This window comes from Sphingobacterium sp. JUb20, assembly GCF_004342035.1.
Taxonomy (GTDB): domain Bacteria; phylum Bacteroidota; class Bacteroidia; order Sphingobacteriales; family Sphingobacteriaceae; genus Sphingobacterium; species Sphingobacterium anhuiense.
Window position 1 is genome coordinate 288,357 of the sequence record NZ_SLYV01000007.1, and the last position, 50,773, is coordinate 339,129.

Annotated in this window: 45 protein-coding genes and 2 tRNA genes; 25 read left to right on the forward strand and 22 right to left on the reverse strand. The window is 35.5% G+C overall.

The features are described from left to right. Positions 1-33: 33 nt before the first annotated feature. The 4 genes from purH to EDF66_RS13920 form a co-directional block, all read right to left on the reverse strand. Positions 34-1,560 carry a bifunctional phosphoribosylaminoimidazolecarboxamide formyltransferase/IMP cyclohydrolase gene (purH, locus tag EDF66_RS13905; RefSeq protein WP_132843359.1) on the reverse strand — a complete coding sequence of 509 codons (1,527 nt, stop codon included), beginning with the start codon at positions 1,558-1,560 and terminating at the stop codon, positions 34-36. Positions 1,561-1,667: 107 nt separating this feature from the next. After that, the gene (locus EDF66_RS13910) at positions 1,668-2,303 is read right to left on the reverse strand and encodes a uridine kinase (protein WP_021188441.1); all 636 of its coding nucleotides are present in this window, start codon (positions 2,301-2,303) and stop codon (positions 1,668-1,670) included. Positions 2,304-2,337: 34 nt separating this feature from the next. Next, the gene (locus EDF66_RS13915; RefSeq protein WP_243655498.1) at positions 2,338-3,222 is read right to left on the reverse strand and encodes a LysM peptidoglycan-binding domain-containing protein; all 885 of its coding nucleotides are present in this window, start codon (positions 3,220-3,222) and stop codon (positions 2,338-2,340) included. Positions 3,223-3,231: 9 nt separating this feature from the next. Beyond that, positions 3,232-3,984, reverse strand: coding sequence for a hypothetical protein (locus EDF66_RS13920; RefSeq protein WP_132772902.1), 753 nt, complete (start codon positions 3,982-3,984; stop codon positions 3,232-3,234). A 46-nt stretch (positions 3,985-4,030) separates the two neighbouring features. On the opposite strand from EDF66_RS13920, the gene EDF66_RS13925 reads away from it, so the two are divergent. Next, positions 4,031-5,380 (forward strand): NfeD family protein, encoded by a 1,350-nt coding sequence (locus tag EDF66_RS13925; protein WP_132843361.1) that lies wholly within the window; start codon positions 4,031-4,033, stop codon positions 5,378-5,380. Between the two features lie 63 nt (positions 5,381-5,443). Here the strand turns inward: EDF66_RS13925 and EDF66_RS13930 are convergent, their stop codons facing one another. Both EDF66_RS13930 and EDF66_RS13935 read right to left on the reverse strand, forming a co-directional pair. Continuing rightward, positions 5,444-7,009: an OmpP1/FadL family transporter gene (locus tag EDF66_RS13930; RefSeq protein ID WP_132772899.1), complete on the reverse strand. Its 1,566-nt coding sequence runs from the start codon at positions 7,007-7,009 to the stop codon at positions 5,444-5,446. 70 nt (positions 7,010-7,079) lie between these two features. Next, on the reverse strand, positions 7,080-8,216 hold the full coding sequence (locus tag EDF66_RS13935) for a hypothetical protein (RefSeq protein ID WP_132843363.1): 1,137 nt from the start codon (positions 8,214-8,216) through the stop codon (positions 7,080-7,082). Positions 8,217-8,392: 176 nt separating this feature from the next. Between EDF66_RS13935 and proS the strand changes: the two genes are divergently transcribed. The 4 genes from proS (at position 8,393) to EDF66_RS13955 (ending at position 12,709) form a co-directional block, all read left to right on the forward strand. Next, positions 8,393-9,865, forward strand: coding sequence for a proline--tRNA ligase (gene proS / locus EDF66_RS13940; RefSeq protein ID WP_021192306.1), 1,473 nt, complete (start codon positions 8,393-8,395; stop codon positions 9,863-9,865). 17 nt (positions 9,866-9,882) lie between these two features. Continuing rightward, positions 9,883-10,668, forward strand: coding sequence for a GDP-L-fucose synthase (locus tag EDF66_RS13945; RefSeq protein WP_132843365.1), 786 nt, complete (start codon positions 9,883-9,885; stop codon positions 10,666-10,668). Positions 10,669-10,708: 40 nt separating this feature from the next. Continuing rightward, complete coding sequence (locus EDF66_RS13950; RefSeq protein ID WP_132843367.1) at positions 10,709-11,854, forward strand: cystathionine gamma-synthase; 1,146 nt, start codon at positions 10,709-10,711, stop codon at positions 11,852-11,854. A gap of 78 nt (positions 11,855-11,932) precedes the next feature. Next, positions 11,933-12,709: a TIGR02757 family protein gene (locus EDF66_RS13955; RefSeq protein ID WP_132843369.1), complete on the forward strand. Its 777-nt coding sequence runs from the start codon at positions 11,933-11,935 to the stop codon at positions 12,707-12,709. Positions 12,710-12,772: 63 nt separating this feature from the next. Here the strand turns inward: EDF66_RS13955 and EDF66_RS13960 are convergent, their stop codons facing one another. After that, positions 12,773-13,648 carry a LysR family transcriptional regulator gene (locus EDF66_RS13960; RefSeq protein WP_132772892.1) on the reverse strand — a complete coding sequence of 292 codons (876 nt, stop codon included), beginning with the start codon at positions 13,646-13,648 and terminating at the stop codon, positions 12,773-12,775. A gap of 91 nt (positions 13,649-13,739) precedes the next feature. Here EDF66_RS13960 and EDF66_RS13965 point away from each other — a divergent pair, with 91 nt between their 5' ends. The 5 genes from EDF66_RS13965 (at position 13,740) to EDF66_RS13985 (ending at position 20,186) form a co-directional block, all read left to right on the forward strand. Beyond that, positions 13,740-14,471 (forward strand): class I SAM-dependent methyltransferase, encoded by a 732-nt coding sequence (locus tag EDF66_RS13965; protein ID WP_132843371.1) that lies wholly within the window; start codon positions 13,740-13,742, stop codon positions 14,469-14,471. Positions 14,472-14,852: 381 nt separating this feature from the next. Beyond that, entirely contained in the window at positions 14,853-17,129 is a 2,277-nt protein-coding gene (locus EDF66_RS13970) for an ATP-dependent helicase (RefSeq protein ID WP_132843372.1), read from the forward strand. 52 nt (positions 17,130-17,181) lie between these two features. After that, positions 17,182-17,997, forward strand: coding sequence for a DUF4290 domain-containing protein (locus EDF66_RS13975; RefSeq protein ID WP_132843374.1), 816 nt, complete (start codon positions 17,182-17,184; stop codon positions 17,995-17,997). Between the two features lie 113 nt (positions 17,998-18,110). Beyond that, positions 18,111-19,436 carry a UDP-N-acetylglucosamine 1-carboxyvinyltransferase gene (gene murA / locus EDF66_RS13980; protein WP_132843376.1) on the forward strand — a complete coding sequence of 442 codons (1,326 nt, stop codon included), beginning with the start codon at positions 18,111-18,113 and terminating at the stop codon, positions 19,434-19,436. 114 nt (positions 19,437-19,550) lie between these two features. After that, positions 19,551-20,186 (forward strand): YceI family protein, encoded by a 636-nt coding sequence (locus EDF66_RS13985; protein ID WP_132843378.1) that lies wholly within the window; start codon positions 19,551-19,553, stop codon positions 20,184-20,186. 101 nt (positions 20,187-20,287) lie between these two features. On the opposite strand, the gene smc is transcribed toward EDF66_RS13985, so the two are convergent. The 4 genes from smc to EDF66_RS14005 all read right to left on the reverse strand — a co-directional run bounded on the left by smc (position 20,288) and on the right by EDF66_RS14005 (position 25,974). Beyond that, positions 20,288-23,830, reverse strand: a complete 3,543-nt coding sequence (smc, locus tag EDF66_RS13990; protein WP_132843380.1) for a chromosome segregation protein SMC — start codon at positions 23,828-23,830, stop codon at positions 20,288-20,290. 143 nt (positions 23,831-23,973) lie between these two features. Next, positions 23,974-24,675 carry a DsbA family oxidoreductase gene (locus EDF66_RS13995; protein ID WP_132843382.1) on the reverse strand — a complete coding sequence of 234 codons (702 nt, stop codon included), beginning with the start codon at positions 24,673-24,675 and terminating at the stop codon, positions 23,974-23,976. Between the two features lie 53 nt (positions 24,676-24,728). Next, entirely contained in the window at positions 24,729-25,361 is a 633-nt protein-coding gene (locus EDF66_RS14000; RefSeq protein WP_132843383.1) for a nitroreductase family protein, read from the reverse strand. A gap of 1 nt (position 25,362) precedes the next feature. Continuing rightward, positions 25,363-25,974 (reverse strand): TetR/AcrR family transcriptional regulator, encoded by a 612-nt coding sequence (locus EDF66_RS14005; protein ID WP_021192297.1) that lies wholly within the window; start codon positions 25,972-25,974, stop codon positions 25,363-25,365. Between the two features lie 608 nt (positions 25,975-26,582). Between EDF66_RS14005 and EDF66_RS14010 the strand changes: the two genes are divergently transcribed. Continuing rightward, positions 26,583-26,801: a hypothetical protein gene (locus EDF66_RS14010; RefSeq protein WP_156169482.1), complete on the forward strand. Its 219-nt coding sequence runs from the start codon at positions 26,583-26,585 to the stop codon at positions 26,799-26,801. Between the two features lie 74 nt (positions 26,802-26,875). Here EDF66_RS14010 and EDF66_RS14015 read toward each other — a convergent pair whose 3' ends face one another. Beyond that, positions 26,876-27,703, reverse strand: a complete 828-nt coding sequence (locus tag EDF66_RS14015; RefSeq protein WP_021192295.1) for an alpha/beta fold hydrolase — start codon at positions 27,701-27,703, stop codon at positions 26,876-26,878. 188 nt (positions 27,704-27,891) lie between these two features. Between EDF66_RS14015 and EDF66_RS14020 the strand changes: the two genes are divergently transcribed. The 8 genes from EDF66_RS14020 (at position 27,892) to eno (ending at position 34,411) form a co-directional block, all read left to right on the forward strand. Next, positions 27,892-27,965 (forward strand) — tRNA-Arg (locus EDF66_RS14020). Positions 27,966-28,134: 169 nt separating this feature from the next. Continuing rightward, positions 28,135-28,845 (forward strand): hypothetical protein, encoded by a 711-nt coding sequence (locus EDF66_RS14025; protein ID WP_132843385.1) that lies wholly within the window; start codon positions 28,135-28,137, stop codon positions 28,843-28,845. A gap of 476 nt (positions 28,846-29,321) precedes the next feature. After that, a tRNA-Arg gene (locus EDF66_RS14030) sits at positions 29,322-29,395 on the forward strand. 70 nt (positions 29,396-29,465) lie between these two features. After that, entirely contained in the window at positions 29,466-30,035 is a 570-nt protein-coding gene (locus EDF66_RS14035) for an adenylate kinase (RefSeq protein WP_132772880.1), read from the forward strand. 44 nt (positions 30,036-30,079) lie between these two features. Beyond that, positions 30,080-31,078, forward strand: a complete 999-nt coding sequence (obgE, locus tag EDF66_RS14040) for a GTPase ObgE (RefSeq protein WP_132843387.1) — start codon at positions 30,080-30,082, stop codon at positions 31,076-31,078. A 112-nt stretch (positions 31,079-31,190) separates the two neighbouring features. After that, a complete protein-coding gene (locus EDF66_RS14045) occupies positions 31,191-31,523 on the forward strand; it encodes a TM2 domain-containing protein (protein WP_132843389.1) in 333 nt (110 codons plus the stop codon). Positions 31,524-31,803: 280 nt separating this feature from the next. After that, the gene (gene carA, locus EDF66_RS14050; protein WP_132843390.1) at positions 31,804-32,904 is read left to right on the forward strand and encodes a glutamine-hydrolyzing carbamoyl-phosphate synthase small subunit; all 1,101 of its coding nucleotides are present in this window, start codon (positions 31,804-31,806) and stop codon (positions 32,902-32,904) included. 211 nt (positions 32,905-33,115) lie between these two features. Next, entirely contained in the window at positions 33,116-34,411 is a 1,296-nt protein-coding gene (gene eno / locus EDF66_RS14055; RefSeq protein ID WP_021192290.1) for a phosphopyruvate hydratase, read from the forward strand. A gap of 110 nt (positions 34,412-34,521) precedes the next feature. On the opposite strand, the gene EDF66_RS14060 is transcribed toward eno, so the two are convergent. Continuing rightward, positions 34,522-35,400 carry a DUF72 domain-containing protein gene (locus EDF66_RS14060; RefSeq protein ID WP_132843392.1) on the reverse strand — a complete coding sequence of 293 codons (879 nt, stop codon included), beginning with the start codon at positions 35,398-35,400 and terminating at the stop codon, positions 34,522-34,524. A gap of 176 nt (positions 35,401-35,576) precedes the next feature. Then, a complete protein-coding gene (locus EDF66_RS14065) occupies positions 35,577-36,212 on the reverse strand; it encodes a YceH family protein (RefSeq protein WP_132843394.1) in 636 nt (211 codons plus the stop codon). A gap of 128 nt (positions 36,213-36,340) precedes the next feature. Here EDF66_RS14065 and EDF66_RS14070 point away from each other — a divergent pair, with 128 nt between their 5' ends. The 3 genes from EDF66_RS14070 to EDF66_RS14080 all read left to right on the forward strand — a co-directional run bounded on the left by EDF66_RS14070 (position 36,341) and on the right by EDF66_RS14080 (position 39,411). Then, the gene (locus EDF66_RS14070) at positions 36,341-37,246 is read left to right on the forward strand and encodes a histone deacetylase (protein WP_243656049.1); all 906 of its coding nucleotides are present in this window, start codon (positions 36,341-36,343) and stop codon (positions 37,244-37,246) included. A gap of 22 nt (positions 37,247-37,268) precedes the next feature. Continuing rightward, a complete protein-coding gene (locus EDF66_RS14075) occupies positions 37,269-38,324 on the forward strand; it encodes a nucleoid-associated protein (protein WP_132843396.1) in 1,056 nt (351 codons plus the stop codon). Between the two features lie 121 nt (positions 38,325-38,445). Continuing rightward, on the forward strand, positions 38,446-39,411 hold the full coding sequence (locus tag EDF66_RS14080; RefSeq protein ID WP_243656051.1) for a DUF3810 domain-containing protein: 966 nt from the start codon (positions 38,446-38,448) through the stop codon (positions 39,409-39,411). A 42-nt stretch (positions 39,412-39,453) separates the two neighbouring features. Here EDF66_RS14080 and EDF66_RS14085 read toward each other — a convergent pair whose 3' ends face one another. Next, positions 39,454-40,092 carry a hypothetical protein gene (locus EDF66_RS14085; RefSeq protein WP_021192283.1) on the reverse strand — a complete coding sequence of 213 codons (639 nt, stop codon included), beginning with the start codon at positions 40,090-40,092 and terminating at the stop codon, positions 39,454-39,456. Between the two features lie 65 nt (positions 40,093-40,157). Further along, entirely contained in the window at positions 40,158-41,267 is a 1,110-nt protein-coding gene (gene lpxB, locus EDF66_RS14090) for a lipid-A-disaccharide synthase (RefSeq protein WP_132843400.1), read from the reverse strand. A 311-nt stretch (positions 41,268-41,578) separates the two neighbouring features. Between lpxB and EDF66_RS14095 the strand changes: the two genes are divergently transcribed. After that, positions 41,579-41,884: an FtsB family cell division protein gene (locus EDF66_RS14095; RefSeq protein ID WP_132772861.1), complete on the forward strand. Its 306-nt coding sequence runs from the start codon at positions 41,579-41,581 to the stop codon at positions 41,882-41,884. A 94-nt stretch (positions 41,885-41,978) separates the two neighbouring features. On the opposite strand, the gene EDF66_RS14100 is transcribed toward EDF66_RS14095, so the two are convergent. The 6 genes from EDF66_RS14100 to EDF66_RS14125 all read right to left on the reverse strand — a co-directional run bounded on the left by EDF66_RS14100 (position 41,979) and on the right by EDF66_RS14125 (position 48,464). Then, on the reverse strand, positions 41,979-42,815 hold the full coding sequence (locus tag EDF66_RS14100) for an IS3 family transposase (RefSeq protein WP_243656050.1): 837 nt from the start codon (positions 42,813-42,815) through the stop codon (positions 41,979-41,981). After that, a complete protein-coding gene (locus EDF66_RS14105; RefSeq protein ID WP_165902448.1) occupies positions 42,815-43,312 on the reverse strand; it encodes a helix-turn-helix domain-containing protein in 498 nt (165 codons plus the stop codon). The genes EDF66_RS14100 and EDF66_RS14105 overlap by 1 nt, the downstream gene beginning before the upstream one ends. A gap of 101 nt (positions 43,313-43,413) precedes the next feature. Further along, positions 43,414-44,901 (reverse strand): amino acid permease, encoded by a 1,488-nt coding sequence (locus EDF66_RS14110; protein WP_132843405.1) that lies wholly within the window; start codon positions 44,899-44,901, stop codon positions 43,414-43,416. Between the two features lie 362 nt (positions 44,902-45,263). Continuing rightward, the gene (locus EDF66_RS14115) at positions 45,264-45,968 is read right to left on the reverse strand and encodes a hypothetical protein (protein ID WP_021192278.1); all 705 of its coding nucleotides are present in this window, start codon (positions 45,966-45,968) and stop codon (positions 45,264-45,266) included. A gap of 111 nt (positions 45,969-46,079) precedes the next feature. Further along, on the reverse strand, positions 46,080-48,029 hold the full coding sequence (locus EDF66_RS14120; protein WP_132843407.1) for a M1 family metallopeptidase: 1,950 nt from the start codon (positions 48,027-48,029) through the stop codon (positions 46,080-46,082). Between the two features lie 87 nt (positions 48,030-48,116). Continuing rightward, positions 48,117-48,464 carry an ArsC family reductase gene (locus EDF66_RS14125; protein ID WP_021192277.1) on the reverse strand — a complete coding sequence of 116 codons (348 nt, stop codon included), beginning with the start codon at positions 48,462-48,464 and terminating at the stop codon, positions 48,117-48,119. Between the two features lie 226 nt (positions 48,465-48,690). On the opposite strand from EDF66_RS14125, the gene fbaA reads away from it, so the two are divergent. Continuing rightward, on the forward strand, positions 48,691-49,770 hold the full coding sequence (gene fbaA / locus EDF66_RS14130) for a class II fructose-bisphosphate aldolase (RefSeq protein ID WP_021192276.1): 1,080 nt from the start codon (positions 48,691-48,693) through the stop codon (positions 49,768-49,770). 177 nt (positions 49,771-49,947) lie between these two features. Then, a complete protein-coding gene (locus tag EDF66_RS14135; RefSeq protein WP_132772856.1) occupies positions 49,948-50,622 on the forward strand; it encodes a head GIN domain-containing protein in 675 nt (224 codons plus the stop codon). The last annotated feature ends 151 nt before the right edge of the window (positions 50,623-50,773 follow it).

The window sequence follows — 50,773 nt, forward strand, 5'->3', positions numbered from 1 at the left end:
GTCTCCTCTATTGTATATGATTCAATCGGAAGATTAGTGTTTGAAATGACGCACTCCTGTCGTCACCATTGCTAATCCTTTTTCATTACACATGTCGATTGATAATTGATCTTTGATTGAGCCTCCTGGTTGAAGAACTGCTGCAATACCCGCTTCAGCTGCAATTTCAACACAGTCAGGGAAAGGAAAGAAAGCATCAGAAGCCATTGAACATCCTTTTAAGTCAAATCCGAAAGCATTTGCTTTTTCAATAGCTTGTTTTAATGAGTCAACTCGTGATGTCTGACCAACACCTGAAGTGATCAATGTGCCATTTTTAGCAAATACAATTGTATTTGATTTGGTATGTTTAACAATTTTGTTTGCGAAAAATAAATCTTCTAATTGAGCCGCTGTTGGGACAACTGTAGTAACAGCAGTCATTTGCTCAGGTCCTTCAACGGTATTGTCTTTATCTTGTTGTATAACACCATTTAACAATGTTTTGAATTGTTGTGATGGTAATTCAACCTCCTTACGAACTAGAATAATACGATTTTTCTTTGCGGTAAGAATTGCAATTGCTTCTTCTGAGTAAGCAGGTGCAATAAGAACCTCGAAAAATAAATTATTGATTTCAGTAGCAGTTTCAGCATCTACTTCACCATTAGTGATTAAAACACCACCGAACGCAGAAACAGGGTCACATGCTAAAGCATCCACCCATGCTTGTTTGATTGTAGGACGTGAAGCTACACCACATGCATTTGTATGTTTTAAAATTGCAAATGTAGGCTCCGTAAATTCATCAATGATAGCAACTGCCGCATCTACATCTACCAAGTTGTTGTAGGATAATTCTTTGCCGTTCAGTTTTGTAAACATAGCATCTAAATCACCATAGAAAACACCTTTTTGATGTGGATTTTCACCGTAACGTAATACTTGAGCTTTTTGTTCCGATTGTTTGAATATATCAAGCGTATTTTCTTTATTGAAATAATTGAAAATAGCAGTATCGTAATGTGAAGAAGTATTGAAAGCAAGCTTAGCAAATTCTTTACGTTGCTCCAATGTAGTTGTACCTTCTTGGTTTGCTAACATTTCCTCTAAAGCTGTATAATCATTTTTAGAAGATAGGATAACAACATCATTAAAGTTTTTAGCCGCCGCACGAATCAATGAAATGCCACCGATATCAATTTTTTCAATAATGTCCTCTTCAGAAGCTCCAGAAGCGACTGTTTCCTCAAATGGATATAAATCAACAATGACTAAATCGATTTCCGGAATTTCGTATTGTGCTAATTGCTGTTGATCGCTTTCTAAAGGTCTTCTCGCTAATATACCACCAAATACTTTTGGGTGCAATGTTTTTACACGACCTCCTAAAATGGAAGGATAGCTCGTTAAGTCTTCTACAGGAACTACATCAATACCTAAATCTTTGATGAAAGCTTCTGTGCCACCTGTAGAATAGAAGGTAACACCGTATTTGTTTAATAATTGAATTAATGGTGCTAAGTTGTCTTTATAATATACAGACACTAAAGCATTTTTAATCTTTACAGAATGGCTCATTAGTATAATTTGTTTGCTGGCGCAAAGATAGGTAAATAATAAGTATGCACAAACCTTTTAGGAACGATTGAAAGTAAAAAAGACTGTTCTACACAGTCTTTTTATTGTTATTTATAAATTTTATCTTTTAAATCCGCGCAGATATCATCTGTGATCTTCCAGATCGGTTCAGGATCGTCCGTATTATTGATTATAACCTGATCACAACTATTTTTGTAGGGCAATAAATATTCATTGTAAGACGGTAAAACATGATTAACCCATTTATAGCGAACATCATCTTCAAAATAACCACGCTCAATAAGATCTCGTCGCAATCTGCGTTCTAATGCGATATCTTGATTTGCATCTAAAAATATCCGATGATCGATTAATTTGTTTACTTCTGTATAATGATAGATAAACAGTCCTTCAATAATCAAAATAGGTGCTGGTTTAATTTCCAGCATCTTTGGTTTTATAGCAGGGTTATTGAATGTGTATTCTTCTTTATAAATTGTTTTTCCGTCAAATAGATCACTAATGTCTTTATAAAAAGCATTCCGGTCAATCGAAGTTGGAAGATCAAAATTATACAATTTATTTTCTTCCTGCGTCTTTGTATTTGCTGGTATGTAATAGTCGTCTTGTGAAATAAGCGTCACTTCGTCGGGACTAAAGTGTTTCAAAAAACAGTTTAGAAAAAATGTTTTACCAGAACCGCTACTACCTGCGATTCCAATGACATATGGTTTTTTATTCATTTAATATATAATATTCGGAAAGAATCGATCAGCACTAATCTTCTAAAGGAACTCCGTAAGTAATTTCGACTTGAAAGCGCTTATCCAAAGCGCCTATGTAAGCGGCTGCAGATTTTGATAAAACGACGATTGCATTGTGTGTATCTGCATTTTCATTAAATTTACCAACCACTTTAGCATAGGTCACGCTTCTTGTCATCGGATTTGTAATTTTAAGCACGGTACCTACCGCCGCAGTTTTATGTAATGCTAAATTACTGGTCCCATTTTCATTCAGCCCATCTATCCAAACGCCAATTCCACGTTCTGTTTTCTCACGAATTCCATATTTGTTAGCTGCAATAACGGGTTCTTCTATAGCAGTGGTATCTGGACCGATAAATAGCGTGTCTGGTTTTTGAGGTATATTTAAGTTGCTGTTATTAGGGATTTTTAATATTTGGCCTCCGCTGATACTGTTTGACCTCAGATTATTTGCCCTCTTTATTTCTTCAACAGTTACGTCAAATTTACGTGAAATAGCATACAGAGTCTCTTGGTCACCAACTTTATAATCGATCAGTTCTTTTTGGGAGCCTTTAACTGTCGAATTCTTTGAATTGTTTGGAGTTACATAAAACATGCGACCGGTCGGGATTTTGACAATCTGGCCAAGAGCTAAAGTTTTGTTCCCATTTAATTCCGTTATTTTACCTACAGTAGTTTTATATTTTTTGCTTAACTGGTAATAGTTATCGCCTTTTTCAATTTTGAAAAGAACATATTCTTGTCCATCAATTTTTTCAACTCCGATGGAGTCTGGTGCTGCTGCAACCGTAAATGTGCTTGCTGACACATTGTTATGATTTATCGCTAACATTGCTAATGATAAGAATGCTAGTGTTTTATATGTGGTAGATTTTGATAGAATGTTCATCATGTTTTACAATTATACTAAATACGATACAAATTCTTGTTTATTGTGTGTTAAAAGAAAAATCTGACACCCAATTTGAAAATAGATTTGCACTAGTTTTAAATCCAGATCGCTAATAATTAACGTTTCATCTAGAACTTGTTTTTTATCAGAAAGCAACAATCTGATGGTATATTTTTTGTCCAGTTTTTCATGATAAGACCATAGAAAATGATCATTGCATTTACTGATCCATAGATCTTCATTATTTTTAATATGCTGCAAAAATGAAGGTTTTTGCGCATTAAATTCCAAAGGAAAGACTATATCATTTTCAAAAGGTTTAATTTCTGAAGGTACTGTGGTTAAAATTTCTTTTGAAAGAAATGAGAAATACTGTTCGAAACCTGCAGTGATATGTTGTGGACGAACATTTACATAACCATTGAGTATCCCAAGATATTGATATTGATGGTATAAATAAGTAGTATCTGGTTTCTGATGAAATAGCATCCAAACACCTGGAGATACAGGACTATTTTCAGAAACTTTCCTTAAAACGACAACTTGATCTTGGATAGCCGCTAAAGTCCATTCCTTTTCTGGTAGTCTAAAATGATCTAAATGCACTATACCTTTAAAATCCAGAACTGTGATGTAAGGAATAGTATTTTCAGGATCGCGGCACTCAATAGCAATTAATCTGCTTATTTCATCTATTTCTATTTTCCAGACCGGAAATCTGAAGGTTTGAGAAAATGCTTTAGAAATAGTATATTTAGACATAGCAAATGTATTAATCGCTTGTTTATTTTTTTTAATAATCTTATTTATGGAAGGCAAAATTAGTAAATCATTTTTAATAACAGTCTTTTTAAGCTTGGTATTATTCACATCAAGTTTTGCCCAAAAGATATATGTGTTTGAATTAAAGGATGATATAGGGCCAAGTGCCTGGCGTACAGTAAAACAAGTTTACGACAGCGCACAGAGTAAAAAGGTGGATTATGTGTTAATGGAATTGAATACATATGGAGGAGCCCTAAATTTTGCAGACTCTATCCGGACAAAATTGCTTGACTCAAAGATTAAGACGATTGTTTATATTAATAATAATGCAGCTTCTGCAGGAGCGCTGATATCCTTGGCTAGTGACTATATTTATATCCATCCGGGGGGAAGTATAGGTGCCGCAAGTGTTGTCAATGCTAATGGAGAAGTGCTTCCTGAGAAGTACCAATCTTATATGCGAGGACTGATGCGCGCAACGGCAGAGGTAAAACATCGTGATCCGAAATTGGCAGAAGCTTTTGTTGATCCTAATGTATCATTGCCGTCGATAAAGCAAGATGGACAATTGTTGACTCTAACAAGCAGTGAGGCTGTTAAGTTTGGACTGGCAAAGGGGGAAGTTAGCAATCGTAATATGATCTATAAAGACTTAAATATAGTCAATGTACAAGAAACTGTCTATCGTAAGGGTACAATTGATCATATAATCAGTTTTTTAATAAATCCAGCTGTAAGTGGTATACTGATTTTGTTAATAATAGGTGGTATTTATGCCGAAATGCAAGCCCCTGGTTTAGGATTTGCTATTGCTGTTGCGATTGTAGCGGCATTACTGTTCTTTGCACCACTCTATATTCAAGGTTTAGCTGCAAATTGGGAAATAGCTGTCTTTATAGTAGGACTTGTATTAATTCTTTTAGAAGTTTTTGTTATTCCCGGTTTTGGAATTGCCGGTATATTAGGAATAATTTTCGTTATTTGCGGTCTGACTTTTAGTCTTGTTGCCAATGATTTTTTAGATTTTAAACTCGCTTATCCAGGTATGTTATTTAATTCATTTTTATTAGTTGTAGGAGCCATGATACTGTCGATCATATTGATGGTCATCTTTGGGAAAAATCTGTTAAAGGCTCCAGTTTTTAGACGACTTGTTTTAAAGGAAGAGCAAAAATCGGAAGAAGGATATACCTCCTCTATTTTAAAGTCCAATTTATTGAATAAGGAAGGTGTAGCAAAGACTGTATTGCGCCCATCTGGTAAGATTGAAATAGAGGGAGTCTGGTACGATGCTGTGGCTTTGGATGGATTTATTGAAGAAGGGGAGGAGATTTATGTAGATAAGCATGAGAACTACAACTTATTTGTAAGACGAAAAGCAGAAAAGGCTTAAAGGTAACTTATACGAAAAAGGCCTATTTCATATGAAATAGGCCTTTTTTTCGTATAATAGGATCTAGAATTTTGATCCTATCGTTAACATTACATTTGTTCTGCTATTCTTAACGTCAACACTTGGACTAACCGTATTCCAGTCGCCTTCATAAGTGATTCTATAAGGATTTTCTTTATAGTTGTTGGCATTATATACACCTGTCAGATCAAGATATACACCACGGCCTAATTTAGCACCTAGACCAGCTGAAATGCCATAAGTTTTATACTCAGCATCTTTGTACGGATTACCATTATAATTGAAACCAGCTCTTCCGCTTAATATCTGATTAAATAATACCTCGCCACCTACGCGTACATTGAAGGCTGCCTGGTATGTGTTTTTAATATTAGCATTCATCTGCTGCTCGTTTGAATTATTATTATAAACATCTCTATAGCGCATACTTGCATAATCGACAAATTCAACTTCCGCAGTTAATAGACCGGCAGAAAAATATTGTGTAAGACCAGCTGAAAGCTTATAGGGAGTTTGTAAGTTATAATCGTACGAGGTATCGTAATACTTAGATGCGAAATTATGGAATGACTTATCGGCATTTGGCTTAAAGTAGTTAATGTCTGTATAAGAGGTCGATTCATCTGTAATTGACATAAATGTAGGCGTTTTAGCCGTAAATCCTAAACTTAAAGAAGGTGTGGCTTTATAGATCATACCTAATTTAAAATCAAAACCAGATCCTTGAGTCACTTGGCCGTAATGGTCAAATAGTTCGTAGTCCACATCAACAAATTTTGCCTGCTCTTCATCTGCCTTTAGATATTTTGATTCAGGATTCAATGCTTTAATACCAGCCGCATCTTTCGTTATGCCGTATTCTGTAAAAACAGCAGATTTTTCATAACGGAAATCTGTTAGGCTGAAAGTTGCTCCGATATAAAATTTATTGCTATAGTTGGAGCCAAAAGATAATGCTGTTTCAGATTTCCCACCTTTGGTCCATACTGAATTCAGTTGTTCGCTTCCTTTATCTTCAGCAATTGGAAAATAAAAGTTTTTGTCTTTGCCAATAGTTTTATCAAACATAAAGGATGATTTCATGTCATTTGCCCATTCACTTCCATCCTCATCGAACATGCGATCTGCATACGCATGTGTGATCGAATTGTCACTATTCATGCCACTATAGTCTAATTTATTGTTAAAAAGATTCGTACGATTGTAAGCAATACCAACATTAAAATTTAACCAGCCTTTTGTTAAGTCTCCGCCGTAACGGGTGGTTGGTAAATGAAATACAACACCACCGTTATCCAGGTTAAAATTGTCTGTTTTGCTATTGGTTTTGTTACCGAAATAATCCATCTTATTTTTCCCATATTGGTAACGTAAAGTTGCAGAAGCATCAGATTGGTTATAAAAACCTAAACCTGCAGGGTTTCCTGTTATAGCGCTAATATCACCACCTAATGCAGTTGAAGCACCTCCCATAGCCTTGAAACGAGCTGTTCCTCCATTGTCTCCTTGAGAAAACAAAAGTACATCTTCCGTCATTGACTGGGCCTTTGCGGTGCCAACCATACCTATAGCTAGTACACTCCCAAAAAGTATTTTTTTAATAGTCATATAGTTTTATATATAGTAGTAATGAAAGAGTGATTGAATTTTCATCAACCACTCTTCTTATGAATCATATTTATCTTGTACGGCCTCCACCACTGCGTGTAGCACCGCCTCCTCCGCCACCACCTGATGAACGAGTGGCACCACCGCCACTGTTAAAGCTTCCGCTCGATTGTGATCGCATCGTTGGTTGCGATGAACGAACCGGTTCGCTAGAACGTGTTCTTGAAGGTTGATAAGTATCTCTACTTGTACTTCTTGTCGCTGGGTTTGATTGTTGTACTCTTGTTGAACTTGTAGAACGTGTTCTGCCTACATTACCATTTGAGTTGTTGTAATTATCAGAACGTGTTGAACGTGTTCTGCCAACACCATTATTATAATCACCTCTGTTGGTATTGCTTGAACCGATACGTGTTCTTCCTGCTCTGGTATCATTTGGATTATTGCTTGATGCAGAAGAACGTGTTCTTCCAACACTGCTAATTCTACCGTTCGCATCTCTAGAGACGACAGCATTCGAACGTGTACGTCCAGTAGTTCTTCCACCATCACTGTAACGCGTACCTGATCTCGAACGTGTGTTGTAGTTATCACGGTAAGGTGAACGTGCTGCTAAGTCACGTGATCTGTGGTTACCCCAGTATCCGCCACCATAACCACCACCCCAGTAGCCGCCGCCCCAATATCCATTACCCCAATATCCACCGTAGCCGCCGCCCCAGCCCCATCCTGGGTACCATGGATTGTAACCCCAGCCAGAACCATAGCCGAAACCAAAACCTAGGCCAATGGACCATCTGCCACCTCCAAAACCATTACCATATCCGAAACCAAATGAAGGACCATAAAAGCCTCCGTATCCCATTCCCATACCATACCAAGGATCAAAGAATGGATCAAAGTAAGTCATACCTGGTGAAGAATAATAAAATCGATTAATTCGATTCGCATATTCCAAGTCTTCGTATTTTCCTTCTTCATATTCTGCATCAGAATATTCATCACTATAATATCCGTTATCTTGGACTTGATCAGCTTCACTTTCATCCGCATAGTAGTAATCCGGACTTTGATAAGCTGGTCTTGCCTGGGCATTATTATTATAGACATCATCACTATGAGTGATTGGTCTGCTAGTAGTACAAGATCCCAGCGTAAGGGCTCCTGAAATCACAATAGCGCCGAGTAAAAAACTATTTTTTTTCATAATATACTAAGTCGTTATGTTCGACAATACAGTCTAATTTACTATCTTAGACCCAAATTTCAGATAAGGGTTTAATCGTGTTCTCAAAAATAATAAATATTTATTTTTAAAACTTATATTCCTTTATTAGACGGAATTCTTAATCACAATGTTACAATAATTTTTGAATTAATAATATGGGTAAAGGTATAACAAGTCGTGAAGAAGACTATTCGCAATGGTATAATGACCTTGTGATCAAGGCTGACTTGGCAGAATACGCTGCTGTGAGAGGTTGTATGGTTATAAAGCCATATGGATATGCTATTTGGGAGCGTATGCAAGCGGTTTTGGATAAAAAGTTTAAAGATACTGGTCACAGTAATGCTTATTTTCCTTTGTTCATCCCCAAGTCATTTTTCTCGAAAGAAGCATCACACGTAGAAGGTTTTGCAACAGAGTGTGCAGTAGTGACACATTACCGTTTAAAAAATGATGGTAACGGAAATATTATTGTTGATGAAGATGCTAAATTGGAAGAAGAGTTAATCGTTAGACCAACATCTGAAACGATTATTTGGAATACTTACCGTGGCTGGATTGAATCTTACCGGGATCTGCCAATTTTAGTGAACCAGTGGGCTAACGTTGTTCGTTGGGAAATGCGTACCAGATTATTTTTGCGTACCACTGAATTCTTGTGGCAAGAAGGCCATACCGCGCATGCAACTCAGGAAGAAGCAATTGAAGAGACCGAAAAGATGCTTCATGTATATGGTGACTTTGTTGAAAAATATTTGGGCGTGCCGGTTATACGCGGTCGTAAGACTGAAAACGAGCGTTTTGCGGGAGCGATAGACACGTATTGTATTGAAGCATTGATGCAGGACGGTAAAGCTCTGCAGGCAGGTACTTCACATTTTCTTGGTCAAAATTTTGCTAAAGCTTTTGATGTGAAATTTACTTCTAAAGAAGGTAAATTAGAGCATGTATGGGCAACTTCATGGGGTGTTTCGACGCGTTTGATGGGAGCTCTGGTTATGGCACACTCGGACGATCAAGGTCTGGTATTGCCTCCAATGTTGGCGCCAATCCAAGTTGTTGTTGTTCCAATCTTTAAAACAGCAGAAGAGAAGCAAGCAATTGATAATTTTATCGATGCTTTGTCTGGCGAATTGAAAAGTAAAAATATTTCAGTGAAATATGACGATCGTGATACGCAAAGACCTGGATTCAAGTTTGCAGAATGGGAATTAAAAGGTGTACCATTGCGCTTAGCTATTGGAGCACGTGATATGCAAAATGGAACTGCTGAATTAGCAAGACGTGATACACAGACCAAAGAGACTGTTGAACAAGCTGGATTAGCAGATAGAATCGAAGGTTTATTGACTGAAATTCAGGAAAACATTTTTAAAAAGGCTTTGGATTACAGAGATTCTCATATTACTGAAGTAAATTCATATGATGAGTTTAAAGAAGTTTTGGAAACGAAAGCTGGTTTTATATCTTGTCACTGGGATGGCACTGTGGAGACAGAAAAACTAGTGAAAGAAGAAACAAAAGCGACTATTCGTTGCGTGCCTTTAGACGCGAAAGAGGAAGCTGGTATTTGTATTTTTACAGGTAAGCCTTCGACAAAACGTGTTTTATTCGCAAAAGCGTATTAATCTATAATCAATCACTCATGCGTTATCTCATATTAGGTTGTGGATGGGTAGGAGAGTTTGTCGCTAATTTATGGTTGAAAGAAGGACATGAAGTCTGGGCATCTACCACTACAGCAGAAAAATACCATCGGTTAATAACCGATGGTATTTTTGCATTTAAGCAAAATTTCGACGAACCACTAACTCCTACTATTAATTTGCCAAAAGACTTTGATTATATCTTGGTGAGTGTTCCTGCAACAAATAAATCAACAATAGAAGACCTGACTAAAAGGTTCCTTCGAGTAAGTAACTTTCTATCCAGTTTACACTATAGTAAAATAATATTTTTAAGCTCAATTGGAATATATCCCGATGTTTCGAAAGAAATAGATGAGGATAGTTTTGAAGAAGATGAACTGCAGTCCAAATTACTGCTTGCTGAAAAATCTATTGGTGTATTCCCAAATACGCATATTTACCGTCTAGGAGGCCTGTTTGGTCAAAATCGCATTTTTGCTAAATATTTTCAGCAGAAAGAATGCACTACGGGTGGACAGCCTGCCAATTTTATTCATTTGGAAGATGTTGCGTCGCTGATAAGTGAGGGTTTTGTAAAGCCTTTAAACAATAAAATCTACAACGTGGTATGTCCTCATCATCCATTAAAGCAAGATGTTGTCGAAGCATCAGCACAGAAATACGGTTTTGATTTACCAACTGCTTTTAATAATAGTGATTCATTTCAGAAAATAGTAAAGTCAAATCGTTTGCAAAATGACTTGAATTATACTTTTAAATATGAATCTCCGTTAGATTTTTAATAAATTTACTTTTTCAGAATTAATATAAATATTAAATAATATGGCATATAAATTTGCAACTAAAGCGATTCATGCTGGTCAACAGTCGGACCCTACAACGGGTGCAGTGATGACTCCTATATATCAGACTTCTACTTATCAACAGGCTTCTCCAGGCGAGCATAAAGGTTACGAATATTCAAGAGGAACAAATCCTACACGGAAAGCTTTAGAAGACTGTTTAGCTGCTTTAGAGAATGGTCAGCATGGTTTAGCCTTTTCAAGCGGTATGGCCGCTACGGATTGTGTTTTGCGTCTATTGAAACCAGGAGACGAAGTCGTTACGGGAGACGATTTATATGGTGGTTCCTACCGTATTTTTACTAAAGTTTATGAAGCCTATGGAATCACTTTTAAATTTGTAAATACTTCAGATGCTGATGCTGTACGGGAAGCGATAACGGACAAAACGAAGTTAATCTGGGTAGAAACTCCGACTAATCCGACATTGAAGATTGCGGATGTTGCGGCTATTGGCCAGGTTGCTAAGGAAAAGAAAGTGCTTTACGTAGTTGATAATACTTTTGCTTCTCCATACCTACAAAATCCTTTGGACCTTGGTGCTGATATTGTTATGCACTCAGCTACCAAATATATTAATGGTCACTCGGATGTGGTTATGGGGGCACTAGTTATGAATTCAGACGAGTTATACAAACAATTATTCTTTTTTTATAATGCCGTAGGCGGAACTCCTGGACCACAGGACTCATTTTTAGCGCTTCGTGGCATCAAGACATTACATTTACGTATGGAGGCACATTGTGCTAATGGACGTAAAGTTGCTGAATATCTTAGAAGTCATCCAAAAGTGGAAAAAATTTATTGGCCAGGATTTGAAGATCATCCTGGACATGATATTGCTAAAAAGCAAATGCGTGATTTCGGAGGTATGATATCTATTGTTTTAAAAGGTGCTGATCTAAACGAAACATTTCGCATTTCTTCGCAATTTAAAGTGTTTACACTTGCTGAGTCACTAGGAGGAGTGGAGTCTCTGATTAATCATCCAGCAACAATGACCCACGGATCTATTCCAAAAGAAATACGTGAGAAAGTAGGTGTGGTCGATAATTTGATCCGAATCTCAGTTGGGATCGAGGATGCTGATGATTTGATTGCTGATCTGGAACAAGCGTTAGTTTAATAATAGATTAAAAAGTTTTAGCCGTCAGTTCCTTCTGATAATTTTATCGGGAGGAACTGATGGTTTTTATTTAAATAGATGGCAGATTTTAATATTAAGGATTTTTTGGATAAAAAAGTCGAACAGTATAATCAACCCAATTTCATTCCGAATGATCCGATTTGTATTCCACATCGTTTTCAAAAGAAAGAGGATGTGGAAATCATGGGGTTTATAGCGGCAATATTAGCTTGGGGGCAACGGAAGACCATCATTAATAAATGCACAGAGTTGATAGAACGTATGGATGGAAGTCCACATGATTTCATCATGAATCATCAGGAGGTTGATTTAAAGCAGTTGCTCGGATTTAAGCATCGTACTTTTAACGATACCGATCTTCTGTATTTTATTCAGTTTTTTCGTTATCATTATAATCATTTTTCCTCTTTGGAAGATGCATTTTTAATTGGACAGGAAAATACGGGTACAGTTGTACTAGAAAAGTCTTTAGATGAGTTTAAAAATTACTTTTTTTCTCTTCCTGATTATCCATTAAGAACGAGAAAGCATATTAGTTCTCCAATACAGAAATCTACTGTTAAAAGGATCAATATGTTTCTGCGGTGGATGGTACGTCATGATGATAAAGGAGTAGATTTTGGAATTTGGAGCCGTTTAAATCAGAAGGATCTTATTTGTCCCTGTGATCTTCATGTCGAACGTGTCGCTCGTAAATTTGGATTAATAACTTTGGATCAGGTAAACTGGAAAACAGCGATGCAGCTTACTGAAAATTTGAGAAAGTTAGATCCATTGGATCCGGTTAAATATGATTTTGCTTTATTTGGCCTAGGAGTAGAACGTGAGTTGTAAAAAAGATCAGATGTTTCTTTGATCAACTGATCTGTTTTATAATTCCGAGCTTATAGCTATACGTTAAGCGGTATAATATTTTTTAATTAATGTAATAAATTGCTGTAAAACGGGATGTTGACTTTTGTTGTCATAAGCTAATATCACCTCTGTCTGAATATCCTGTTCTTTTAAAGCATGAAATTCTAATGGCAATTCGGTATTCTGTTTTGCAACCGAAGTTGGAACAAATGCGATACCTAATCCATTCGCTACCAATTCTAATATGGAATGCATAGTGTTACATTCGTGTACAATTTGTGGATGGAAACCGATCCGGTTTGCACAGGCTATGATCTGATTGTGGTAATCATCAGCATAACTTGAATTGTACGAAATAAAATCTTCTTGCATTAAAGTAAGTGCATGAATGTCCTTACCCCACTTTTTAGGCGTTGCTAAGCAAAAGGAATCTTTAAACAAAGAATACACCTGAAGATTAGTTGTAAAGATAGGTGCTCGTAGTATTCCTAAATCAAGTTTCCCATTTTCTAATGCCGTTTTTTGTTTCTGAGAAGAGGTCTCATACAGATAGACATGCAAGTAGGGGAAATCATTTTTGATTTGTTTCAATATCTTAGCCAGCATTTTCTTTGGGGTCGAACTAATGTAACCGAGTCTGAAATCTCCTGAAATAGCCTGATGTAATTGTTTGGTCATGAGCTTAGCCTTTTCCAGCTGCTGCATCAGTTGATCACATTCCTGTAAAAAATAGCGTCCTGCATTTGTCAATTCAACACGCTTATTATTCCGGTAAAATAAAATGACCCCTAATTCTTTTTCCAGATCTTTAATCTGACGGGTTAAAGGCGGTTGAGAGATATGCAATTTTTCTGCCGCACGACCGAAGTGTAACTCCGTTGCCACTGCTTTAAAATAATGTAAATGTCTTAATTCCATCGATACTTGAAAGGTATTATTAATTGCCTAAAATAGTATTTTTAAAGTATTATTCAATGTTTTAGATTTGAAAATATTAAAAATTAGAAAGATGGAATATAAATCAACGCTAAAAGAAATTGAAGAACGGTTTGACCAGGATGTAGCACGGTTTTCAAATCTTGACACAGGACAGCAGACGACTTTAGATGCCTTGTTTAATATGGAACTGATTACTGATGGTATTGCCGCTGTGTATCCGGAATTAAATCACGTGCTAGATATTGGTTGTGGCGCTGGTAATTACCCTGTTAAATTAGCGCAAAAGATGTCCGATTTTGAGTGTACTTTGGTTGACTTAAGTCAGCCGATGTTGGAAAAAGCACAAGAACGTGTACAAGAAGTCATATCTGGACAGGTTCAGATATTAAAAGGTGACTTTAGAACTGCCGAGCTAAAAGAAAATCATTATGACGTTATTATTGCAACGGCGGTTTTTCATCATCTCCGTGATGACCAAGATTGGGAGCATGCATTTAAAAAACTGTATAGCTTACTCAAAGAGGGCGGGAGTATCTGGATTTTTGATCTGGTGATTCATGATCATGATGCCATTCAAAAATTGATTTATGATAATTACTATGGTAGATACCTTACGGGTTTGAAAGACGAAAATTATCGTGACCATGTTTTTGCTTATATCGAGCATGAAGATACACCGCGGAGTTTAACTTATCAGCTTGATTTGCTTAAAAAAGTAGGATTCAATTCTGTTGATGTGCTCCATAAAAAATTGAATTTTGCCTCTTTTGTAGCTTTTAAATCTCGAACTACAGCATCTTAAGAAGCATAGTTGATTCATTTTAAAAGACGATAAATTTTAGTTTACAAATATCACCTTAGTAAGCTGCTGTTTAATAGTAAATATACTTATATATGCCTTATACTAAGGTACTATTTTTTAGAGATATTCTAAAGGGATAATAGAGGGTTCATAGAGGTAAAACACTATAAACCCTCTATTAAAACTCAGTTAAATCCGATGAAAATCTTACTGCATATTGAACGAGTATTAGCTGAAGTGCAAATCAGTCTTTTACATATTCATAAGAGGATGCAGATTTTGTTAAAAAATTATTATTTGTGACGATGACTGCCTATCCGCCAAATGATTTTCGTACTTTTATAAGCTATTTTAAATAACATATAATATTAGGAGAAAGCTTTGGATTTTTTAGCAGGATTGAACCCTTCTCAAAGAGGAGCTGTAGAACAAACTGATGGACCAGTAATGATAGTTGCTGGGGCTGGATCAGGAAAAACACGTGTCATTACTTATCGCGTTGCCCATTTAATACAAAAAGGAGTAGATCCTTTCAATATATTAGTTTTAACTTTTACTAATAAAGCCGCAAAAGAAATGCGTAATCGTATTATGTCGGTGGTTGGTGCTGAGGCTAAAAATATTTGGATGGGAACATTTCACTCCGTATTTGCCAAGATTTTGCGTGTAGAAGCTGAATTGATTGGATACCCGCGTAATTTTACGATTTACGATACGGATGATACGAAAAGTTTACTACGTTCCATTTTGAAAGAAATGAACTTAGATGACAAACTTTATAATGTCAATCATGTGTATGGGCGTATTTCTCAAGCGAAAAATAATCTCATATCGCCACAGGAGTATAATAAAAATGAAGCACTAAAAGCGGAAGATATTTCTAACGGGAGAGGTCAGTTAGGAGAAATCTATATGACGTATGCGCAACGTTGTTATCGTGCAGGGGCTATGGATTTTGATGATTTGTTGTTCAAAACCAACGTTTTGTTGAATAAGCATCCTGAAGTGTTGCATAAATACCAGCATCAGTTTAAATACTTGATGGTTGATGAGTATCAAGATACCAACTTTTCACAGTACTTAATCGTTAAGCGATTAGCTGCTGTTAATGAGAATATTTGTGTAGTTGGTGATGATGCACAGAGTATTTATGCTTTCCGTGGTGCAAATATTCAGAATATCTTGAATTTCCAAAAGGATTATCCTACAGTAAAGGTTTTTAAATTAGAGCAAAATTACCGTTCAACTCAAATGATTGTTAACGCCGCGAATTCGGTTATTGCTAACAATCAAAATCAGTTGGAAAAGAATGTCTTTTCTGATAATGAAGAAGGAGAGAAGATAAAAGTTTCCCGTGCATTTTCAGATAATGAGGAGGGCAAAATTGTTGCAGAGTTAATTTCGCAAGAAAAGTCTTTAAAATCTTATAATTATAAAGATTTTGCTATTCTTTATCGCACCAATGCGCAATCTAGAGCAATGGAGGAAGCTTTAAGAAAAATAAATATCCCTTATAAAATATATGGTGGTACTTCTTTTTATCAACGAAAAGAAATTAAAGATTTAATTGCATATTTTAGACTTACTTTTAATCCAAACGATGAAGAGGCGTTGAAACGTGTGATCAATTATCCTCGTCGTGGTATTGGTGATACCACGGTTGAGAAAATCGTGATCGCCGCAGATCAACATCAATACCGTCTTTGGGATATTGTAGCGAATGCTCAAATGTTTATGGACGGACGTAGTGCCGCTTCTGTTGGAGGATTTGGTCAAATGATCTTGAGTTTTCAAGCGCTTGCAAAAACTAATAGTGCTTTTGATACGGCAATGCATATAGCACAGCATTCAGGTATATTAAAGGAACTATATGAAGATAAGTCTGTTGAGGGATTGACACGGTACGAACATATACAGGAATTGCTCAATGGTATTAAAGAGTTTTCCGAACGCGAGGATATTGAGGAACGTGGGTTAGACATTTATATGCAGGATATTGCTTTGCTGACCAATGATGACAACGATAAAGATCCAAATGCGGATACGGTTTCAATGATGACGATACACTCGTCTAAAGGTTTAGAATTTCCTGTCGTATTCATCGTTGGCTTAGAGGAAAATTTATTTCCATCTCAGTTGGCACTTAATTCAAGGACTGAACTGGAGGAAGAAAGAAGATTATTTTACGTTGCAGTTACCAGAGCTGAAAAAAAATTATTACTTTCGTACGCAACTTCTAGATATCGATGGGGAACACTTAATAACTGTGAACCAAGCAGATTCTTGGATGAACTGAATCCATCTTGTTTGGATCTGGATTTTAAACCAAGACAAAGTTCTTCTGCAGAATCTGGAAGTTTCCAAGGTGAGCGTATTGCCTGGCAGCAAAAAGAGACGGATAGTTTTTCGAAACCTAAGCCGAAACCTTTTAAAACTACCTCGATATTACCCAAAGCGCATACACCTTCCGCTGGTTTTACTCCATCCGACACAAATAGTTTGCAGGTTGGCATGGAAGTGGAACACGAAAGATTTGGTTTCGGAAAGGTTGTTAACCTCGAAGGATCAAAGGGAGAAGTAAAAGCAACTATTTTCTTTAAAGACTTGGGACAGAAACAATTGTTGCTTAAATTTGCAAAACTGAGAATTATTCAATAATTTAATACCAAAGTACAGAATACAACGTTGTATTGGTACTGAAATTCACTATATGAACTTTGACTACAACAGCACAAGACCGAAGCTAATCCTAGCTGAATACGGTAGGAATGTGCAAAATATGGTAAACTATATTTGTGATTTACCTACAAAAGAAGAAAGAAATAAGTATGCTCAAGTTGTCATTGATATGATGGGGGTGTTAAATCCTCATTTACGCGACGTGGCAGATTTTAAGCATAAATTGTGGGATCACTTGCAAATTATTTCTGATTTCCAGATTGACGTGGATTCTCCATATCCTAAAGCAACTCCAGAATTGGTGAAGCATGAGCCAGAATTGTTATCCTATCCGCAGCATAATATCAAGTACAAGCATTATGGTTTTACAGTGGAGAAAATGATTAATAAGGCAATTTCCATTACGGATGAAGAAAAACGTCAAAAAATGGCGCTTTCAATTGCCAATTTCATGAAGATGGCGTATACAACATGGAATAAAGATGCGGTAGCAGACGAATTTATTATTCAAGATTTAGCAGAATTGTCAAGTAAGGTATTGCAATTGCCAGAAGGTACAGTTTTGACCAAACAAGATTTCAAAAGTGCGCCTCCGGGAAATAGAGTTAAAGGAAATAATCCGATACAAACTACTAATAACAATTCCGGGCATTCTAATAATAACCATAGTCGGAGCAACAACAATAATAATTCAAATAACAGAAGACCTTCGGGAACAAATTCGTTCCAAAAACGAAGCAATTCAGGTGGCGGAAGTAGTAACAATAACAATAGACGTCCTTACCAAAATAATAATAACAGCAACAATAATAATAGCAATAGTAACAGCGGTTATAAGAGAGGATAATTGTTAATACTTTAAGTATGATATAAGGCAATTGTGAAGTGATTTATATTTCTTTTCAATTGCTTTTTTTCTTATAACATCAAAGGAAAATATAAAAAGATATAGGTGTACGCATGAATGCATTTGAAATCAATGGCGGGAAGCCATTAAAAGGAGAGATTATTCCTCAGGGAGCGAAAAATGAAGCATTACAGATTTTGTCTGCAGTATTGTTGACTGAAGAACCCATCACAATTAGTAATGTTCCAAACATTAAGGATGTCAATAAATTAATAGATCTCTTAATAGCATTAGGTGTACGTGTCAATCGTATTGATGAGGATACTTATGTTTTTGAAGCTAAGGATATCAATATAGATTATTTCCAATCGTCAGAATTTAAAGAAAAAGGAGGGAGCTTAAGAGGTTCTATTATGATTGTAGGACCCTTATTAGCACGTTTTGGGAAGGCAGCTATTCCAAAACCCGGAGGCGATAAAATTGGTCGTCGTCGTTTGGATACTCACTTTTTGGGTTTTGAAAAATTGGGAGCCAAGTTTATCTACGATTCGGAAAATCATTTCTTTAATGTCGATGCTACTCAATTAAAGGGAGCTTATATCTTGTTAGATGAAGCATCTGTTACAGGTACTGCTAATATTGTTATGGCAGCAGTATTGGCTAAAGGTAAAACTGAAATCTATAATGCAGCTTGTGAGCCTTATTTGCAACAGTTATGCAAAATGTTGAATCGCATGGGTGCTAATATCTCCGGTATTGGTTCAAATTTGCTCACTATAGAAGGTGTGGAGCGTTTGGGTGGAACATCGCACCGTATGTTGCCAGATATGATTGAAATTGGCTCTTTCATCGGCTTAGCAGCTATGACTGGTTCTGAAATTACCATTAAGGATGTCTGTTACAAAGAATTGGGGATTATTCCTACCGTATTCCAACGTTTAGGAATTAAAATGGAGTTGCGTGGTGATGATCTTTTTATTCCAGCGCAGGATTCATACGAAATAGATACATTTATTGATGGTTCAATTTTAACGATATCAGATTCACCTTGGCCAGGATTTACACCAGATTTATTAAGTATTGTTTTGGTTGTCGCTACACAAGCAAAAGGAAATGTTTTGATACATCAAAAAATGTTTGAAAGCCGTCTTTTCTTTGTTGACAAATTGATTGACATGGGGGCTCAAATTATTCTTTGTGATCCACATCGTGCTACTGTAATCGGATTGAATAAAATGTATCCTTTACGTGGAATTGAAATGACTTCACCTGATATCCGTGCAGGCGTATCTTTATTGATCGCAGCATTATCTGCAAAAGGTACTTCAACTATTCATAATATCGAGCAAATAGAGCGTGGTTACCAGAATATTGAAGAGCGATTAAAGAAATTAGGCGCTGATATTCGTCGCGTTGATGTTGCTCCTAAAGGACACTAAAACATGTTATTGTCATAATTTGATATTGTATAGTATTTTAGTAGATTTTATTTAGATCTTATAATATCTTTGGTTAATCAAGTGTTTAAACATATAAAATAGATTAAGTTAGTTATGAAAAAATTATTAGTATTACCTGCTATCGCAGCTGTTATTATGTCTTCTTGTGCTGGAAATCCAGAAGGAAAAAAAGCGGAAGTGCAAGATTCTGTTGCGACAGAACAAATTGTTACTCCAGCTGGAGAGGTATTTAATGTAGATGCAACACAATCAAAAGTTGTATGGACCGGAACGAAAGTGACAGGTGCACATACAGGTACGATTGCGATTAAATCAGGTTCATTAAATGTGAATAATGGTGTGTTAACTGGTGGTACGTTCACATTGGATTTGAATACAATTAGTTCTACAGATTTAGAAGGAGAGTACAAAGAGAAATTAGATGGCCATTTAAAAGCTGCGGATTTCTTTGATGTTGCTAAATTTCCTGAAGCTACGTTTGTTGTAACTAAAGCGGAAGCTGGTGCTACAGCACAAGATGTGAAAATTTCTGGTAATTTAACAATCAAAGGTATTACTAAAAATATCTCATTTGATGCTAAGGTAATTGAATCAAATGCTACAACAATCAAAACAGAAGCTGATTTTAACATCGTTCGTGCTGATTGGGGTGTAAGTTATGAAGGTAAAAAAGATGATTTAATTTCTGCTGAGATAAACTTTAAGGTTTCTCTAGTAGCGACTAAATAAGCTCATCAGAATAATTATTATAAAAAAAGGGGAGTGATACACATCGTATCACTCCCTTTTTTATAATAGCAAATCTAGTAAATAATAAGATCTGTTATTTCTTAAGCGACATCTCGTAAGTCAACTGCAACAACGCGTGAGACACCTTGTTCTACCATGGTAACTCCATAGATGATGTCTGTGCTCGCAATTGTTTTTTTGTTGTGAGAAACCACAATAAATTGTGAGTTCTTAGAAAAATCACGAATGATATTATTGAATTTATCAATGTTAGTATCATCTAATGGTGCATCTACCTCATCAAAAATACAGAATGGTGCAGGCTTCGAAAGATACAGTGAGAATAGAAGTGCTGTTGAGGTGAGTGTTTTCTCTCCTCCTGATAGTTGATTGATCGACAATGGTCTTTTTCCTTTAGGACGCGCAATAATATCAATATCCGAATCTAACGGTTTAGATGGGTCTGTAAGGATTAAATCACAGCTATCTTCTTCGTTAAATAGGGAGCGGAAAACTTTGATGAAATTATCACGAACACTATTGAATGTAAACATAAATTGTACCTCTGCAGTATCATCAATCTCTTTAATGGTTGCCATTAAAGATTCTTTTGCCTCCAATAGATCTGATTTTTCTTTATTGATGAAGTTATAACGTTCATTCATCTCATCGAAAGCCTCTTTGGCCATAAGATTGATTGAACCGTACTCATTCAATTGTTTTTTGAGTTTCGTACACTTGGCGACAAGTACATCTTGATCTTCTGTGATTGTTGGCGTTTCTTCTTGTTCTAACAGATCTTTTAATTCAATATTAAACTCTGCCGAAAGGCGTTCTTTTAAAGTGTTAAGATCAATCTGAAGTGCTGTTTTCTTATCTTTTATTTCAGAAATTAGGAGATCATCTTGTTCTTTTGATCGACGGTGTTGTATGATCTGCTCTTCTAACTCATTTATTTGTTTACGAACACCATAGTAGCTCTTTTCTAATTCTTCTAAACCTTTTTCCAGTGCATCCTTCTGCGTATACATTTCCACTAGATCTTGGTCTTCTTCATCTACAAATTGGGCTGTATTTTTTAAAGATAACTGTACTTCCTCGAGATCTTTTGTATTACGTTCGATACGAGATTGAAAATCCTCCTGCTGCGTTTCGCGGAATTCGAGATCTTTATTGATGTTTGAAACTTTATTCTGTTGCTGATGGTATCCGAGATTTCCTTGATTGTAACTTGCGGATTTTTCAGTTAAAATCTCTGAAATTTCATTAAATCGGTCCTGAAATTCTTGCAGATCACCTACCTGCTGCTCACGTTCGTTTTTGAAATCTTGAATTTGAGGTTCGACAATCAATAAATCATTTTCAATAGCTATTATTTTATCTTGAATATCCTTCTTGCGGTTTAGTGCATTAGTAATGAAGGTTTGATATTGTTCTTGTTTTGTTTTGACAGATATCAATTCATTATTTAGACGGTTTAATTGAAAACGAAGCTCATCAATCATTTCCTTTTGGGAATTAGACTGTAATGCCGCTAAACGTCCGGATTCGTCGGCTATTTGATCCTGTAGCTTATTGATGTTTTCATTAAGAGCTTTGATTTCCTTTGCTAAGATTTCGATGTTTTTAGCGCGTCCGATTCGTTTACCTTCAAATAATCCCACAGAACCACCTGATAAACCTAACCTGTTTTTCGAAAATTTACCATTTTTTTGCAAAATAACAATACCTCCCTCGGGCAGTGGTAATTCAAGTTCATGGTCGCGTTCTCGTTGCAAAATATAGACATTTTGTAATAAAACTTCGCAAAGAGGCTTGAATTTGTCATCAACAGTAATAACATTCAAGGCTGGAGTTAAGATATCATCATTAATCGATGAAGATGTCTTTATGGATGGGATGGCATCCAATATGAAGAAATTTGCACGACCACGTGCAGCATCGCTTAAAAGATTAATCGCCTGTACCGCATCTTGCTGTGTTTCCACGACATAGTGATTCATGATCGATTCCAGGTAATTTTCAATAGCTACGCGGTAGTCTTCCTCGCAGAAAAGCACATCTGAAAATAATGGCGGTTGCTTTTTCCAGCCTGCATTCTTCTTTAAAAATCGGATTGAATCAGGAAAGCCTTCTAAATTATCAATTAAGGATTTAGTTAAGTTATATTCATTCTGTTTCGCATCTGCTAACCTTGACTCTTTATTTAATTCGTCCTTAAGGGTATTTATATTTGCTGTATGATTTTGAATTTGCGATTGCAATTCTTCTTCCATCTGTATGGCGGTCTCATACTGTTGTTGCTGCGTTTCTACACGGCCCTCTAATTCAGCTACAGTGATATTGAATTGATTTAACTCGGCTTCTTTGGATTCAGTATCTGTTACCGTTCGGATGGATTCTTGTAATAAAGCTTCTTTTTGAATATTTAAAACAGCAATATCTTTTTCAAGCTTATAGATATTGTCCTGTAAAGTTGTACTGGCCTTATTATAGCTGTCTAATTTTCCTTTGGCAGTTTGTTGCTGACCTCTTAGCTCTTCGACTTCAAATTTATCTTTTTCTAAGTTTGTTTGGAAATTATCCAATTGTTGTTGCTCATGAAATAACTCTTCATTTAACCTTTTGATCGTATAAAGAACATGATTGAGTTGTTGATTGTCATTGTTGATTTCAAAATTCAATCTGCTTTCTTTATCCTGAAGATTTTTAAGCTGTTCGTTTTTAACTTTTTTTTCCGATTCGTAATTTCGGATTTTATTAATAAATTCCTGGGTGGCTTTCTGTTGTATGGAAACATTTTTTTCCTGCTCCAGATTGTCTTCTCGGATTTGCTTTAGTGCATTTTCAGCTTTATTAATATGTTCTTGTGCGTCGGTACTCTGCTTGTTTAATTTGGATTCCTGACCTTGAAGACGTTCCAGTTCACTGCTAAAATCAGCAATGCGGTAATAGGCTAAATTGATACTGCTTTGGCGGTATTCATCTTTTAGAAGCGTATATTTTTCTGCTTTTTTAGCTTGTCCTTCTAATGATCTTAGATTTTTGGTAATCTCAAACATTAAATCATCTACGCGACTCAAGTCAAGTTCAGTATCTCTTAGCTTATTTAGCGTTTGTTTTTTACGGACTTTATATTTGGATATTCCAGATGCTTCTTCAAATAGATTTCGACGGGAGTTTTCTTTATTATTGATGATTTCATCAATCATTCTCAGTTCGATGATAGAATAAGAATCTGCTCCAACTCCTGTATCTAAAAACAAGTCTGTAATATCTTTTAAGCGACATTTTACATCGTTTAATCTATATTCACTATCTCCGTTTCTAAAAAGCTTACGCGTCACAGTGACTGTTGTAAATGCCGTTGGAAGTACGTTTTTATTATTGTCAAAAGTGAGTGAAACTTCTGCCAGGTTTGCCGCTTTACGATTTTTCGTTCCATTAAAAATGATGTTTTCCATTTTTTCCGAACGGAGCATACGTGTACTCTGCTCTCCCAAAACCCAACGTATCGCATCGACGACATTTGATTTGCCACAACCATTTGGGCCCACAATTGCCGTGACGCCCTCATTAAAATTGATTGTAATCTTATCGCCGAAGCTTTTGAATCCTTTTATTTCTAGTTTAGTTAACTGCATTTATACTACAATTTTTCTGCATTAAATAGGAAACGAAATTAAGAAATAAGTTCAACTTATTTGCACGATTTTGGGATTCGGGAGCAGAAGTTTAGCTAACTCTTTGGTTATGTCAGACAATCAAAATTGCTAATAGTAAACTATTAGCAATTTCCGGTTTCACTGTCGCAGCTAGGTCCTTCATTATCATTCATGATAATAACTGTTTTAGCATCTTCATATGCTTGACGGAGTGTCTGTTCAAACATTTCTAAAGGTTGTGCTCCAGCAATACCAAACTTTTGATTAAAAACGAAGAATGGAACGCCACGTAAACCTAGATTTACACCTTCTTGAATATCCTGAGTGACTTCGTAAGTAAAACGATCAGAATGCAGCATTTCTTGGACTTCTTTTTTGTCCATCCCCACTTCCGTAGCAAGGTTTACTAATATATTGGTATCATTAACGTCTACTCCTTCACTGAAATGGGCTTTTAGTAGGCGTTCTTTTAAAATATTACCAAGACTATGCTCTTGTGCAAAATGTATTAGACGATGTCCATTGAGGGTATTGACAATTAGTGATTTTTCGAAATCAAAATCAATCTCTAGAGATTTTCCTATGGACTGAACCTGTTGCATCATACCTAAAGTTTCTTCCTTAGTTAGACCTTTCGCATTTTTAATGTACTCTACTGCGGGAATACCAGCCGCATCTTGTGGGAATTGCGGGTGTAGTTGATAAGATTTCCAAATAATCTCAACTTCATCACGATGAGGAAATGAAGCTAATGCTTGTTCTAATCTTTTTTTACCAATATAACAAAATGGACAAACGATGTCCGACCAAATTTCTATTTTCATAATGTATGTTTAAGAATCGGGAACTCCTAATAATTGAGTTTCCAAAATATGTTTTAGTTGAATTTAATAATGAAATCTTCGTGGCTTGGTCTTACTTTCTTTAAGTTAACTAACCAATCGTTTGCTTCATCGCGGTAACCCAGGGCTAAGATTGTAACCGATTTAAGGCCTAATTTGTCTAACTCAAGTAGGGCATCTAACTGTTGGTTGTTAAAACCCTCCATAGGAGTTGCATCAATTTTTTGTTCTGCCGCCGCGGCTACGGCTAATCCAAAGCCAATATAAGCCTGACGTGCAGCATGGTTAAATTGCTGTTCTTGGGACAACGCTGATAATTGTGTATAAAGATTGTTTTTATAATCATCTGCAAATCCTGATGGCAATCCTCTTTCTTCCGCCTGTTGCGCAAATGGTGCTTCTACACGTTCTTTAGTATAGGAATCGTAAGCTGCGAAAATTAAAATATGTGAACTGTCTACGATTTGGGATTGACCGTAAGCAATAGGTTGAATTTTTGCTTTCAATTCGCGATTTGATATTTCAATTACTCTATAAGGGTGTAGCCCAGAAGAGGTAGGAGCCAAACGAGCAGCTTCTAAAATGTAATCAACTTTTTCTTGTGCTACTGGAGTGCCATTCATCTTTTTTGTGGCATATCTCCATTTTAAATCTTCTAATAAACTCATGTTATTTATTGTGGTGTTTTAATGATATAATAAATCCCTCAATAGCATCTGTTAAGATAGGGGATACTACTTCTGGATCTGTTGCTGTATTTGATATGAATTCGATGGTAATAATACCATGTAAAATAGACCAAAAGGTTTTGAATTTTAAAAATAGATCAATTTGTTCGACTTGATTCTCTTCAATACATTTGGAAATACAATTTAACATGACATCTGATGCGACTTTCATCTCTTTGATACTGTTCACAACTTCGCATTGGGGAATACCCAAACCGAACATAATTTCATAGTATTTCTTATTTTCGAATGCGAATTTCCAGTAAGATGTCGCTAGATGATACAAGTTCAGGTCTGCGGTTCTGCTTGAATCTACAGCAGATGCAAGTTGTGTTGCCAGCAAAGAAAAACCGACTTTTGTAAAATAGGCTACAATAGCATCTTTGTTTTCAAAATGTTTATAGATAACGGGAACACTATATTCAATGGCATCTGCTATTTTTCTAATGGATAGTGCTTGCCAACCTTCCTCCTGTACAATAAGCCAGGATTGTTCAATTATTTGTAACCTAATTTTTTCTAAATCTCGCAATTTCCGCTCTGATACACCCATCTTTAAAACTTTAGTTAACAGTGTTAGCAAAAGTAACAATGATTTTTTTTAAATTAAATAGCCTGTAAAATTTAGTACATTTTTATGACAGATTATAATTATTCAAGATTATAATTATTCAATCGTAGAGTTTGTCTAAAAAAGCAATTTGTTATTATTAAAATTTGGCTGCAGTACTGGAGGTAATTAGAGGTCATTTTTTTATTTGCTCTTATTTTATAGCTGTTTACAAAATCAAGTAACTCGTTCTTTAGCTAAAATTTTCCGCGTAGCATTTGTTTTTGTCTAAAAAAATTAGTACATTTGAAGTTGATGTAAAATTAATTACTACAAGTTTTTTAATTTTTGTCAGTTTTTAAATATAAATCATTGCTAAAACTTACCGGTTTTACCTTCTCCATACACTATTGATTTTTTTAAAAATTGACCTGATATTTTGATTTATCAATATATTGGTTCTTCTCCACCAGTTAGTTTTCTGATCATTTATATTTTTCAGTAGGCTAGCCATTTCAAGATACGGCATCACAGGTTTTATTCAGACGTCTGGCGGTAGAGTCAGCGTATTATTCAGTCACTTTAAATTATACGAAATGTTAGGATTTATTATGAAATTTTTATTAACGGTTATTGTTTCAACTTGGTTAATTATGCAGGGTACTACGGGTAGCTTCTTGAGCATACCTGTTCTTTTTGCAATATTGGTGTTTGCTTTGTTTATATGGGATTCCATTATTTCTTACCGTAAATCGGAGGAAAGAAAAGAAAACTTACAACATTTGAATGATTTCTTTAAATATAAACAAAGTAAATACCGTGGTTTATAAGAAATGTTTTCTTTTGGTACATCCAATTTAATGCAGTGTTGATTTTTATCCACTGCATTTTTTTATGTCTGTAACTAGAGCGAGTTTAAGAAGGAGTTGACCTCTCCACTGAATTTTTCGGGCTCTTCCAAATTAGGTAAATGACCTGATTCCGTAAATTCAATAAATTTAACGTGGGCAATATTGTCAAGTAAGGTTTTGGTCTGTAGATCTGTGATTAACTTATCTTCTTTCCCTTTGATGACCAATGTGGGCACTGTTATAGTGTTTAACATAGCTGTTGTATCTGTACGGGCCGCTAATGCTAATTGTGTCGCACAAATGTTTTGCAGATCGTTTCGCCGAATGGCACTCTTTATTGTTTCAATCGCTTCTGGGTTTTCAGTTAATGTCTTTTTTGAAAATACTGTTTCAATAAAACCTAATGAAAATGGACGTTTTCCATATTTTAGTAAAGCTTGGATTGAATCAAAACGTTTTTGTTTTGCCATATTGTTATCGGCAAAAGAATGGGTGTCACTTAAAATGAGTCCTTGAAGTGTACTTCCTATTAATTCGTAAGTGCGCAGTGCAATGTAGCCTCCCATCGAAACACCACAAAGTACAACGTTATTTAAATTTAAATGTGTGATGAATTGGATTAAATCCTTTGCAAAAACATCCACACTAAAAAAGCCATGACCTCGCGTGCTGTGTCCGTGTCCTCTAATATCTATTGCTATTCCGATAAATTGTTCGTCTAATTGTTGCATCTGTGCGCGCCACATATTTTTATTGAAAGGGAAACCATGTAAAAAGATAACTGTTTTTTCAGCTTTATCTGTCTTACTAGGTCTTATCATATATGAAATGCTGATGTCGTCAATACGTATTTTGCTGAGTTTCGTTTCTTTTTTGGACATAAGTACGTCTTTGTGAAAAAAAATATTAAAAAAATAACCTTTGTAAATGTAATACTATCAATAAGATAATAAAAATATTACTTTTTTTGTCTAAAAAAGTTTAAAAATAGTTTGCAGAATTGAAAAAAGTCCCGATATTTGTATCACCAAACAAAAGGGTATGACTTTAAATAAAAGTCGCTCAAAATGCACTCATGGCTCAATTGGATAGAGCACCTGACTACGGATCAGGAGGTTAGGGGTTCGACTCCCTTTGAGTGCACTACTGGAAAGCTTAGTCATTACGACTAAGCTTTTTTTGTTCCATTCCAAATTATTAATAGAAGGTTTCATCATATAGTTTAATTGGGGTTAATAGGAATATGACACTCCGTTTAAACTCTTTATTTAACTATCCGCTATTTTTGTTGCTATATTTAAATTTCGCCAAAATGAATTATAAAAGTATTTGTCTCCTTTTTTTACTCTTCACTTTCAAAATAATATCTGCCCAGCAAGCTCATTATCCTGATAAGCCTAATATTCATGGAATGTTATTGATGGGGATGGAGACTATATATGCTGAACATTTACCTATGTTTCATCAGCCACACGACTATCAGATTATTCTGGAGCTTGAATTTTCTAAGGCCGATCTAGAGCAATATCGCACTAGCCGTTTAGCATTTCCTGAAGAATTTGTTTATACGATTGAGCCAGAAGTTTTTGTTTTGCCAGAAATGGTTAATCAGACCAAAGTATTTAAGGCAAATGTATATAGAGGTCATTTTGAAAGGGGAGGATTTAAGCTTTTAGATTCGATTTCTCTTAAAATCAAGCAGGTTGTCTATTATAAACAGTTTGATAAAGATAATCCAAGGCCTGTAGATTTGCAGTACATCTTATTCGGAAATATGAAAGAACAATTTCTGAGCCATTTGATCAGTAGAAAACCTGATTTTCATGAGGTTTTGTCTGTTAAGTTATCGGATGTTAAGCAGATGAAAACAGACAAGTCTTATCAGCTGCTCGTTTTGAAGGAAAGGGAGAATCGTGTTCCTTTTTCTTGGAGTAAGTCGAAGGCAATGATTCTGGGAACTAAACGACCGGTTAGTTTTATAAACCACAAACAGCTGTATGTTGAATTTGGTGATTTGGAATAAAGAATATTCCATATTCCTTTTATACGAGTCTTTCTGGTTAAAAGGTTTTTATTTTCTTCTATTTTTAAAATAAGATCTAGTTTATGGGTTGACAGAGGTACAGGTAAAGTATTTCAAATGCAATCAGCATTTTATATAGTAACTGAAAAAATTGCTTTAGAGTTTTGGGAAACTTTTTTTAATTATTTTAAGATAATCCTTTCAAAGATGAAATAACTTGAATACGTATAATGGGTGATTTAGGGATTAAAAATTCTTCTTTGGTGGTTATATATATCGAATTTCGCCGTGTGCGAGCTCTTTATATCTGTTGATTATGATTAAGCATAATTGTATTTGATTGATGATTTTTTATTTTGTTTCATTATCAGTCTATTAGATAAAAATTGAAAAAAAAATTTGGAGGCAGTGCTATTTTGCCTATATTTGCATCACCAAAACGGAAGAACAGCAATGAAGATGACGTAATGGTTGACGCGCTCATGGCTCAATTGGATAGAGCACCTGACTACGGATCAGGAGGTTAGGGGTTCGACTCCCTTTGAGCGCACTATTTGAAAAGCCTAATCAATATAGCGATTAGGCTTTTATTTTTTTACTCTATTACTCTAAATACTACTATGCTAAACCTTGTAATATTTGGCCCTCCGGGGGCAGGAAAGGGAACACAATCGCAGAAGCTTATCGATAAATATCAGTTAGTTCATGTTTCAACAGGTGATATCTTTAGAGCTCATATTCAAAACCAGACAGCTCTAGGTCAACAAGTCAGTCAGATTATTGCTGACGGAAACTTAGTGCCTGATTCGGTTACGATTGCGATGTTGGAAGAGGAGGTGAAGAAAAATCCGGACGCAAAAGGATTTATTTTTGATGGCTTTCCACGTACTGTGGCACAAGCAGAGGCGTTGGACGCATTTTTAACTGGTATTAATTCTTCTATCTCTGTAGTTATAGCTTTAGATGTAAATGAAGATGAATTAAAAACACGCATTGCTAAACGTCAGGAGATTTCTGGCCGTGCGGATGATGCTGCTGATAAATTGGTAAAACGTATTGATGAATATTTTACAAAAACTATTCATGTGTTACCATATTATGAAGCACAAGGTAAATTGTCCAAAGTAAACGGTATTGGTGATATCGATTTTATTTTTGGAGAATTGACTGCTATTATTGACAATTATTAAATAATAAAGCGGAGACGTTTTAATAACAAATATATTTTATTTCTATGGCGCAAGGTTCTAATTTTGTCGATTATGTGAAGGTGTGTTGTCGATCGGGACACGGAGGATCAGGCTCAGCGCACTTACATCGAGATAAAACAACCATGAAGGGTGGACCCGATGGAGGTGATGGTGGTCGTGGAGGTCATATTATCCTTAAAGGGAATACACAATTATGGACTTTATTGCACCTAAAATATAGGAAGCATATCATTGCTTCCAGTGGTGAATCAGGTAGTTCCGCTACAAGTACGGGTGCCTCAGGGAAGGATGAAATTTTAGAGGTTCCTGTAGGAACAGTGGCTAAAGATGCTGAAACGGGAGAGGTTTTATTTGAAATCACTGAGGATGGAGAGATGCAAATTTTAACTCCCGGTGGTAAAGGTGGGTTAGGTAACTGGCACTTTAAATCTTCAACTCAGCAAACGCCACGTTTTGCGCAGCCGGGTCTACCTGGACAAGAGCGTTGGATTATTCTAGAATTGAAAGTATTAGCCGACGTAGGATTGGTTGGTTTTCCAAATGCGGGAAAATCTACATTATTATCTGTTGTTTCAGCGGCGAAACCTGAAATTGCGAACTATCCTTTTACTACCTTAGTTCCTAATCTTGGTATCGTGAGTTATCGTGATGGGAAATCTTTTGTAATGGCAGATATTCCTGGTATTATTGAGGGTGCCTCTAAAGGTAAGGGTTTAGGGTATCGATTCTTAAGGCACATTGAACGAAACTCTGTCTTATTATTTATGGTGCCTGCAGATACGGAGCGCACGATAAAGCAGGAATATGATATTCTATTAAATGAGCTTTCAGTTTATAATCCAGAACTTCGTGATAAACCAAAATTATTGGCGATTACTAAGGCTGATATGTTGGATGATGAATTGGAGAGAGAAATGGAAAAAGAAGTTCCGGAAGGATTACCGTATATCTTTATATCATCTGTTGCAGGAAAAAATATTTTGCAATTGAAGGATATGATCTGGAAAGCAATCAATTTGTAATTGATTATTTTTTGGTAAAAAAGCGATTACATACGATGTAATCGCTTTTTTTATTTTTTAGCTCCTGTATTGAACGGTAGTTTGTAACTTTAGTGTCTAAACTAATTATATTATGAATCAAGCAGCACAAAAATATTGTGTAGAATGCGGAGCTATTATTAATGCGAAGGCAGAAATATGTCCATCATGTGGTGTTCGTCAACCGATGTATTATACCCAGCAATCTAATAATCAAAATAGAGATGAGAGGTGGTTAGCCTGTTTATTACTTTGTATTTTTTTAGGACCGTTTGGTGTTCACCGTTTTTATGTAGGTAAGATCGGTACTGGGATTATTCAATTATTGACCTTTGGCGGATGTGGTATCTGGTATATTATTGATCTTGTTATGATTGTCATTGGAAATTTTCGCGATGCATCGGGCAATGTAATTGAAAGTGATTAATAAACACTTCATTATCTTATTAAGATTGGTGATTTTAACGTTATATTTTGGGAATATCACAATATTATAAAAAAAGTCTTTTTACTTTGATGATTTTGTTATACCTTTGTCTCCTGTGAAAATTGAAGTAAATGCTTTCGCAAATGTTGTAAAAAACGATAATTTCGTTATCGTTGAATCAATTGTTAATTGATTATTTAGCCCATTTAGGGCTTTTTTTATACACCAAAACTTCGATAAAGCAAGGAATTAGGAAAAACAATTTTATATTTAATAAATAATGACCAACTACAGCAAATTGCCTGCAATTTTAGTTTTAGAAGACGGAACGGTTTATCACGGAAAAGCAGCGGGAAAAATTGGAACGACTACTGGCGAAATTTGTTTCAATACCGGAACTACAGGTTACCAAGAGATTTTTACCGATCCCTCATATTTCGGACAAATTATGGTAACAACCAATGCCCATATTGGTAACTATGGAATTGATGAAGATGATACTGAATCTAGTAAGATTCAAATCGCAGGATTAGTTTGTAAAAATTATAATATTAACTATAGTCGCAAAATGGCCGACGAATCTATTCAGAGCTATTTTGAAGAGGGAAATTTAGTTGGTATTTCAGATATTGATACGCGATCTTTGGTGCGTCATATCCGTAATAAAGGTGCAATGAATGCTATTATTTCATCTGAAAACTTAGATGTTGAAGCATTAAAAGCTACTTTAGCTACTGTTCCTTCCATGGATGGACTTGAATTATCATCTCAGGTTTCTACAACAGAACCTTATTTTTATGGTAATGAAGATGCTCCTGTACGTGTGGCAGTATTAGATTTAGGTATTAAAAAGAATATTCTTCGCAATTTCTCTCAAAGAGAAGTGTATGCAAAAGTATTCCCTGCTAAAACTACTTTTGCAGAAATGCAAGAATGGAATCCTGCAGGATATTTCATCTCTAATGGTCCTGGTGATCCATCAGCGATGAGTTACGCAATTCAAACGGTAAAAGATATCTTAGCGGCAGACCAACCGATGTTTGGAATCTGTCTTGGACACCAGATATTGGCTTTGGCAAATGATATCCGTACGAAAAAAATGCACAACGGTCACCGTGGTATCAACCATCCGGTTAAGAATATTATTGCTAACCGTTGTGAGATTACCTCTCAGAATCATGGCTTTGGTGTTGTTGCAGAAGATATTGAACAGTCAGATAAAGTTGAAGTTACGCACATCAATTTAAATGACCAATCGATTGAAGGTATCCGTGTAATTGGAAAAAATGCGTTCTCGGTACAATATCATCCAGAGTCGTCACCTGGTCCACATGATTCACGTTATTTATTTGATGATTTCATTGAGTTGATTAAAAAATAATCGATCAGTATAAAGATAGGGGTTAGCAATTTGCTAACCTCTTTTTTTGCACTTTATATATTCATTCTTGCCATAAAATTGTGGTTTACGTTTTTTAATAAGCTCAATTTTATTTATATTTGATTATTAAATCAGAATATAATTTTTTAGTGTAAAAATTACACTAAGTATTGTATAAAATACTATATAAAAAGTTTAAACCAATATTACAATGAGTTTAATTATTGATGTACATGCGCGTCAGATTTTGGATTCGCGCGGAAATCCTACTATCGAAGTAGATGTAACGACACAAAATGGTTTCGTTGGACGTGCTGCAGTGCCTTCTGGTGCTTCTACAGGTGTTCACGAAGCAGTAGAGTTGCGTGATGGTGATAAATCAAAATACTTAGGTAAAGGTGTTTTGAAAGCAGTAGAAAATGTAAACACTAAAATTGCTGAGGCTTTAGCAGGTGTTGATGTTTTTGAGCAAAATGCAATCGACAAAATCATGATTGATTTGGACGGTACTGAAAATAAAGGAAACTTAGGCGCTAATGCTATTTTAGGTGTTTCTTTAGCTGTTGCAAAAGCTGCTGCCCAAGAGTCTCGTCAACCATTATACCGTTATATTGGTGGTGTTAATGCTAATACATTGCCTATTCCAATGATGAACATCATTAATGGTGGTTCTCACTCTGATGCTCCTATTGCTTTCCAAGAATTTATGATTATGCCAGTAGGCGCTCCTTCATTCTCTGAAGCTTTACGTTGGGGAACGGAAGTATTCCATAACTTGAAAAAGATTTTGCATGACCGCGGTCTATCTACTGCAGTAGGTGATGAAGGTGGCTTTGCTCCGACTTTTGATGGTACTGAAGATGCTATTGAAACTGTATTAAAAGCAATTGAAGCAGCTGGTTACAAACCAGGTTCTGATATTTGTCTAGCTTTAGATTGTGCTGCTTCAGAATTTTATGTAAACGGTAAATACGATTATACTAAATTTGAAGGTGATAAAGGTGCTATCCGTACTTCCGAAGAACAAGTTGCTTATTTAGCAGAATTGACTGAAAAATATCCAATTATATCTATCGAAGATGGTATGCAGGAAGATGATTGGTCAGGTTGGAAATTGTTAACAGAAAAAATTGGCGCTACTATTCAATTGGTTGGTGATGATTTATTTGTTACAAATACAAAACGCTTGCAACAAGGTGTCGATACAGATACTGCAAATTCAATCTTAGTAAAAGTTAATCAAATTGGTTCTCTAACTGAAACAATTAATGCTGTTACTTTGGCGCAGAATTCAAACTACACTTCGGTTATGTCTCACCGTTCTGGTGAAACTGAAGATTCAACAATCGCTGATTTAGCTGTTGCTTTGAACTGTGGTCAAATTAAAACTGGATCGGCTTCACGTTCTGATCGTATGGCTAAATACAATCAATTGTTACGCATTGAAGAAGAATTAGGTGCAAATGCTCGTTTTATTGGAAAGAACTTCCGTTTTGCGAAAAAATAATTTGCAATAAATATTAAAAAGAGGCATCCTTTATTTAAGGATGCCTCTTTTTTTACATGATATTCTAAATTAGATTTACAATTTACATCATAAACTGTTAAGTGATAATTTTAAAATAATTTATCACTACCTGGGATATGTAAATCAAGTTTTAATTCCTTATTCAGCTTTTTGATGAAATAACTTGCTAAAAGTGGTGATTCCAGTTCGATGTTTTGATGAATGAAAAAATATAGTTTCTGTAGACCTGCTTCCCGCCATTGTTTAATCACCATAACCCAGTCGTCCAATCTGGTGTAATCAGACGGATCATTGGCTCCGACATAGCGAATGAATGCCGATGGAGTAGTTAAATGCATATGTAAGAGGTCGCGTCTTCCTGCTGTGTCAACTAAGACATTTGTAATGTCAAATTCCTCAAGTAACTTGTAAAATGCAGTTGCTGTTTCAACTTTGGAAAACCATTCCTCATTACGAACTTCTACCGCAAGTGGTAGCCCTTTCGGAAATTTAGAGAGAAACTTACGGAGGCGATCCATATCTTTTGGTTTATAGTTATCATGCATTTGTAAGAAGATCATTCCTAACTTTTCTTCAAAGAGAGCGATGTTATCTGTAAATTCCTTTACTTTTTCATCTGTGTTTAATAGACGGCTATAATGACTTATTGATTGCGGTATTTTGGGGAAAAATTTAAAGTCTGTGGGAGTCTTTTTTTTCCAAGTCTCAACTTGCTCTTTTGATGGTGCATTATAAAAGGTTGCATTGAGTTCAATACTGTTAAACTGGCTACTGTAGTAGGGAAGTTCATCTTTCGTTCCTTTCGGATAAAAGCCCTTTAAGTCCGATTTATTCCACTTAGCACATCCGACATAGATGGCAAATGCTTCCTTGTTTTTATTTTTTTTTAATAATTTTAGCGTATCCGGGGAAGTAGGGGGTAACGTAAAATCTATTTCTTGTGGATTTGATACCTGTCCAAATTTCATGTTGTTCCGTTTTATATTGTTTATAAAAAGTGAAGCGAAGCTGCGGATTTAAATAATGTAAACCGATTTTATTTTTATCTAACATCACATGATCTTTTTTGAAGTTGAGCTTACCATTGTGCGCTCGCGATTCTTAATAAATCACATTGAAAGAAGGATAAAATAAGCAGTCTATTTTAATGCAGTTCATCCCAAAGTTCTTGAAATTGTTGTTTCAATTGTGCTAATTCTTGTTCTAATGTTTCAATTCTTTTATGAAGGAGTACCGTATTTTCGGAAAGGGGATGTATTTGCTCAAATTGTTCCAAATCGATATCACCGAGTAAATGTATATATCGCACTTCCTTATGTCCTGGTTGTTTTTCTAATGCTTTTACAAATCCTTCAGATGCTAATTTTTCAAGATGTTCTGTAATGTCTTCTAAGGCTTCAAAATCATACAGACGACCTGAATTTGAGTTTATTTCTCCGGCTGTTAATGGTCCGCGAAGTAGTAGAAGGCAGATGATTGCTAATTCTGATGGAACTAATGGAAATTGTATGGCGAAATTATGTTTATACTTTGTCACACGGCTACCTCCACCTACAACATGCGCGATAAGACCCTTTTTTTTCAGTATGGCTAAGGTATTGATAATAGTTTCATCGGAATATTGTACCACAGGTCTTCGAGCCGTTTTTTGGTTGCAGGCACTTTGGAGACCGTTCAGTGACATCGGGTAATATTCAGGGGTGACCTTTGACTTCTCGATTAAAGAGCCTAATACACGTTGCTCTTCGGCTGATAATTGTGGTTTGGTGCTAAGTTCCATAAATTTAATTAGTTGAAATCAAATATGCTATTTTTTAGAGGGGGAAACAATTATTTTTAAATATTATCCACAATAAAAACCATTAAATATCCTTTTTATTATCTTAGTGAAGTTTTAAATATACAGCTTTGTTAAAGATCGCGTTCCATCCCGAATATATTCATCCTGTACGTGCAGGCCATCGATTTCCGATGGAAAAATATGAATTGATTCCATTACAGCTCTTACACGAAGGGGTAGTGAAAACGGAAAATTTTTTTGAACCTCTACTTGTGTCATTTGAAATTGCTTGTTTAGCGCATGATCCCGACTATGTGCAGACTTTATTTGATCTGACATTAGATCCTAAGATGGTTCGGAGAATTGGTTTTCCTTTAACAAGGAGTCTAGTTGATCGTGAACGTTATTTGGTAGATGGTACGATAAAGTCCGCACTGTATGCACAACAAAATGGTATTTCGTTTAATATTGCAGGTGGAACACATCACGCAGGTTATGATTTTGGAGAAGGCTTTTGTTTATTGAATGATCAAGCCGTGGCCGCTCGTTATTTGCTTAAAAATAAGCTAGCAAAAAAAATTTTAATCATCGACCTCGATGTGCATCAGGGCAACGGAACCGCTCATATATTTCAAGACGACCAAGATGTTTTTACTTTTTCGATTCACGGGGATAAAAATTTTCCATTTATCAAAGAAAGTTCTGATTTGGATCTTCCTGTTTCGGATGGTATAACTGATGATGTATATTTGCAGTTGCTTAGCAAGCATCTGCCGAATCTCTTCAACAAAGTCAAACCAGATTTTGTCTTTTACCAGGCCGGAGTTGATATTCTGGCGACAGATAAATTGGGGAAATTGAAACTTTCTCCAGCAGGCTGTCGATTAAGAGATGAGTTTGTTCTGTTAAATTGTCTGCAATATCAGGTTCCTGTTCAAGTTTGTATGGGGGGAGGATATTCTTTGCATATCAAAGATATTGTTAATGCACATTGCGAAACATTTAAAATCGCTGTCGATTTATATAATTTTTAAAAATAAGATTTAAATAGGAAATATGTTTTTTCATCAAGATGCAACTTTCGATCAACTTTCTATCCATCGTGTAGGCAACAAGTCTCAAGAGGAGTTTTATATATTATCAGAGCAACCTGTTCCACTTGAGAATGACGATGTATTGCCTCCTCTACTTATGCAATATTTTATGAGTCCTTTTGCAAAGGTAAATGAAGTTTATCGCTTATTTCATCCCAATGGAGAGCTGGCGTTAAATGAAATTTATCACTTTACAAAGCAATTCTTTAATGAGCAATTAGCTTTTCATGACTATTCTCAGCAGATAGCAAAACACTTATATGAAGTTTGTATGCACCCGAAGATCAAACCCGGCGAGGTGTATGTGGTTTCATTGAAAAATGTACAGATTGAGGGGGATAATTATGATGCTGTCGGAATTTTTAAGTCTGAGAACAAGGAAACTTATCTAAAAGTATATCCGAATCAAGGTGGTTTTCAATTGGATTATGAGGAAGAAGCAATTAATATTAATAAGTTGGATAAGGGTGTGATCATAGTTAATGTAGAAGAAGAGGAAGGTTATAAGGTGCTGGTTGTCGATCAAACGAATAAAACCGAGGCAGTTTATTGGAAAGATGATTTTCTAAAGATAAAAATTCGTAATGATGATTTTAATCAGACGGGTAACTATTTGAAAGTTTATAAAAACTTTGTAAATGAGAAATTGGATGATATGTTTGAGTTAGAAAAGGCTGATAAGATTGACCTGCTCAATAAATCATTGAATTACTTTAAAGAAAAAGAGACTTTTGATCAAGAGGAATTTGAGGAGGAAGTAATTGGTAATCCTATTGCAGCAACAATGTTTAATGACTTCCGATCTGGATTTGAAGATGAATTTGATTCTCCTTTTCAAAGCAGTTTTGATATCGCTGACAAAGCTGTTAAAAAAATGGAAGCATCTTATAAGACCGTATTAAAGCTGGATAAAAATTTTCATGTTTATTTGCATGGTAAACGAGAATATATTGAAAAGGGATTTGATGAAGAAAAAGGGATGAATTATTACAAGCTATATTTTGAGAATGAGAGCTAATATCTAAACAACGTTTATGCTAAAGAAACCACTTATCTGTTTTGCAATACTGTGTTTTATTACTGCAATAATCACCATTTTGGAAGGAAATACTTTTTTTGTTGAGCATTATTATTCAAGAATGTGGTATCCTTCTTTTTCATATTTACCACAAGCTATTTTTGGTTATTTACCTTTTAGTATTGGGGACTTATTTTACTTTTTTGCTGTTTGTTGCCTTTTACTACTAATCGTTAATGTTGTTAAGTACCTATTTAAAAAAAGGTATGTTTATGCAGGTAGATTCCTAGTATATTTTATTAACGTAATTTTGGGCTTATACTTGTTTTTTTACATAAGCTGGGGGATGAACTATTACCGGATACCCATTGTACAAAATATAGGTTTAAATACAGATAGTCTAAAGTTGGCTGATTATCTTGTTGTCCTGGAAACATGTCTCGATTCGACAAATTTTTTGCGGTCTCAAATAAATCCAAAGCAATGGGAGCATCAGGATGAAAAGATTAAAAGAGAGATGATAGCATTAGTACAGTCGGATACGACTTTTCAATCTTTTCTTTCAACGACTTTAGTTGGTGCAAAGGGTCCCCTTAATAGTCATTGGGTCTCCTATTTTGGTGTGTCAGGATATTTTAATCCTTTTACACATGAAGCACATGTGAATACAGCAATGCCTGTTTTTTCTAGTCCTTTTACGTATGTTCATGAATTGGCTCATCAACAGGGTGTGGGTTTTGAAGACGAAGCTAATTTTATCGCCTATGTGCGATTGAAAAATCATCCAGAGCTTTTTTACCGCTATTCCAGCTATTTACAAACAACATCATACATGCTACAGGAGCTGAGGGGAATAGATGAGGAATTGTTTGCTACTTATAAAAAACGGCTTTCCCAACTTGTAATAGATGATCTGAAGGAGGAAGCTACTTTTTGGAGCAATTATACTGGCTGGACTAATAAAGTCTTTGGTATCTTCTATAATGGCTATTTGAAGCATAATAATCAAAAGGAGGGTATGGCCCGCTATGATAGAATGACGAGACTTGTCGTAGCTTATGAATTAAAGCTTAAAGGATGCCTTTAAAATAATATTAAATAAGAAAAAGCGAGCATTGCTCGCTTTTTCTTATTTAATCGTTATAATCTCAGTCTTGCCATCTGTTCCCGGGCTACCGGAATAGATCTGACCTTGAGGAAGTCCTCTCAAGCCAGCTGGAGCTTGTCTCACGCGATCATAAATAGATCTTAAATCGCTGGTTGCATTGACATTTTTACCACCACCTTCATTTGCAATCTGCAAATAATTAGGTTGTTTTTTATTTTCTCTTTGCGGTACAATGCTATTTTCTGAAAGTGTTAATTTAACATTTCCACCATTTCCATTTGGAAATGTTTTTGTTCCATTAAAGGCATTATCTCCTTTCGCTATAATATACAGCGACCCTAATTTTTGAATATTAGCTTGAATATCAAAATTGGAACCGTTATTTTTTCCATCTGTCCCTGAAATAGAAGCATTATTACCTATAATGGCGTGACCAACATTTAGAATGACATTTTTGTTTGCGTAAAACATCAAAGAAGCTTTATCGCCCATTATCAACGTGTCAATATGCAAATTAATCGTCGAGTCTGAGGATTTGGTATTGTAGACTTTTTTAGCCTTTTTCCCAATTTCTAATTTGCTGATGTGCTCAACATTACTTTGTGCATATGACTGAAATCCCAAAAAAGCAAGGGCAAAAATTGTAATTATTTTTTTCATGGCTATTTGTTTTTTATGTTAAACAACATCTGTTTGACGAATAGCGTTTTTGAAGGTTTAATGCGCTACTTCAAATACTGAACAATTAATTTAGCGGTTTTGTTTGATGCTCCTGGTTCTCCTAGTTTTTGGGCCAATGTTTCATAATTTTCCATTACACTTGCCCGGTAATCTGCTTTATTGATCAATTGATCTAGCTCTTGTGCAATATCGTAAGTGGTACAATCGTCTTGAATCAATTCTCTTACAGACAAGAAGTCATTAATTAAATTGACCAGCGAAATGAATTTTACTTTAATGACCTGTTTAGCAATCCATATGGATAGTGCATTGGCCTTATAAACAACGACTTGAGGTACTTTAAGGATTCCAGTCTCTAATGTTGCTGTCCCACTTGTTACGACTGCTGCTTCGGCATGTTTTAATAAATCGTAAGTAGCATTAAATACAATTGGTATATTTTGATCACCAATGTATCGCTGGTAGTATGATTTATCAAAATTTGGTGCTCCCGCAATTACAAATTGATGCATTGGAAAGAGGTAGGTTAAATTTGCCATAACCGGTAATAACTTTTCTATTTCCATTTTACGGCTACCAGGCAACAATGCGATGATTGGCCGTTCGCTGAGCTGTTGTTCAGTAATGAAATTAGGATTGAATTTGTAAGATGAAATGGCATCTAGTAATGGATTTCCAACATAGTCAACGGGCATTTTCCATTTTTTATAAAAATCGACTTCAAAGGGAAGGATACAGAACATGTGATCGACGACACGTTTAATTTTAATCACACGTTTTTGATTCCATGCCCATACTTTTGGAGAAATATAGTAACATGTTTTTATACCTTTTTTCTTGGCAAAATCTGCGATTTTTAAGTTAAAGCCAGGGAAATCAATTAAAATGACACAATCAGGCTTTTCTTTAATAATATCTTCTTTTACCTTTTTTAGATTTTTTGAAATGGTACCTAAGTTTTTTAATACTTCGACAAAGCCCATAAAGGCCATTTGCGAAGTGTGTATTAGGGCTTTTTGATCAGCAGATTCTTCCATCTGCGTGCCGCCTACGATTTTGAAGGTAGCGTCTGGATCTTCGACTTTTAATGCGTTGATCAAGTTTGCACCATGTAAATCTCCGGAAGATTCGCCTGCTATAAGATAATATTTCATTTGCTCGATTCTATTCAATAATAGGGTTAAACTTAGATAATTTTGCTTAGATCCGCAATATTATTGCGCTTATATAAAAGTAATGATATTGGATTTCTCGTTTTATGGATATAGTATGGGTGATTCATTTTTTGATGATGATTGCGCATTTCTAATGAAGAAAGTTACAAGTTCCTTTTATAATAGATGATTATCACGCAGTTTTTCCATAATTAATGTGTTCATAATTAGACTTTAGCTAATTTTCAGATAAATGTTTTATATTTAATTGAGATTTAGCATGTATAGATCTTAAATATTACTTTTGTACTATGGATAGATTTTTAGCACTTATTCGAAACAAATATTTTTTAGCTGGTATAGCTTTTACTGTTTGGATGTGTTTTTTTGATCGTAATGATTTTGCAACACAATATAGTTACCAGCATCAAAAAAGTAATTTGGAGAGAGAGAAAGCGTTTTACGAGAAAGAAAATGAGAGTATTATTGAAACCATAACAGACATCCGCTCTGATCAACGAGAAGTGCAAAGGATAGCTCGTGAAAAATATAAAATGAAGAAAGAAAATGAGGATGTTTATATTGTAACCGAGGTAGAACCAAAAGAAGAAAATTAAATCCAAGTTTCCTTTTTTTAGGATATTGAATTAATAGAATAACATAAAAAAGGCTGCCTTTTTGGACTGCCCCCAAAATATTGGACAAATTTAGTTAATTAGATTTGTAATAATGAGCTCGATATTCTGTCGGGCTCATTCCATTTAAATTTAGTTTTATCCGTTGATTATTGTAATAGGAGATATAATCTTCTATTTCGCTTTTTAACTTCTCTGTTGATTCGTATTGTTTTAGATAAAACAGTTCTGATTTTAAAATTCCGAAGAAATTTTCAATTACGGCATTATCAAGGCAATTTCCTTTTCTGGACATGCTTTGAGTGATTCCGTTTTCTTTGAGCCACTGTTGATATTTAGGCATTTGGTATTGCCAGCCCTGATCTGAATGTAAAAGCAGTTGTGATGCCCCCCTTGCTTTGGGAAGTGCCTTTTTGAGCATATCCATTACCCCTTTAAAGACCGGCCTGTCAGTAATTTCATAACTTATAACTTCCTGATTGAACAGATCAATTATTGGGGAGAGATACAGCTTTTTTTCCTTGACTTTGAACTCAGTAATATCCGTGGCCCATTTTTGCAAAGGCCCCTCAGCCTGGAATTTCCTGTTGAGGATATTGGGGGCGATCTTGCCCGGTTCACCCCGGTATGACCTGTATTTCTTTATCCTGATCAGACTCTTCAAACCCATTTCCCTCATTAATCTAAGAATGGTCTTATGATTGATATCCACTCCATCCCGTTTGAGCTGCAGGGTAATGCGGCGATAGCCAAAGCGGCCCTTATGTACATGGTAAACTTTGTTGATTTGCGCTTTGACCTGTTCGTATTTATCTGCTTGTCCCCCCTTCTTGGAATGATAATAGAAAGTACTTCTTGCCATTTTAACGCAACTCAGCAGGATATCAAGATCAAATTGATGCCTTAGCTCCATTATGGCTTTCGCTTGTTTTCGGCTTGAGCTAAGGCGCTGAGTTTTTTTAGCAGGGCATTTTCTGCACGTAAATACTCATTCTCCTGCAAAAGTTCCTCTTCACGCGTGAGCGCTTTATTCGTTTTTCTAACTTTTCGCTTGATCTGCGGATTTGCTTTCTTTGTCATCAAGGGTCTTCCTTTTGGCCGTGCCTCCAATCCTTCTGGACCGAACTTGTCCAGCCTTTTCTGCCATTCAATGATATGGGCATCCGAGGAAAGGTCAAAGCGTACACGGGCTTCTTTCAAAGATAAACTTTCTTCTCGGATTGCGGTAAGGACAGAAAGCTTAAAAGAAGCACTAAAGTGTCTTTTCCCTTTCCTGGGAAGTAGCCCCGATTCTCCCTGATACTTATATATTCTGTACCAGGTCTCAAACAAAGAATACGTAATCCCGAATTCTTCTCCCAAAGACTTTGCAGAACGAAAATGCCCATCCATTTGTCTAACACAGCTCAACTTAAATTCAAAACTGTGCTTGTTTTTCTTATTCATAAAAATGCCCCCAGAAAGTGTCTAACTTTTTGGGGGCACTGCAGATCGAAACAGCCTTTTTTATGTTATTCTTCTATCTTATGCTCTGCGGCATATTCTTTTCTTATTTTCGAATGTTTTTTGCTATAAACAAAGTAGATTATTACACCGATCAACATCCAGATGCCTAGTCGTTCCCAAGATTCAATAGGTAATGATGCCATCATTAATACACAGACTAAAATACCGAGTATTGGAATAAGCGGTACAAATGGTGTTTTAAATGGACGTTCCAGGTTTGGTTCAGTTTTCCGTAATACAAGTATCCCTATACACACTAATGTAAATGCAAATAAGGTACCAATACTGACCATGTGGCCTAAATCGGATACGGGCACAAATCCGGCAAAAATACTTACAAATACCATGAAAATTAAATTTGTTTTCCATGGAGTCTGTCTTTTTGATAGATCTGAAAATATTCGAGGTAATAGACCATCTTTACTCATTGAATAAAATACACGGCTTTGTCCTAAAAGCATGACCAAAATTACAGATGTATATCCAGCGATAATCGTTACGATTAAAGCTGTGTTTAAGAAGGTATAACCTGTTTTTGCAAATGCAGTGGCAACAGGTTTGGCGTCACCTTTAAACTCAGTGTAAGGTGCTAATCCAGTCAATACATATGAAAACAATACATATAGTAAGGTACAGATAATCAAAGAACCAATAATACCGATTGGCATTCCTTTTTTAGGGTTTTTAGCTTCTTGCGCAGCAGTACTAACGGCATCAAAACCGATAAAAGCAAAAAATACAACTCCAGCCGCTCTCAGGATACCGCTAAAACCAAAATGACCAAAATCATCGCTACCCAGAAAACTCCAGAAGCTTAACTGGCCACTTTTCACCATTTCTTCTCCATGATTGACAGGTATAAAAGGTGTGTGATTCGCTGGATCTATGAATCCCCAACCCAATACAATGAAAATTAGAACTACAGCAACTTTTAGAATAACTAAAATGTTATTTACAAAAGAAGATTCTTCTGTACCGCGCATTAAAAGTAGTGATAGTAAACAAACAATGATGATTGCAGGGACATTGACAATACCACCTTCCCAAGGACCATGTAGAAATTGAGTTGGAATTTCGACGCCTAATGTTAAGAGAAGTTGATTGAAGTATTGGGACCAACTAACAGATACCGTAGCTGCTGCCAAAGCATATTCTAAGACTAGATCCCATCCAATTATCCACGCCATAAATTCACCCATCGTAGCATATGAATAGGTATAAGCAGATCCAGCAACCGGGATCATCGATGCAAATTCTGCATAACATAAACCTGCAAAACCACAGCCTACAGCCGCAATAATAAAAGAGAGTACTACAGCAGGACCAGCATGGTCGGCCGCCGCTATACCTGTCAGTGAAAATAAGCCTGCACCTATAATGGCACCTACTCCTAATGCAATAAGTCCAGAACTGGAGAGTGTACGTTTTAATGTACCTTGGCCATTTAGCTCTGCTTCTGCGATTAATTTGCTAATCGATTTTTTAAAAAGCATAAATATATTTTAAGTGGGTTGTTTTTTAATGTTTATTGATTGTCTTTTCAAAGTCAAATATAGTTTATTATATGAAAAAAGAGGAAGTTTTTTTTGTTTCTGTTCTTGATATAATGATAATTAATGTTTATAAAGCTGTTGTAAAGTATTTTTACATAGCCTAACTTATTTAAACTTGTTCAAAATAAAAAGAAAGAAATTTTTAAATAAAGTATGGGGAGTTTGAACGCAGAATGGTAAAGAATCTGCGCGATAATGATTCAATGTTCGTATAAAGGCTATAAAAATGAAAAAGCTTTAAACCTTATATGTGAAATATTTTGGTTTAAAGCTTTTTTGAACTTATAATAAAGTTGAATTTACTATTTTCCTTTTTTCGTGTTGTATTTTTTGTAGGCATCTATAATATACAGCTTAACATCTTCTGCTGAGGCTTGCTCAATGAATTTGTAAGTCGGTCTGTATTGCTCTTTGAAAAGTGCCAAATCTGGATTTTTTAGAGGCGTTACGGATTGGATTAAGTCATCTGTGAATTTACGATCGATAGCTCTTTTATGTTGCTCCTCTACTAAAAGTTTGTAGTTTTGACGTGCTCTTTTTCCTTCTTTACTAAATAGTCGAGAAGGAGAGAGACGGATACCGCCACGTTGTTGACCAACATCAGAGTATTTTCCAGCGATTTTTGTTGCATTGATTTCTGCAATTAATCTACTATCTGTCATTCTTTCAATATAGACTTCATTTAGTTCAATTACTGAATTTAATCTATTTAGATAGACTCTTTTAACACCATAATCATAGACAAAAACAGTGTCTTTTTCATATCCGGTAGCCTCTATCGCTAAATAATCATTCAATTGAGCATCAATGATAAAATTGCCTTCTTGATCTGTTTGCACAATTTTATTTGTACGGGTATTTTTGATAGAAACTCCTTCAATTTTTTGACTACTGACCAATTCCATGGCAATTCCTTTTATTTTTTCCTGCGCTTTGAGATTGCTGAAGATACTGGTAATTCCCAGAAGTGTCAATATGCTTAAACTATGTATGAATGCTGTTTTCATTTTTCCTTTTTATATAACCAAAAATACATAAATATAAGTAGTAATGTATTTAAAAGAAATTATTTTAATAAAAAAATCTCATATATGATTGTATATGAGATTTTCTGTTTTTTATTTTGCTGTCCAGATATTGTTTTCCGGAACATGGTCTGGAAAAACTTTATCAGGATCTAATTGAACTGATATTAAAGGTTCTTTTGAATCTATTTTGAAGTCAAAAGATTGGTTTCTTTCCCAAACTTCTACAGGTAATTTTTTTCGAATTTTCTTTCCTGATACTGTTGTGGCTTCAACTACTACAGGCATAGGAAGTTTTTCTAAATTTTGAACCGTAATAACGGAACCTAATTTAGGGTCATTTTTTATGTATGTTACTTTATTGATTGCCTGATCAAGACGCCAGTTGTTTAGAAACCAACCGCGCCAAAACCAATTTAAGTTTTCCCCTGTCCCATTTTCCATTGAACGGAAAAAATCTTCTGGTGTCGGATGTTTATAGGCCCAATCAGAAATGTATTTTTTGAATGCATAATCAAAACGTTCTGCGCCAATAATTTCATTTCTTAATAATTTGAGACCATAAGCAGGTTTATAGTAAAGCAATATACCAATATTGCGTTCATCCATGCTTTGCGGTGTATTCATTATCGCTTCTAAGCGTGGATCTGTAAATCGGACTGCTTGACTGTTTGGATCCCCAACTTGTTTAAAATATTCACCGTTATTGAAACTTTCGGTTGCAATTTCATTTATGAAAGAGTTGAATCCTTCATCCATCCAGCCAAATTCTCTTTCGTTGCTGGATACGATCATTGGAAACCAGTTATGGCCAAATTCATGATTGGTTACCCCCCATAAGGATCCAGCTCGTGCTTTATTGCCACAAAAAGATAATGCAGGGTATTCCATACCTCCAACATTGGAAGCTACGTTGACAGCTACAGGATAGGGATAATCAAACCATTTGTTGGAGTAATGTTCAATGGCCGCTTTGGTATACTCGGTAGAACGTTCCCAGGCATTATTACCATTACTTTCTTCTGGGTAAGCAGAAATAGCAAGTGATTTTTTTCCATTGACCAAATTAATTCTCGCTGCATCCAATATAAAAGAAGAGGAAGAAGCCCATGCAATATCTTGCGCATTATTTAAAATGTATTTCCACGTTAGGCTTTTCTTATTTGGTCTTGAGTTTGCTTGAGCGACCTCTTGTGCAGAACGTATGATGACTGTCTGGTCACTATTTTTGGCATTTTCATAGCGTTTAAACTGTTCTGCCGTAAATACCTCTTGTGGGTTCTGAAGTTCTCCCCCCAAAACTACAATGTGATTCGCGGGAGCCGTTATCTGTACCTGATAATTACCAAATTCACGATAAAATTCGCCAGGCCCCGTATAAGGTATTGTATTCCATCCTCGAATGTTGTCATAAACGCACACTCTAGGGAACCATTGTGCGATGGCAAAAACATTACCTTTGGCGGCTTTTAGTATTCCCGTTCTATCGGCACCATACTCTGGTATTGTGTATGAATATTGTATTTTAAATCCCGTTTTACCACCTTTTGCTGCTAAGGCTTGAGTTAGCCTAATTTGCATGCGTGTATCGGTGATGATATAATCAACCGGTTTACCAGTTAGATCGGTGACAGAAGATATCGTATAGCCACCATCAAAACTTGCGTTAGCATCACCATATCTACTTTTTGTTAATGGAGATATGGCTTGACCTCGACCTTCTTTGGAGAACATATTTTGGTCTAACTGAAGCCATACATAGTCCAGCTGATCTGGACTATTATTGCTATAATTTATTTCAACATTTCCAGCAATTGTATTTTCTCGATCGTCTAATGTTGCTGTAATTTTATAGTCAGCATTGTTTTGCCAGTAAGCTGGTCCTGGTTTTCCACTTGCTGAGCGAAATTCATCACCATTATTATTAAAAAATAAAGGAGCAAATGCTTCAGTATAACTATAATTGCTTTTTTGTTGAGCAAAACTTGGAGTTGATAATGATAAGGACAGAATACTTATTGACAATAAGGGTAATCTTTTCATACTTAATTGTAGGGATTGTTCTGCCTAAATATAGTATGAAAAGATGTATTGTTAAATTTTTTCGAAGAAATAGTCGGATTGTAACGATTATTTTAGAGAGGAAGCGTATTCTAGTTCATCGAAACCGAGCAAAATTTGCTTTCCTCCTTCAATTACAGGTCTTTTAATCATACTTGTGTTTTTGATCAGAACTTGGTTAGCGGTGTGTGCATCTGTAACGGTCGCTTGTTCTTCTACATCAAGTTTTTTCCATGTGGTTCCTTTTTTATTCAGCAGTTTTTCCCAACTGATTTCTTTTTCCCATTCCTCGAGTTTATTTTCAGAGATGCCTTCCTTTTTATAGTCGTGAAATGTATAAGGCAATTGATGTTCTTCTAACCAATTGATCGCTTTTTTCACTGTGTTGCAGTTTTTGATTCCGTATACGTGTAACATATTTGTTCTATATTTTAATTCAAACTTAGAGAAATTGTAATTGATATCCAATATCGTATAGGTGAATATTAAATTATAGATGCTATTGGGTAAACTTCTTTATTTAGTGAGCATGGATCATTGTGTTAGTGTAAGAAGTACACTTTATAAATTATGTAGAACAATATTTTTTTTTTAACTTAGTCCATAAATAGTGAGATTATAAATAACAAAAGCAAATTATAATATGAGCCTAAAAGATTTTAAAGGTGTATTGACGGGAGATCAAGTACAAGAATTGTTTGAATTAGCAAAAACGCACAAATTCGCATTACCAGCTGTTAACGTAACTGGTACAAACTCGATTAATGCTGTTATGGAAACTGCAAAAGCGGTTAACTCACCAGTGATTATTCAATTGTCAAATGGTGGAGCACAATTTTATGCTGGTAAAACGTTAAATAATGATGGATTAAAGGCATGTATTCTAGGTGCTGTAGCTGCTGCTCAACACGTTCATTTATTAGCAGAGCACTATGGTGTTGCAGTTATTTTGCATACAGACCATGCTGCTAAGAAATTATTACCTTGGATCGATGGTTTATTAGATGCTGGTGAGAAGTTTTTCGCACAACACGGTAAACCATTATTCTCTTCTCATATGTTAGATTTGTCTGAAGAGCCAATTGAAGAAAATATTGAGATTTCGGCAAAATACTTAGCACGTATGAAGCCGCTTGGAATGACTGTTGAAATCGAATTGGGTGTAACAGGTGGTGAAGAAGATGGTGTAGATAATTCTGATGTTGATAGTTCAAAATTATATACACAACCGGAAGAGGTAGCTTATGCTTATGAAGAATTATCAAAGGTGTCTGATAAATTTACTGTAGCAGCAGCTTTTGGTAATGTACACGGAGTATATAAGCCGGGAAATGTAAAATTACAACCTGTTATTTTACATAACTCACAAGAATTCATTCGCGAGAAATTTAATTTAACTGCTGATAAACCTGTTAATTTTGTTTTCCACGGTGGTTCGGGTTCAACTCCTGAGGAGATTGCAGAAGCAATTTCATATGGTGCAATCAAAATGAACATCGATACAGATATGCAATGGGCTATGTGGGATGGTGTTCGTGAGTATGAAGCTAAAAACCATGATTATTTACAAGGTCAAATCGGTAATCCTGAAGGAGCTGATTCTCCAAATAAAAAATACTACGATCCCCGCGTTTGGTTACGTAAGGGAGAAGAAGCTTTCGTTACACGTTTGAAACAAGCTTTCCAAGAATTGAATGCAATTGATGTTAATAGCAAGTTATAATATCGATTGAGTCTACATTTAAGTAGTACTAAAAGCGTATGAGGTAATTTCACTTCGTACGCTTTTTTGTTGGGGCTGTGTTTTTTATTTAATTTTGTTAAAATCTGCTAAATTTTATCTTAAAGTCAGGAATGGTGCATATTTTGCAGGATAGTTATACGAATAGAATATATTGATATGAAAAAATTAGGATTAGGTGCTATTTTATTTTTTATTGCGCAATTAGGTATTGCTCAGACAAAGCAGAACGTGGGTACGTTTAATTCGGTAGATGTTACTGATAAAATTCAGGTTGAATTAATTCATGGGAATTCCAATGAGGTTGTGACGGAAGGGGCTAATTCTGAGAATATCCAAGTTATCAACAAAAACGGTGCATTACGTATTAAAATGAATACTTTAAATGCGCTTCAAGGAAATAATATCAGTGTTAAGGTATACTATCAATCTTTGAATAGTTTATCTGCCAAAAAAGGAGCGAAGATCGTTAATAGAGAAAAAGAGAAAATAGTAGCCGATCAATTAAATGTTTCCGCAGCAGAGGGTGGTTTAGTGGTTGTTTATGTGGAGGCTAAAAAGGTAGATGTTAAGCCTACTTCAGGTTCGACAATTTCACTTATTGGAAAAAGTATCACACAAGATGTTGTGTCTAATTTCGGCGGTAAATATGAAGGTAAAGAATTGATAACAGATGTTACCAATGTTACGGTCAATGGCGGTGGTCAAGCAGAGGTATATGCAAAAGATTCTATTGTCGCTAAAACGCGTGCGGGTGGCGTTATTGAAGTTTATGGCAAACCTGCACATAAATCTGAGAAGAAATTGGCTGGCGGAATAATTAATTATAAATAATCTACCATAGTAGATTAAAAAAGCACTTAATTTTTTAAGTGCTTTTTTTTAATGATTGTCCCGTCCTGAAATAAGTTGACATCTAACTCAGCTTATTATGAAAAAAGAACTAAAGAACAATTTACGACGGAGTCAGCGAGATTATAGCCTA

What these genes read in the sequence shown, in the direction of transcription:
- EDF66_RS13930 (WP_132772899.1), bottom strand. Translation starts at nt 7,009, where the DNA reads ATGACTATTAAAAAAATACTTTTTGGGAGTGTACTAGCTATAGGTATG.
- EDF66_RS14115 (WP_021192278.1), bottom strand. Translation starts at nt 45,968, where the DNA reads ATGAAAACAGCATTCATACATAGTTTAAGCATATTGACACTTCTGGGA.
- fbaA (WP_021192276.1), top strand. Translation starts at nt 48,691, where the DNA reads ATGAGCCTAAAAGATTTTAAAGGTGTATTGACGGGAGATCAAGTACAA.
- murA (WP_132843376.1), top strand. Translation starts at nt 18,111, where the DNA reads ATGAATGCATTTGAAATCAATGGCGGGAAGCCATTAAAAGGAGAGATT.
- EDF66_RS14010 (WP_156169482.1), top strand. Translation starts at nt 26,583, where the DNA reads ATGAAATTTTTATTAACGGTTATTGTTTCAACTTGGTTAATTATGCAG.
- carA (WP_132843390.1), top strand. Translation starts at nt 31,804, where the DNA reads ATGACCAACTACAGCAAATTGCCTGCAATTTTAGTTTTAGAAGACGGA.
- EDF66_RS14045 (WP_132843389.1), top strand. Translation starts at nt 31,191, where the DNA reads ATGAATCAAGCAGCACAAAAATATTGTGTAGAATGCGGAGCTATTATT.
- smc (WP_132843380.1), bottom strand. Translation starts at nt 23,830, where the DNA reads ATGCAGTTAACTAAACTAGAAATAAAAGGATTCAAAAGCTTCGGCGAT.
- EDF66_RS14015 (WP_021192295.1), bottom strand. Translation starts at nt 27,703, where the DNA reads ATGTCCAAAAAAGAAACGAAACTCAGCAAAATACGTATTGACGACATC.
- EDF66_RS13925 (WP_132843361.1), top strand. Translation starts at nt 4,031, where the DNA reads ATGGAAGGCAAAATTAGTAAATCATTTTTAATAACAGTCTTTTTAAGC.
- EDF66_RS13945 (WP_132843365.1), top strand. Translation starts at nt 9,883, where the DNA reads ATGCGTTATCTCATATTAGGTTGTGGATGGGTAGGAGAGTTTGTCGCT.
- proS (WP_021192306.1), top strand. Translation starts at nt 8,393, where the DNA reads ATGGGTAAAGGTATAACAAGTCGTGAAGAAGACTATTCGCAATGGTAT.
- eno (WP_021192290.1), top strand. Translation starts at nt 33,116, where the DNA reads ATGAGTTTAATTATTGATGTACATGCGCGTCAGATTTTGGATTCGCGC.
- EDF66_RS13965 (WP_132843371.1), top strand. Translation starts at nt 13,740, where the DNA reads ATGGAATATAAATCAACGCTAAAAGAAATTGAAGAACGGTTTGACCAG.
- purH (WP_132843359.1), bottom strand. Translation starts at nt 1,560, where the DNA reads ATGAGCCATTCTGTAAAGATTAAAAATGCTTTAGTGTCTGTATATTAT.
- EDF66_RS13985 (WP_132843378.1), top strand. Translation starts at nt 19,551, where the DNA reads ATGAAAAAATTATTAGTATTACCTGCTATCGCAGCTGTTATTATGTCT.
- EDF66_RS14080 (WP_243656051.1), top strand. Translation starts at nt 38,446, where the DNA reads ATGTGGTATCCTTCTTTTTCATATTTACCACAAGCTATTTTTGGTTAT.
- EDF66_RS14035 (WP_132772880.1), top strand. Translation starts at nt 29,466, where the DNA reads ATGCTAAACCTTGTAATATTTGGCCCTCCGGGGGCAGGAAAGGGAACA.
- EDF66_RS14095 (WP_132772861.1), top strand. Translation starts at nt 41,579, where the DNA reads ATGGATAGATTTTTAGCACTTATTCGAAACAAATATTTTTTAGCTGGT.
- EDF66_RS13955 (WP_132843369.1), top strand. Translation starts at nt 11,933, where the DNA reads ATGGCAGATTTTAATATTAAGGATTTTTTGGATAAAAAAGTCGAACAG.
- EDF66_RS14065 (WP_132843394.1), bottom strand. Translation starts at nt 36,212, where the DNA reads ATGGAACTTAGCACCAAACCACAATTATCAGCCGAAGAGCAACGTGTA.
- EDF66_RS14100 (WP_243656050.1), bottom strand. Translation starts at nt 42,815, where the DNA reads ATGGAGCTAAGGCATCAATTTGATCTTGATATCCTGCTGAGTTGCGTT.
- obgE (WP_132843387.1), top strand. Translation starts at nt 30,080, where the DNA reads ATGGCGCAAGGTTCTAATTTTGTCGATTATGTGAAGGTGTGTTGTCGA.
- EDF66_RS14005 (WP_021192297.1), bottom strand. Translation starts at nt 25,974, where the DNA reads ATGGGTGTATCAGAGCGGAAATTGCGAGATTTAGAAAAAATTAGGTTA.
- EDF66_RS14060 (WP_132843392.1), bottom strand. Translation starts at nt 35,400, where the DNA reads ATGAAATTTGGACAGGTATCAAATCCACAAGAAATAGATTTTACGTTA.
- EDF66_RS14110 (WP_132843405.1), bottom strand. Translation starts at nt 44,901, where the DNA reads ATGCTTTTTAAAAAATCGATTAGCAAATTAATCGCAGAAGCAGAGCTA.
- EDF66_RS14000 (WP_132843383.1), bottom strand. Translation starts at nt 25,361, where the DNA reads ATGAGTTTATTAGAAGATTTAAAATGGAGATATGCCACAAAAAAGATG.
- EDF66_RS14135 (WP_132772856.1), top strand. Translation starts at nt 49,948, where the DNA reads ATGAAAAAATTAGGATTAGGTGCTATTTTATTTTTTATTGCGCAATTA.
- EDF66_RS13950 (WP_132843367.1), top strand. Translation starts at nt 10,709, where the DNA reads ATGGCATATAAATTTGCAACTAAAGCGATTCATGCTGGTCAACAGTCG.
- EDF66_RS14025 (WP_132843385.1), top strand. Translation starts at nt 28,135, where the DNA reads ATGAATTATAAAAGTATTTGTCTCCTTTTTTTACTCTTCACTTTCAAA.
- EDF66_RS14125 (WP_021192277.1), bottom strand. Translation starts at nt 48,464, where the DNA reads ATGTTACACGTATACGGAATCAAAAACTGCAACACAGTGAAAAAAGCG.
- EDF66_RS13910 (WP_021188441.1), bottom strand. Translation starts at nt 2,303, where the DNA reads ATGAATAAAAAACCATATGTCATTGGAATCGCAGGTAGTAGCGGTTCT.
- EDF66_RS14085 (WP_021192283.1), bottom strand. Translation starts at nt 40,092, where the DNA reads ATGAAAAAAATAATTACAATTTTTGCCCTTGCTTTTTTGGGATTTCAG.
- EDF66_RS13920 (WP_132772902.1), bottom strand. Translation starts at nt 3,984, where the DNA reads ATGTCTAAATATACTATTTCTAAAGCATTTTCTCAAACCTTCAGATTT.
- EDF66_RS13960 (WP_132772892.1), bottom strand. Translation starts at nt 13,648, where the DNA reads ATGGAATTAAGACATTTACATTATTTTAAAGCAGTGGCAACGGAGTTA.
- EDF66_RS14075 (WP_132843396.1), top strand. Translation starts at nt 37,269, where the DNA reads ATGTTTTTTCATCAAGATGCAACTTTCGATCAACTTTCTATCCATCGT.
- EDF66_RS13995 (WP_132843382.1), bottom strand. Translation starts at nt 24,675, where the DNA reads ATGAAAATAGAAATTTGGTCGGACATCGTTTGTCCATTTTGTTATATT.
- lpxB (WP_132843400.1), bottom strand. Translation starts at nt 41,267, where the DNA reads ATGAAATATTATCTTATAGCAGGCGAATCTTCCGGAGATTTACATGGT.
- EDF66_RS13935 (WP_132843363.1), bottom strand. Translation starts at nt 8,216, where the DNA reads ATGAAAAAAAATAGTTTTTTACTCGGCGCTATTGTGATTTCAGGAGCC.
- EDF66_RS13915 (WP_243655498.1), bottom strand. Translation starts at nt 3,222, where the DNA reads ATGATGAACATTCTATCAAAATCTACCACATATAAAACACTAGCATTC.
- EDF66_RS13975 (WP_132843374.1), top strand. Translation starts at nt 17,182, where the DNA reads ATGAACTTTGACTACAACAGCACAAGACCGAAGCTAATCCTAGCTGAA.
- EDF66_RS14120 (WP_132843407.1), bottom strand. Translation starts at nt 48,029, where the DNA reads ATGAAAAGATTACCCTTATTGTCAATAAGTATTCTGTCCTTATCATTA.